The organism is Paenibacillus pasadenensis (genome assembly GCF_023715725.1).
Lineage (GTDB): Bacteria > Bacillota > Bacilli > Paenibacillales > Paenibacillaceae > Paenibacillus_O > Paenibacillus_O pasadenensis_A.
In genome coordinates this window covers 1-56711 of record NZ_JAMBOT010000010.1, presented here as the reverse complement: position 1 = coordinate 56711, position 56711 = coordinate 1, and the positions used below count along the sequence as shown (strand labels likewise).

Annotated in this window: 58 protein-coding genes, 1 tRNA gene and 1 pseudogene (1 of these 60 running past the window's edge); 26 read left to right on the top strand and 34 right to left on the bottom strand. The window is 51.3% G+C overall.

Annotated elements, in window-relative coordinates:
• The 8 genes from M3223_RS19235 to M3223_RS19200 all read right to left on the bottom strand — a co-directional run.
• Window positions 1-1381, bottom strand: the 5' portion of a protein-coding gene (locus tag M3223_RS19235; protein WP_251564587.1) for a glycoside hydrolase family 16 protein. It extends 1130 nt beyond the left edge of the window; 1381 of the gene's 2511 nt are visible here — the first part of the coding sequence; the start codon lies at window positions 1379-1381; its stop codon lies off the left edge, out of view.
• Window positions 1382-1737: 356 nt separating this feature from the next.
• On the bottom strand, window positions 1738-2100 hold the full coding sequence (locus M3223_RS19230) for a hypothetical protein (RefSeq protein WP_251564585.1): 363 nt from the start codon (window positions 2098-2100) through the stop codon (window positions 1738-1740).
• Between the two features lie 80 nt (window positions 2101-2180).
• Entirely contained in the window at window positions 2181-4556 is a 2376-nt protein-coding gene (locus tag M3223_RS19225) for a helix-turn-helix domain-containing protein (RefSeq protein ID WP_251564584.1), read from the bottom strand.
• Between the two features lie 13 nt (window positions 4557-4569).
• Window positions 4570-6141, bottom strand: a complete 1572-nt coding sequence (locus tag M3223_RS19220; protein WP_251564582.1) for an extracellular solute-binding protein — start codon at window positions 6139-6141, stop codon at window positions 4570-4572.
• Window positions 6142-6240: 99 nt separating this feature from the next.
• Window positions 6241-7860: an extracellular solute-binding protein gene (locus M3223_RS19215; RefSeq protein WP_251564579.1), complete on the bottom strand. Its 1620-nt coding sequence runs from the start codon at window positions 7858-7860 to the stop codon at window positions 6241-6243.
• A 106-nt stretch (window positions 7861-7966) separates the two neighbouring features.
• Window positions 7967-8818, bottom strand: a complete 852-nt coding sequence (locus tag M3223_RS19210; RefSeq protein ID WP_251564577.1) for a carbohydrate ABC transporter permease — start codon at window positions 8816-8818, stop codon at window positions 7967-7969.
• A gap of 36 nt (window positions 8819-8854) precedes the next feature.
• On the bottom strand, window positions 8855-9763 hold the full coding sequence (locus M3223_RS19205) for an ABC transporter permease (RefSeq protein WP_251564575.1): 909 nt from the start codon (window positions 9761-9763) through the stop codon (window positions 8855-8857).
• Window positions 9764-9991: 228 nt separating this feature from the next.
• Window positions 9992-10798: a TerC family protein gene (locus M3223_RS19200; RefSeq protein WP_251564573.1), complete on the bottom strand. Its 807-nt coding sequence runs from the start codon at window positions 10796-10798 to the stop codon at window positions 9992-9994.
• 369 nt (window positions 10799-11167) lie between these two features.
• Between M3223_RS19200 and M3223_RS19195 the strand changes: the two genes are divergently transcribed.
• The 7 genes from M3223_RS19195 to M3223_RS19165 all read left to right on the top strand — a co-directional run bounded on the left by M3223_RS19195 (window position 11168) and on the right by M3223_RS19165 (window position 16387).
• Window positions 11168-11482 (top strand): hypothetical protein, encoded by a 315-nt coding sequence (locus M3223_RS19195; protein ID WP_251564572.1) that lies wholly within the window; start codon window positions 11168-11170, stop codon window positions 11480-11482.
• A gap of 55 nt (window positions 11483-11537) precedes the next feature.
• Window positions 11538-11999 carry a collagen-like protein gene (locus M3223_RS19190; RefSeq protein WP_251564570.1) on the top strand — a complete coding sequence of 154 codons (462 nt, stop codon included), beginning with the start codon at window positions 11538-11540 and terminating at the stop codon, window positions 11997-11999.
• A 476-nt stretch (window positions 12000-12475) separates the two neighbouring features.
• Window positions 12476-13024 (top strand): RNA polymerase sigma factor, encoded by a 549-nt coding sequence (locus tag M3223_RS19185; protein ID WP_251564568.1) that lies wholly within the window; start codon window positions 12476-12478, stop codon window positions 13022-13024.
• On the top strand, window positions 12996-13943 hold the full coding sequence (locus tag M3223_RS19180) for a hypothetical protein (RefSeq protein WP_251564566.1): 948 nt from the start codon (window positions 12996-12998) through the stop codon (window positions 13941-13943). The genes M3223_RS19185 and M3223_RS19180 overlap by 29 nt, the downstream gene beginning before the upstream one ends.
• Before the next feature lie 193 nt (window positions 13944-14136).
• Window positions 14137-14724, top strand: coding sequence for a TetR/AcrR family transcriptional regulator (locus M3223_RS19175; protein ID WP_251564563.1), 588 nt, complete (start codon window positions 14137-14139; stop codon window positions 14722-14724).
• Between the two features lie 33 nt (window positions 14725-14757).
• Window positions 14758-15747, top strand: a complete 990-nt coding sequence (locus tag M3223_RS19170; RefSeq protein WP_251564561.1) for an aldo/keto reductase — start codon at window positions 14758-14760, stop codon at window positions 15745-15747.
• Window positions 15748-15808: 61 nt separating this feature from the next.
• Window positions 15809-16387 carry a GNAT family N-acetyltransferase gene (locus tag M3223_RS19165; RefSeq protein WP_251564559.1) on the top strand — a complete coding sequence of 193 codons (579 nt, stop codon included), beginning with the start codon at window positions 15809-15811 and terminating at the stop codon, window positions 16385-16387.
• 60 nt (window positions 16388-16447) lie between these two features.
• Here the strand turns inward: M3223_RS19165 and M3223_RS19160 are convergent, their stop codons facing one another.
• On the bottom strand, window positions 16448-17266 hold the full coding sequence (locus tag M3223_RS19160) for a MerR family transcriptional regulator (protein WP_251564557.1): 819 nt from the start codon (window positions 17264-17266) through the stop codon (window positions 16448-16450).
• Window positions 17267-17412: 146 nt separating this feature from the next.
• Here M3223_RS19160 and M3223_RS19155 point away from each other — a divergent pair, with 146 nt between their 5' ends.
• A complete protein-coding gene (locus M3223_RS19155; RefSeq protein WP_251564555.1) occupies window positions 17413-18909 on the top strand; it encodes an MFS transporter in 1497 nt (498 codons plus the stop codon).
• 46 nt (window positions 18910-18955) lie between these two features.
• Here the strand turns inward: M3223_RS19155 and M3223_RS19150 are convergent, their stop codons facing one another.
• From M3223_RS19150 to M3223_RS19140, 3 genes are all read right to left on the bottom strand, one after another.
• Window positions 18956-19765 (bottom strand): GNAT family N-acetyltransferase, encoded by an 810-nt coding sequence (locus tag M3223_RS19150; RefSeq protein ID WP_251564554.1) that lies wholly within the window; start codon window positions 19763-19765, stop codon window positions 18956-18958.
• A 21-nt stretch (window positions 19766-19786) separates the two neighbouring features.
• Window positions 19787-20896: a hypothetical protein gene (locus M3223_RS19145; protein WP_251564553.1), complete on the bottom strand. Its 1110-nt coding sequence runs from the start codon at window positions 20894-20896 to the stop codon at window positions 19787-19789.
• Window positions 20897-21047: 151 nt separating this feature from the next.
• Window positions 21048-21806, bottom strand: a complete 759-nt coding sequence (locus M3223_RS19140; protein WP_251564552.1) for a YheC/YheD family protein — start codon at window positions 21804-21806, stop codon at window positions 21048-21050.
• A 151-nt stretch (window positions 21807-21957) separates the two neighbouring features.
• On the opposite strand from M3223_RS19140, the gene M3223_RS19135 reads away from it, so the two are divergent.
• A complete protein-coding gene (locus tag M3223_RS19135; RefSeq protein ID WP_251564550.1) occupies window positions 21958-22503 on the top strand; it encodes a DUF1697 domain-containing protein in 546 nt (181 codons plus the stop codon).
• A gap of 133 nt (window positions 22504-22636) precedes the next feature.
• A complete protein-coding gene (locus tag M3223_RS19130) occupies window positions 22637-23167 on the top strand; it encodes an SRPBCC family protein (RefSeq protein WP_251564548.1) in 531 nt (176 codons plus the stop codon).
• A gap of 94 nt (window positions 23168-23261) precedes the next feature.
• On the opposite strand, the gene M3223_RS19125 is transcribed toward M3223_RS19130, so the two are convergent.
• The 4 genes from M3223_RS19125 to M3223_RS19110 form a co-directional block, all read right to left on the bottom strand.
• The gene (locus M3223_RS19125; RefSeq protein WP_251564695.1) at window positions 23262-24017 is read right to left on the bottom strand and encodes an amino acid ABC transporter ATP-binding protein; all 756 of its coding nucleotides are present in this window, start codon (window positions 24015-24017) and stop codon (window positions 23262-23264) included.
• Window positions 24018-24045: 28 nt separating this feature from the next.
• A complete protein-coding gene (locus tag M3223_RS19120) occupies window positions 24046-24714 on the bottom strand; it encodes an amino acid ABC transporter permease (RefSeq protein ID WP_251564546.1) in 669 nt (222 codons plus the stop codon).
• 21 nt (window positions 24715-24735) lie between these two features.
• A complete protein-coding gene (locus M3223_RS19115) occupies window positions 24736-25575 on the bottom strand; it encodes an amino acid ABC transporter substrate-binding protein (RefSeq protein ID WP_251564544.1) in 840 nt (279 codons plus the stop codon).
• A 186-nt stretch (window positions 25576-25761) separates the two neighbouring features.
• Window positions 25762-26271: a hypothetical protein gene (locus tag M3223_RS19110; protein WP_251564542.1), complete on the bottom strand. Its 510-nt coding sequence runs from the start codon at window positions 26269-26271 to the stop codon at window positions 25762-25764.
• Window positions 26272-26473: 202 nt separating this feature from the next.
• Between M3223_RS19110 and M3223_RS19105 the strand changes: the two genes are divergently transcribed.
• A complete protein-coding gene (locus M3223_RS19105) occupies window positions 26474-26923 on the top strand; it encodes a YdeI/OmpD-associated family protein (protein WP_251564540.1) in 450 nt (149 codons plus the stop codon).
• A gap of 323 nt (window positions 26924-27246) precedes the next feature.
• Here M3223_RS19105 and M3223_RS19100 read toward each other — a convergent pair whose 3' ends face one another.
• On the bottom strand, window positions 27247-27540 hold the full coding sequence (locus tag M3223_RS19100) for an RNA polymerase alpha subunit C-terminal domain-containing protein (protein ID WP_251564538.1): 294 nt from the start codon (window positions 27538-27540) through the stop codon (window positions 27247-27249).
• Window positions 27541-27718: 178 nt separating this feature from the next.
• Here M3223_RS19100 and M3223_RS19095 point away from each other — a divergent pair, with 178 nt between their 5' ends.
• Window positions 27719-28435, top strand: coding sequence for a hypothetical protein (locus M3223_RS19095; protein WP_251564536.1), 717 nt, complete (start codon window positions 27719-27721; stop codon window positions 28433-28435).
• A 382-nt stretch (window positions 28436-28817) separates the two neighbouring features.
• Window positions 28818-29351, top strand: a complete 534-nt coding sequence (locus tag M3223_RS19090) for a GNAT family N-acetyltransferase (RefSeq protein WP_251564533.1) — start codon at window positions 28818-28820, stop codon at window positions 29349-29351.
• A 111-nt stretch (window positions 29352-29462) separates the two neighbouring features.
• Here M3223_RS19090 and M3223_RS19085 read toward each other — a convergent pair whose 3' ends face one another.
• The gene (locus M3223_RS19085; RefSeq protein WP_251564532.1) at window positions 29463-30440 is read right to left on the bottom strand and encodes a right-handed parallel beta-helix repeat-containing protein; all 978 of its coding nucleotides are present in this window, start codon (window positions 30438-30440) and stop codon (window positions 29463-29465) included.
• Between the two features lie 199 nt (window positions 30441-30639).
• On the opposite strand from M3223_RS19085, the gene M3223_RS19080 reads away from it, so the two are divergent.
• The 3 genes from M3223_RS19080 to M3223_RS19070 are packed head-to-tail and all read left to right on the top strand — an operon-like array spanning window position 30640 to window position 33252.
• Entirely contained in the window at window positions 30640-31440 is an 801-nt protein-coding gene (locus M3223_RS19080; RefSeq protein WP_251564530.1) for an ABC transporter permease, read from the top strand.
• 7 nt (window positions 31441-31447) lie between these two features.
• On the top strand, window positions 31448-32260 hold the full coding sequence (locus M3223_RS19075; protein ID WP_251564528.1) for an ABC transporter permease: 813 nt from the start codon (window positions 31448-31450) through the stop codon (window positions 32258-32260).
• Between the two features lie 11 nt (window positions 32261-32271).
• Window positions 32272-33252, top strand: a complete 981-nt coding sequence (locus M3223_RS19070) for an ABC transporter ATP-binding protein (protein WP_251564525.1) — start codon at window positions 32272-32274, stop codon at window positions 33250-33252.
• Window positions 33253-33305: 53 nt separating this feature from the next.
• Here the strand turns inward: M3223_RS19070 and M3223_RS19065 are convergent, their stop codons facing one another.
• Window positions 33306-34418 carry a metallophosphoesterase gene (locus tag M3223_RS19065; protein WP_251564523.1) on the bottom strand — a complete coding sequence of 371 codons (1113 nt, stop codon included), beginning with the start codon at window positions 34416-34418 and terminating at the stop codon, window positions 33306-33308.
• A 542-nt stretch (window positions 34419-34960) separates the two neighbouring features.
• Here M3223_RS19065 and M3223_RS19060 point away from each other — a divergent pair.
• Entirely contained in the window at window positions 34961-36382 is a 1422-nt protein-coding gene (locus tag M3223_RS19060) for a GNAT family N-acetyltransferase (protein WP_251564521.1), read from the top strand.
• A 166-nt stretch (window positions 36383-36548) separates the two neighbouring features.
• Here M3223_RS19060 and M3223_RS19055 read toward each other — a convergent pair whose 3' ends face one another.
• Window positions 36549-37145: a helix-turn-helix transcriptional regulator gene (locus tag M3223_RS19055; protein ID WP_251564519.1), complete on the bottom strand. Its 597-nt coding sequence runs from the start codon at window positions 37143-37145 to the stop codon at window positions 36549-36551.
• 41 nt (window positions 37146-37186) lie between these two features.
• On the opposite strand from M3223_RS19055, the gene M3223_RS19050 reads away from it, so the two are divergent.
• The gene (locus M3223_RS19050) at window positions 37187-37474 is read left to right on the top strand and encodes a VOC family protein (protein ID WP_251564517.1); all 288 of its coding nucleotides are present in this window, start codon (window positions 37187-37189) and stop codon (window positions 37472-37474) included.
• A 195-nt stretch (window positions 37475-37669) separates the two neighbouring features.
• Here M3223_RS19050 and M3223_RS19045 read toward each other — a convergent pair whose 3' ends face one another.
• The 3 genes and pseudogenes from M3223_RS19045 to M3223_RS19040 all read right to left on the bottom strand — a co-directional run bounded on the left by M3223_RS19045 (window position 37670) and on the right by M3223_RS19040 (window position 38584).
• A complete protein-coding gene (locus M3223_RS19045) occupies window positions 37670-37777 on the bottom strand; it encodes a putative holin-like toxin (RefSeq protein ID WP_251564515.1) in 108 nt (35 codons plus the stop codon).
• Window positions 37778-37954: 177 nt separating this feature from the next.
• Window positions 37955-38321, bottom strand: a pseudogene (locus M3223_RS24585) (HAD family hydrolase); the annotation flags it as partial.
• A gap of 11 nt (window positions 38322-38332) precedes the next feature.
• Window positions 38333-38584 carry a hypothetical protein gene (locus M3223_RS19040; protein WP_251564513.1) on the bottom strand — a complete coding sequence of 84 codons (252 nt, stop codon included), beginning with the start codon at window positions 38582-38584 and terminating at the stop codon, window positions 38333-38335.
• Between the two features lie 332 nt (window positions 38585-38916).
• Between M3223_RS19040 and M3223_RS19035 the strand changes: the two genes are divergently transcribed.
• A complete protein-coding gene (locus M3223_RS19035; RefSeq protein ID WP_251564511.1) occupies window positions 38917-39519 on the top strand; it encodes a hypothetical protein in 603 nt (200 codons plus the stop codon).
• A 105-nt stretch (window positions 39520-39624) separates the two neighbouring features.
• Here M3223_RS19035 and M3223_RS19030 read toward each other — a convergent pair whose 3' ends face one another.
• The 4 genes from M3223_RS19030 to M3223_RS19015 all read right to left on the bottom strand — a co-directional run bounded on the left by M3223_RS19030 (window position 39625) and on the right by M3223_RS19015 (window position 44475).
• The gene (locus M3223_RS19030) at window positions 39625-40176 is read right to left on the bottom strand and encodes a GyrI-like domain-containing protein (RefSeq protein WP_251564509.1); all 552 of its coding nucleotides are present in this window, start codon (window positions 40174-40176) and stop codon (window positions 39625-39627) included.
• A 74-nt stretch (window positions 40177-40250) separates the two neighbouring features.
• Window positions 40251-41201: a helix-turn-helix transcriptional regulator gene (locus M3223_RS19025; protein WP_353057716.1), complete on the bottom strand. Its 951-nt coding sequence runs from the start codon at window positions 41199-41201 to the stop codon at window positions 40251-40253.
• Window positions 41202-41542: 341 nt separating this feature from the next.
• Window positions 41543-42640 (bottom strand): sulfurtransferase, encoded by a 1098-nt coding sequence (locus M3223_RS19020; RefSeq protein WP_251564507.1) that lies wholly within the window; start codon window positions 42638-42640, stop codon window positions 41543-41545.
• A gap of 248 nt (window positions 42641-42888) precedes the next feature.
• Window positions 42889-44475 (bottom strand): MFS transporter, encoded by a 1587-nt coding sequence (locus M3223_RS19015; RefSeq protein ID WP_251564505.1) that lies wholly within the window; start codon window positions 44473-44475, stop codon window positions 42889-42891.
• 125 nt (window positions 44476-44600) lie between these two features.
• Here M3223_RS19015 and M3223_RS19010 point away from each other — a divergent pair, with 125 nt between their 5' ends.
• Entirely contained in the window at window positions 44601-45110 is a 510-nt protein-coding gene (locus M3223_RS19010) for a GNAT family N-acetyltransferase (protein ID WP_251564503.1), read from the top strand.
• A 127-nt stretch (window positions 45111-45237) separates the two neighbouring features.
• Here M3223_RS19010 and M3223_RS19005 read toward each other — a convergent pair whose 3' ends face one another.
• Window positions 45238-45531, bottom strand: coding sequence for a hypothetical protein (locus M3223_RS19005; RefSeq protein WP_251564501.1), 294 nt, complete (start codon window positions 45529-45531; stop codon window positions 45238-45240).
• Window positions 45532-45915: 384 nt separating this feature from the next.
• Between M3223_RS19005 and motA the strand changes: the two genes are divergently transcribed.
• Both motA and motB read left to right on the top strand, forming a co-directional pair.
• Window positions 45916-46719, top strand: coding sequence for a flagellar motor stator protein MotA (gene motA, locus M3223_RS19000; RefSeq protein WP_251564499.1), 804 nt, complete (start codon window positions 45916-45918; stop codon window positions 46717-46719).
• Window positions 46703-47554 (top strand): flagellar motor protein MotB, encoded by an 852-nt coding sequence (gene motB / locus M3223_RS18995; RefSeq protein WP_251564497.1) that lies wholly within the window; start codon window positions 46703-46705, stop codon window positions 47552-47554. Before motA ends, motB begins: the two co-directional genes overlap by 17 nt.
• 170 nt (window positions 47555-47724) lie before the next feature.
• Here the strand turns inward: motB and rluF are convergent, their stop codons facing one another.
• Together rluF and M3223_RS24580 are read right to left on the bottom strand one after the other, a co-directional pair.
• Entirely contained in the window at window positions 47725-48450 is a 726-nt protein-coding gene (gene rluF / locus M3223_RS18990; RefSeq protein WP_251564495.1) for a 23S rRNA pseudouridine(2604) synthase RluF, read from the bottom strand.
• A 104-nt stretch (window positions 48451-48554) separates the two neighbouring features.
• Window positions 48555-50684, bottom strand: coding sequence for an ATP-binding protein (locus tag M3223_RS24580; protein WP_251564493.1), 2130 nt, complete (start codon window positions 50682-50684; stop codon window positions 48555-48557).
• A 413-nt stretch (window positions 50685-51097) separates the two neighbouring features.
• Between M3223_RS24580 and tadA the strand changes: the two genes are divergently transcribed.
• Window positions 51098-51619, top strand: coding sequence for a tRNA adenosine(34) deaminase TadA (gene tadA / locus M3223_RS18980; RefSeq protein ID WP_285891363.1), 522 nt, complete (start codon window positions 51098-51100; stop codon window positions 51617-51619).
• Between the two features lie 49 nt (window positions 51620-51668).
• Here tadA and M3223_RS18975 read toward each other — a convergent pair whose 3' ends face one another.
• The 3 genes from M3223_RS18975 to M3223_RS18965 all read right to left on the bottom strand — a co-directional run bounded on the left by M3223_RS18975 (window position 51669) and on the right by M3223_RS18965 (window position 53537).
• Window positions 51669-51881, bottom strand: a complete 213-nt coding sequence (locus M3223_RS18975; RefSeq protein WP_251564489.1) for an aspartyl-phosphate phosphatase Spo0E family protein — start codon at window positions 51879-51881, stop codon at window positions 51669-51671.
• Window positions 51882-52041: 160 nt separating this feature from the next.
• Entirely contained in the window at window positions 52042-53148 is a 1107-nt protein-coding gene (locus tag M3223_RS18970) for a DUF1648 domain-containing protein (RefSeq protein WP_251564487.1), read from the bottom strand.
• Window positions 53145-53537 carry a GntR family transcriptional regulator gene (locus M3223_RS18965; RefSeq protein WP_251564485.1) on the bottom strand — a complete coding sequence of 131 codons (393 nt, stop codon included), beginning with the start codon at window positions 53535-53537 and terminating at the stop codon, window positions 53145-53147. The genes M3223_RS18970 and M3223_RS18965 overlap by 4 nt, the downstream gene beginning before the upstream one ends.
• Before the next feature lie 187 nt (window positions 53538-53724).
• Between M3223_RS18965 and M3223_RS18960 the strand changes: the two genes are divergently transcribed.
• From M3223_RS18960 to M3223_RS18950, 3 genes are all read left to right on the top strand, one after another.
• Window positions 53725-53931, top strand: coding sequence for a hypothetical protein (locus M3223_RS18960; protein ID WP_251564482.1), 207 nt, complete (start codon window positions 53725-53727; stop codon window positions 53929-53931).
• A 77-nt stretch (window positions 53932-54008) separates the two neighbouring features.
• Window positions 54009-54085: transfer RNA gene (locus M3223_RS18955), tRNA-Arg, on the top strand.
• A gap of 781 nt (window positions 54086-54866) precedes the next feature.
• Window positions 54867-55244 carry a PH domain-containing protein gene (locus M3223_RS18950; protein ID WP_251564480.1) on the top strand — a complete coding sequence of 126 codons (378 nt, stop codon included), beginning with the start codon at window positions 54867-54869 and terminating at the stop codon, window positions 55242-55244.
• A gap of 72 nt (window positions 55245-55316) precedes the next feature.
• Here M3223_RS18950 and M3223_RS18945 read toward each other — a convergent pair whose 3' ends face one another.
• Window positions 55317-56420 (bottom strand): hypothetical protein, encoded by a 1104-nt coding sequence (locus M3223_RS18945; protein ID WP_251564478.1) that lies wholly within the window; start codon window positions 56418-56420, stop codon window positions 55317-55319.
• Window positions 56421-56711 lie beyond the last annotated feature (291 nt).

The following is a 56711-nucleotide window of genomic DNA, read 5'->3' as shown; positions in this document are numbered from 1 at the left end:
CGCCATGCGCCGAGCCGTTGTTGATGTTTGGAACCTTCATTCTGACCTCATACTCGCCTGAGCCGAAATAACGGTTCGTCGCAATTGCGGCGCCAACCCGTTTGCCGTCCTTGCGCGGCGCCCCGGTGCGGTTAATGCCAAGCGGAAGTCCATTGTAGTAGTTGCCGTGCGCTTCCAAAATCAGATTGCCTTGGCCGTCCAGCTTCACGTTGTCGGGATGTACGCCGCCGTTGTAGCTCTGGCCGGTCTGGCCGTTGCCGAGCTGACCGCCCCAGTTCTTCTTAGCGACAAGCCAGTCACCCGGATCAAGCGTTGTGCCGTTGAAATCATCGCGCCAAATGCCGTTTGCAGACGGTTTGCGCTGGTTGATTTCACCTGCGGTCATCGGACGGAAGTCCATCGACTCCCAGCCGTCGTCCGGGAACGTCTCCGGCATCCAGGTGTCGCCCGGCTCGTTGTAAGGCGTGAACTCGAACCAGTCAACTTCCATTTGCTCCACATCGAAGCTTGGCGGTCCGCCAGCCCATGTGTTAGGGAACCATGCGCCCAGCCACAGACGGCCCGCATTAGTTGGGACAAAGTTGTAATTCGTCGCTACTTTGACATTGTCGATATAAAAATCGACGCGACGCGCTTCCGTCGGGCTGCCGGTATGCCATTCAAAGCTGTAATCATGGAACTGTCCGTCCGCTACGTTGACGGGCAGATTGCCGTAAGTCGTTTGATACTCGCCGTCATTTTCGCCTGTGAAGGTGTTGAACAGCGCTTTGTTGAAAGCCTGTCCGGTATGAGCCGGTCCAGGACGGCCCGGAAGCTCGATGTCGATTTCATGGTTAAAAGCGTAGTAGTCCGCCGTAGGAGATGCAAGTCCCGCATTCACCGCACGATCGAATTCAGGATCTCCCGGATAGTATTCCTGGTAATTGAACGTCCACATCGTGGACGCTACACCAAGCTTGCCGATAATTTTGGCGCGCATCGTGTACTTGCCGGAGCCCATGTAATCGCGAGATGCGATAGCTGCGCCCACTCTAGTTTTACCGCCTAGCTTAACTCCGCCTGGAGCTGTAACGTCGCGTTTTAAACCGAGCACATCTCCCGTATAGTTGTCGCCATGTGCCTCCAAAATGAGCTTGCCGTTCGACAGCTTCACATTTTCAGGCACTACTCCGTTATTGTCGCCTCCCCATTGTTTCGCGGCAATGAGCCACTTTGTCGAATCCAGCTCCGTCCCGTTAAAATCTTCTCTGAATGTCCCTTCCCCTTTGTGACCGTACCAATCAAATGCTTCTGCCTTCGGTGCAGGCACGACCTGCAACGAAGCTGTAGCAAGCAGCACTGCAGAAACGGTTAGTAAAGCATGCCTCCATCTCTTCTTCACGGTTCCACCATCCCAGTCATGGATTGAAGCAATGGCTTCCCCATCACTATCGCACTCCGTTTGAACCAGTACAAGACGGTTGTAATGCGAACTAAGGATTTTGACACTTATCCAGAATAGTGAGACAAATTATAGAACAGGCTTCCCAACCATCATCCGGTTGAGGTGGTCGATACGTTTCATATATACAAAGAGTTTGTTCATCACAAGCTCCTCAGCCTCCTTCCTAGCCGCTTGATCAAGATTGTCCTGGTCGCGTTTTGCAATGTGATCGCGCTCATCCGCCGTTCGACAATTATCCCGTACATTCGCCATTCGTTCTGCCGAAGACCGTTCTCCAGAGCGAGCACTGTATTTTATACTGCGCCAACAGCTGCTGTCTCTCCGCATGCCGGCCAAGCTCGCTCCGCCGCGCCCTCCAGCTTTTGAACCGCTGCCTGCTGATAGGCTCTTTGCGTCGCATATTTCTTCCCTTGCGTCCAGCCGAGCGCGGATCCACTCCATTGCCTGGGCAATATTTGTGTTTTCATGTAGAAAGAAGCGCCAGCGCGCCAGGCTCCGATGGGCAGAACTGCGAGAGCAGCCCGTCTTCCGACAGCCACTCGTATCGTTTGTGCTTCAAATGTATCTACCGTCTCCATTAAATATTCCAGAGTGGGTACGGAGCTCTTCAGGTCAAAATGAAAGCCCCGCAGCTCCAGCTGCGGGGCATCGCGCACATCAAGCCAATCCCGGCCTCCACACTCCGTCGAGCTGGCGTGCGTTCATCGGAGAAGGCAGGAGCGGGAGCATTGCCCGCTCATCCCATCCAGTTTTCTTCAAGATCGTCCATTTCTCCCTTCTTGTCCAGCAGCATCCGGTTACGGTACTCCGATGGCGTCATGCCAATCTGGGATTTGAATATACGGATAAAGGTCGATCTGTTGCCGTATCCGACTCCAGTAGCGACATCCTGAATTTGAATGGCGGGATCGGCAAGCAAGCGCTTCGCCTGCTCAATCCGAACCTCGCTCAGCAGCTGCAGGAACGTCCGGTTCATCTCCCTTTTTAAGAGCTGGCCAAGGTAACTCGGGTTCATGCCGAACTTCCCAGCCGTGCTCTCAAGACTGAGCTGCTGGTCGCTGAACTCACTGCGAATGAATTCGACAACGGACACAACAAGAGTGGATTTGGATGCGGTCGGCATCTCCTCCAGATGGCGAATCAGCCGTTCGCAGGCATCCAGCAGCAGTGCGCGGATTTCCACAACGGTCGGGTTCGTCTCAATCAGCTTTCCGAAAGGCTGCTCCCCGGGATAAACGGAGGACCGCTCCACATTCAGCTCAACCAGCAGCTTCTCCATTTCATTAAAGATGGAATAACTCATATAGTGAATCCGGTGCCAGGCGGTACGGTTCCAGGAAGCGCCGATGCGGCTGCCGCCCGGAGAACGTTCCATCCATTCGCACAGCTCCAGCACGGCCCGGCGCGTCGTCTCCTGATTGCGGGAGCGGATGCCGGTCAAAATCCGGTCTTTATACTTGATCCATTCGTCTGCGCGGGTCTGAACCGGATTGTCTCCTGTCAGCAGCTCTCCGAATGGAATCAGGCTGCCCTTGCCGCGGAATACGCGGTATTGAACGGCAAGCTGAGATTCCCGGAACGAGGTGGATACAAGGTCGGCGTCCGCATAACGGTTGCCGATGCCAAACGTCCATGCAAAATGCGGATAGGAACGAAGCTGCTCCCGCAATCTGCCCAGCAGCTCCATGACCTCCTCCTCGGAAGGCTGATCGGGATCGCCCAAGAGACCGTGCAGCAGAATGCAGATGGAGGAGTCGTCCAAGGAAACGAGCTCGCAGCCGCAGGAGGGCAGCTCAGCCGCAAACCATTCCTTAGACAAATTGTAGATGGCAAACTGAAGCAGCCCTTTGTCCTGCTCGCTCAAATCTTCGCTTTCGTCGCGGACACAGGTGATGACCTGGAAAAAAGCCGCATCTCGCCCCGGAAGAAAGCCCATTCCCGTATCGGCAGGCCATTCGTTGTTTTTCAGCAATCCGGACAGCATCGAGCTGCGAATCGCGTTCTGGTTGGATTCCAGCAGACTTGCGTAAGACTGGGTGGACTGCACGAGATATTGGATGGCATCCTGCAAGGAGCCGGATTGATCCGCATTGTCCGGGCTTCCTCCTGCGGCCGCATTTCTCCATTTGCCTAATGCCGCTTCCAGCGGACGGTGGAATCTGCGGCTGAAATAGAGAGACACGACTAGTCCGACAATCAGCACAGCGATGCAGAGCGAAAAAGTGACGCGCGCCACAAACTGAGTCGGCGCAAACAGCCGCTGCTTCGGCATAAGCACGGAATAGCTCCAGTCATTGTAGGAAGACTGCGCTGTGGATTTGAAATAATGATTGGCGTCCAGCTTGTTCTCCATCGCCTTCGTGACCAGAGCTCCGTGATCCTCGGCCTCTCCTGTCTCCGAAAAAATCAGCTTGTTGTCCGGAGTGGATATAATCAGCGCAGCCGAATTATTTTCGCTCCAGCTGTTTGCTTGGCGGAACAGACTCATTCTGACATCAATGAACAAAATGGCGTCGTTATGCAGACCGTCATTGCTCAGATTGCGGTATAGCGTCACCACTTCTTCCTTCGAGGGATATCCGCTGATCATTCTGGCCTTAGTCGTTCGGACGTCGCTCCAGAAGGTGGATTGACGGCCCTCCGATACAAAAGCGACGTATTCCCCGTCCGGATATTCTCCAAGCGGTATGACGGTATCGCTGGTCACGATGCTTCCTGACTTTGGAATATACAAATAGATGCCGCCAATGTTGGAGTAGAATTTCTCCTCGTTGGCGATGATGCCGTGCAGCTCCTTTAAATATAGCTGGTATTCCTGCTCGCTCTCGAACAGCTCATTCTGCTCCCGGAAAACAAACTGGTTCAGGGCGGCATTTTCGGCCAGACGGACCGAGGTCCGGTCGATTTCCTGCAGCAGACCGTCGTAGGTGGACAGAACTTGCCCGATCAGCGATTTGTGAATCGTATCAATCTGGCCTTTCAGCATATTGGTATACAGCGTATAGGTCGGCAGACCAATCATGGTCACGACAAGCAGCACAACAAGCGCAAAATAAACATGCAGCTGGCTTCGGGACAACCGGGCATAAAGCTTTCTCTTGAATGCGGTCATGGTCGTCGCTCCTTTATTCCGGTGCTCCCGTCTTCGCCGACTTTGCTAGCGCCTGGCTCATTTCGCTCATCGCTTCCGCTCCGCCGGATTCCTTCCACTTGTCGACGAACCTGCTGAAGCCTTCCTCAATGTCCAACTCGCCCATAATCATTTTTCCGAAATAAGCCTCGGTCAGCTCGTCGGACGTAGACTTGAACGAAACCCACAGCGGTGTCGCCAGATTATAGGAAGCCGGTTCGATCCGATAGCGGTTGATCCGCTCCAGATTGTCTTGTACGACCTTGGTGAAACCAGGCGTGCTCGACTCCCGGAATTTCAAATAATCCTTTTCCGTCATGCGCGACCAGCTGACAAGCCCCCAATTGAGCTCGTGAGCCGCCTCTGGATGCAGAGAACCAAAGCCGATATCGTTCTTGCGCTCGTCCAGCCGCAGCGAAACCCGGTTGGCGTCTTCCTTGTAATGAACATCCGGCAGCCCGTACAGCGTCAGGCGATTGCCTTCGTCCGACAGCAAATAATCCAGCAGCCTAGCCGCTGCCTTAGGATCTTTGGCTTTATCGGTAATAACCGTGTAGCCCCAGAAGCCGGAACCAACGCTGTAGCCCCGTTTCCCTTTCGGTCCGGCAAGAGCAGCAGCCTCCATCAGCCTGGCGTCCTTGAAATTCCGCTTCAGCTGTTCCTCCTTCTTGATCAGCTCCTCGAAATTAGCGTTGTCGAACATAGCGCCAACCCGGCCCTCAACGAAACGGGGCCGTACCTGCACATTGGTAGCTGCGGACAGCGTGAACGGCTGAATCAGCTGCTGGTCGTACAGCTCTTTGACGTATTTGATCGCTTCCTTCACCTCGGGCTGGATGACCCAATACTGATACGAGGTGCCAACCTGAAGAAATCCGGTGCTCCTTGCGTCGATCGGGATGCCCCACGCGCCCATCAGATTGCGGACAAGCGAGGTCAGCCCATTGCCTATAATGCCGTACGTATCATGAACTCCGTTGCCGTCAGGATCCCGGTCGCGAAAAGCAATGAGCGTGTCGCGGAACTGCTGGAGCGTATCCGGCGTCGGCAGACCAAGCTTATCCAGCCAGTCCTGGCGCAAAATAAGCACATGCTGGCCAGGGCTGCCCTGCGGCAGCTCGTCGCGCAGCGGCAGGCCGTACAGCTCGCCGTTTATGCGCAGCTCGTCGTAAGCGGGGTCCTGGAGATGCGCCTGAAGATTGGGCAAACCTTCAATCAGCTCGTCGGTAAACGGAATAATGCTTTCTTCCTTGATCCATTTGTTGAAGCGGCCGGTTTTCTCATTGTCCACGATCGTCAGCACATCGGGATAACTGCCCGTCGCCATTAAAATATCAAGCTGGGTGTCCTCCCAGCCGCCAGTTTGCAGCGATATTAGCGTTCCGGTTGCTTTCTCAATCGCATCCAGCACGCGATCGTTTTGATTGCCGTAATTTTGCCGGTCGAAGCTGTAAATACTGATCGGTACGGCTTTGTCTCCGTCCGTAGTTGAGGAGGAGGAGCTGCAGCCCGCAAGGCCAATTGCGCCGGCCAGAAGTATACCTAGAATACGCTGAGTCTTTTGCACGATTACTCCTCCCCCCTTATGGTATTAAGTCACATTGTATCCGAAAACTCAGAAAAGGGAAGAGAAGATAGACGGGATCTCTATCTTCTCTTCTCTGCGCTAGGATTGGCTTGCCGCAATCGTGTCGCTCATTGCTTTCATTGCTGCTTCGCCGCCGGATGCTTTCCAGTCTGTTACAAATTTATCGAACCCTTTATCGATATCAACCTTGCCCGTAACAGCCTGGATGAAAAACTCGTTTTGCAGCGTTTTGCCCGTCCCGATGAACTTGGACCATTCCTCGTTCATTGCATTATAGGATGCAGGCTCGATGAGGAACTTGTTCACGCGCTCCAGGTTTTCCTTGATCAGATTGCCGTAGCCCGGCGTTCCGGTTTCCGACGCTTTGATATAGAAGTCGCTGATCATTGGCGACCAGCGCACCAGACCCCAGTTCAGCTCATGGAATTGACCGGATGTGTTAACGTTGAAGCCCGGGTCCTTCTTCTTCTCTTCTTCGTTCCAGACCAGCTTGTCGCCTTCCATTTTGTAGTGAACGCCCTCAATGCCGACCGTGCTAAGCTTCGTTCCTTCTTCGGAAATGAGGAAGTCGAGCAGCTTCGCGGCCGCCAGCGGGTCTTTGGCCTGGCTGGAAATAGCCGTGTACGCCCAGTGTCCGTTGCCTTTAGAGTAGCCAAACGCTCCGTCCGTTCCTTTCAGCGCGGACATCTGAATGACGTTGCCGTCAGGCGCGTTCTGTTTCAGCGCGTTGTTGCGGTTGACGAGCTGGTCAAAGTTCATGTTCTCGACCGTCACGCCGATCCGGCCTTCTGCGAACACCGGACGTGTTTTTGTAATATTCGTTTGCGTCAGCGTGTCGGGATGGATCAAGCCGTTGTCATACAGCTGTTTGACCCATTTAAGCGTATCCTTCACCTGCGGCTGGACCGCCCAATACTCATAGCCGTCGCCGACTTTCAGGAAGCCCGTGCTGCGCTCGTCATGCGGAATTCCGAAAAATCCTGCGCTGTAGCCGACCAGCTTGTCGAGGCCGTTCGTAATCAGGCCGTACGAATCCGCTTTGCCGTTGCCGTCCGGGTCCTCTGTTTTGAATTTAAGCAGCGTATTCATGAACTCGTCCGTTGTGGCTGGAACCGGCAGACTGAGCTTGTCGAGCCAATCCTTGCGGATTTGGAAAATAAATTGTCCCGCAGAGCCGAGCGGCGGCTCGTCGCGCATTGGAATGAGATAGTATTTGCCGTCAACCTTCAGATCGGCGAACTCCGGCTGGGTAAGCAGCGCTTTCAAGTTTGGAAGCTGCTCCAGCATCTCGTCCGTGATCGGAGCGAGAATGCCGCTTTTGATCCATTGTCCGGTGCGGTCAAACGTATCGTTGTCGATAATCGTAATGACGTCCGGGTATTTGCCCGTAGCGGTCATCACGTTAAGCTGCTCGGGATCCCAAGGAATGCCGGGCTGTATCGTCAGATCGGTATTCGTCTGCTTCTCAATCTCCTGCACAACCCGGTCATTGCCGTAGTCCGTACGGTCATAGCTGTAGATGCTCAGTTTTACCGGCTCTTTCGGAGCTTCTGGTTCGTTAGAAGGCGCCGTGCTTGCGCTCGGGCTTGCCGGTGTGTTGTTGGTTGCTCCCGAATTGGAGTTCGAGCTGCAGGCAGCGGTCAGAACGAGAAGTGAAGAGGCTAATACGATCGATGCTTTTCTCCATGCTTGTGCCATATCTCTCAATTCCCCCTCAAAATGTGTGCTTATTGGCTTCATCTATTTCCATCACACGCGTCTGCCGCCCGCAGGACGGCAAGCCGCATGGGTTGATGGCAGATCCTTATGCCTTGACCGCTCCGACAACCATGCCCTTGACGAAAAAGCGCTGGATGAACGGCGAGATCAATATGATCGGCACAACCATGACAATGATAATCGCGGACGTGAGCGACATCGGGATCAGTCCCGGCAGCTGTACCTGCATCTGCGTATCGACCCGCCGGATGAGCTGGCGGAGCAGCACCATCATCGGGTATTTGTCCGGCGCGACCAGAATGCCTGACCAGAAAAACTCGTTCCAATGGAATACGCCGTAGAACAACGTCATAACGGCCATAATCGGCTTGGACAACGGCGCGATGATCCGCGTGAAAATCTTGATTTCCTTAGCGCCGTCAATTGACGCCGCTTCCTCCAGCTCAACAGGCAGCGAGGTAAAGAAATTTTTCATCAGGATGACGTAAAACGAGTTACACAGAAACGGGATGATGAGGCCCCAGATGCTGTCCGTCAAATGCAGCGCACGTATGACCAGGTATTGCGGAATAATACCGCCGCCGAACAGCAGCGGGATAATGACCATCACGTTGAGCGCCCGATGCAGCCTCAGGTACGTTTTACCGATGACGTACGCTCCTGCTCCGGTGACAACAACGTTCAGGAAAGTGCCGACAACCGTGACGAACACCGAGACGCCGAGCGCGTTAACGAGACGGTTGTCGTTGAAAATCAGCTTGAAGTAGTCCAGCGTGAATCCGTTCGGAAACAGGTGAAACGCTTTGGCCACATAGTTCTCGTTCGGCATAACGGAGATTGTGACTACGTAATAGAACGGAAACAGAATCATCAGCATGAACAGCGCGAGAAGGGCGATAATGACGGTTTGGCTGTACCAGGGACTGCGGTTAATCATAGTCGGGATCTCCTTTCCGGACCGTGTCGATACGGTTTAAAAGAGTCCGGCGGAGCCGGTTTTCTTGGCAATTTTATTAACGGCGAACAGCATAATCAGACCGATCAGGCCCTGGAACAAGCCCGCTGCTGCCGCAAAGCTGTAATCTCCCTGCTCGATGCCCATCCGGTATACAAACGTATCCAGAATGTCGGCCACGCCGTACACGATTGGCGAGTACATCGAGAACACCTGCTCAAAGCCGGCGAACATCAGGTATCCGACGCGCAGGATGAGCAAAATGACTACGGTGTTTGCAATGCCCGGCAGCGTAATGTGAATCGTCTGTTTCCAGCGGCTCGCTCCATCCGCCTCTGCGGCTTCATACAAATGGGGATCAATGCTCGTAAGCGCCGCCAGATAAACGACGGTTTCCCATCCGGCCCCTTTGATGATGTCGCTGACGAATAGAATGCCGAGGAACCAGTCTCCCTCCGCCAGAAAGGATATAACATCCAGCCCTTGTCCGGCGCGAATGCCGTTAATCAGACCGGAGCCGTTGAACAGGTTCTCGATAATGCCTGCAAATACGACCCAAGAGAGAAAATAAGGGATGAACATGACGTTCTGGAACACTCCCTTAAACCATCTGGAGCGCAGTTCATTGAGCAGAAGCGCCAGCAGTACCGGCACCGGGAAGCCAAAAATGATTTTTCCTAAACTGATTAGCAGCGTGTTGATGAAGGCTCGCTGGAAAAACGGATTGTCGAATACCGCTCTCACATGCTCCAGGCCCACCCATGGACTTGCGTTGATGCCTTTTACGACGGAATAATCTTTGAACGCGATGACGATTCCGTACATAGGCACGTATACAAAAATGATGTAGAACAGGACCATCGGCAGGGCCAACAAATACATTTGGCGGTAACGGCTGAGATCCTTCCATAGCGGCAGCCGCTTCATGGGCATCCACTTCCTTTCGCTGTTTCGGTTAGTTCCGCGGCTTAGGCCAATCATAGGTTTACCGGAGGCGGACAGGAAAGAAGCAGATTTGTTAATGTGTTGCAAATCCGTAGAAACGTTGATTTGGCGCGGAAAATCGGCTGTTAATTTAGGGTTTTGCCAATAAAAAAACACGGCCGGGGCGTTAATGCCCCGGCCGTGTTTGACCACTGTAAATCTATGAGTTTATTACTCTGGAAACTCCGCTTTGATCGGATCGGCTTTTTTCTGCTCCATCGTTTTGCGTCCGGACATGAACCAGCCGCAAACGGCGATGCCGATGAGCACGGCGTAGAACGTCAGCTTCCACGCCGGAGACTTGGCGAATCCGTAAGGGATAACCGCAAGCGCCGGATGAGAGAGCGTATAAACGGCAAGCTTCACGCCGACCCAGCCGACGATGACAAATGCCGCAATCTCAAGCGACGGGCGCTGCTCCAGCAGCTTCACGAAATAGTTGGCGGCGAAGCGCATAATGAGCAGTCCGATGAAGCCGCCAAGGAAGATGACGATAAAATGTCCGCCGTCCATGCCGCCGATTTGCGGCAGCGGGGTGAGCGGAAGCGCTACAGCCAGCGCTACAGCAGCCAGGATGGAGTCAACGGCAAAAGCGATATCCGCCAGCTCAACCTTGATAACCGTAGGCCAGAAGCCGGCTTTTTTGACTTCGGCGCCCGTATGCGGCTCGGCGTTCTGTTTCGCCCGCTTGACGATGACCTTCCGGTAAATGTGGTTAATCGCGATAAACAGAAGATAAAGCGCTCCGATCGCCTGCACCTGCCATACATCCACCAGGAACGAAATAATGAATAGCGACGCTAAGCGGAATACAAACGCGCCTGCCAAGCCGTAGAACAGCGCTCTTTTCCGCTCGTTCTCGGGCAAATGTTTCACCATGATTGCCAGTACGAGCGCATTGTCAGCGGCGAGCAAACCTTCCAGTGCAATCAGGACGATCAGCACCCAGCCGTACTCCATCAGTAATGCAAAATCCATCTGCGAATCCTCCTCTTTTGTCCTTATATACGTGTATACGTCATCGCACCGGCCGCTTCGGCAAGAAAAAAGACCCTTGGCCTCAGCCGGGAGCCAGCTCCCATTCAAGGCCAAAGGTCTCGCCAACAATGCCGGTCCGGCACTGCCAATAAAGCCGGAGAGCGGAAGCTCTCGGATTGTCGACTGTATTGTTGCAGCTACTCCCCTTCGGAGTCCGATATGCAGTTGCATCAAGCGCGATAATTACGACGTAATACGCCAAGCTCACCAATCGGTTTCATGAATTCGTGAAAAAATTCCGCCAGCGTCACCCCGTTCTAGGCTCATGCATAGGATATCCCGAGTTTTTACGAAACGGAGGTCATTCTGATGAGCTCATCCTATGCTTACCCCGTTCAGCAGCCGCTGACACCTATTTATCAGTGCGAAGCTCAAGCCCATCACACTCTACATTCCGTCAAGGAGCATCTGCGCCATCTGTGCGCTCAGAACGCGCATCAGCTCGTGAAGGTGGAAACGATGGACGGCGATTGCCATGAAGGCCATATCGTCTTCTGCGACCGGAGCATCGTTTACCTGCGGCTGTCCCACGAAGGCCATAACCGCGCCTTCCCGCCGAACCCGTACAGCAACGCCATTTTGCCGCTCGTGCTGTTTGATCTGCTTGCCATCACGCTCGTCTGATATGAGCCGCAGCTTGATCGTAATTTTTGTTCAACTTAGATAAGGAGTGATCCATGTGACTTTCCTTCCTACTCCTCCAGGAGGATTCCCCGGCGGAATCCCTGGCATTCCTGGCATTCCCGGTATTCCTGGCATTCCGGGCGGCGGTCCAGGCGGGTTCCCGCCTCCCGGCATACCCGGCTTCCCAGGCGGCGGCCCGGGCGGATTCCCGCCTCCGGGAATTCCGGGAGGACCTCCGGTAGGTCCGGGCGGACCTGGGGGCGGCCCGCAACCGCCATCCTCTCCGCCGCCAGCAGCGATTCCGGCAAAGCCGCTTAGCGCATTTGCCGTTGATCCCGGCGCTATCGCCGGATGCCTGTTCCGCTACACGTATGTGTGGCCGCGCAATGGCGCAGGCTTCTGGTTTTATCCCGTTTTTGTCGGCCGCACCTCTGTATCCGGCTTCCGCTGGAACGGCTTCTTCTGGATGTTCTCCGGCCTCGATCTGCAGCGGATTGATTCGTTCTCCTGCTTCTAATCCGTTCATATAGCTGAGCCACAAGCCAAAGGCCGGCCCTCCAACCGCCGTTGATGCTTCACTGGGCTCGACCTTTGGCTTTAGCCGCTGCTTAACCGCCTTCTCCCTGCATACTTAGGGCAAAGAAGGCCATTATTGGCCTTAATTTTGAGGGAACTTCACTATTTCGGCGGAATAAGACCATTTAAGGCCTTATTTCAGGCGATTTTCCCGTTTGCTCCTAAAATAAGTCCCTTTTTGGTCCAATTATTTAAAAGTTGGAGCTTTGGGATCGAAATAGGCCCATTTTGGGCCTTATTTTTTTGAAAGGACAGTCGGGGTTCATCGTTATTAATTATCTTGATCATGAACGCAATAGCGATTTTGTTAAAATGGAATTTATGAGTTCATTTTCTAAAAAATAATTTTCGCATATGTCCCAAATGTTTCCTTTTGATTGTCTACATAGATAACCGAACCATTTAGGGGGAATACGCTTGAACAACGCTCGGAAGGTGGACTTCCTTCAAGCTCTAATCAATGAGCTGCATAAGCCGATTTTCACCTACTGTTATCATATGCTCCGGCACAGACAGGAAGCCGAAGATGCGGCGCAGGAAGTGTTTCTGAAAGCCGTAAAACATTTAAACGGTACGGGGCCGCCGCTGCACTCCCCGCGCGCTTGGCTGTACAAGCTTGCCCATAATCACTGTCTAAATTTAATCCGCCGCAAGCGCCTGCTTCGTTTCATCCCTTTTAACCGGGACGAGCTCTGCCAAGCCGAATTGCCTGCCGAGGAAACACCGGTGCTGTCAGAGCTGTCGCTGCAGGTAGAGCAGATGCTTTCTCTTCTTCAGCCTTTGGATCGATCTATCCTCCTATTGCGAATTGTGGACGAGCGCCCGTTTGAGGAGATTGCCGCCATTGTCCGTGCCACTCCGGGATCGGTGCGAAAGAGATATGAACGTGCGAGGCGGAAAATCAAGCAGGCCTGTAGACCGGAAGGAGAGAAAACTCATGAAGCGAATCAAATTTCATACATATGAAGAATTTGAGCAAGCATTGAAGCTGGACGCCCCGTCTCCGTATCGTGAGCTGAAGGTTCAGCAGCTGTTGTCCAAGCCATATCAAAGTCGAAGGCTTCTTCACAAAAAAGTATCTTTTATAACAAGTATATGTTTGTGTTTTGCTCTGGCTGCCGGCGCTTCGGCTGCAACCTGGGACGGACGCTGGCTGCTGCGCGACAAAACCGGGGAGACAACGCTGGAAATGACACAAACCCCTGAGGAGCAAATGAAAAAGGACGAAAAAGCCAGAAAAATCATTGAATTATCGGTTTGGCAGCGAAAAATGGAGGCTATCCGGCAGAGCCTCAAGCCTGGCGAGATGGCCTTCCTGCTCATAGCCGAGGCGTATGAAATCAGTCGTTATATCTATCCCATTCAAAAGGATACGGTCTATTCTAGCTTAGAGCAGCTAAGGCAGGCTACCGATACGGAATTCCCAATTCCGCCCCCCCCGCCGGGACAGCTGTTCTCGGAAGGCCGCATTACATTTGAGTCCGATTCAATAGCATTCACCGAACTGGAAAGTCTTTACCGTACAGCGAAGCAGTCAGAGCAAGGTTACGTAGTGGAGCGGATGCAGCAGTCCAGGCAGGCCGCAAGCATCTGGTACTCTTATAACCGTTCGGGGAAAACGCCGTTTCTGCCAGGAGTATCGGTTAACATTCAAGAAGCGACCGGTTCCATAATGTCGAGCCGCCTCAGCAGCGTTGCCGAAGTCGTCCAGATTGAGGGAACGGAAGCCTTGTTTATCCCAGATGGCGTTCCAAACTTAACCGTGATCGTCGAGCATAATAAGAAAAACTTGCAGTACACTTTCTCATCCAGTATGACAGAAGAAAAAAATCTGGAGCAAACGAAAGAAGAGTTAATTGAGATGGCAAAAAGCATCCTCCATTAATCCCCCTCCGCGGCCGGCCAGCTGCGGAGGTTTTATTTTGACCAAAAGTCACTTTTAATTGATCTAAAATGACATCTTATATATCTGTGGGGAATTTTAAACCTTTCATAAGCATTGAAACTGGTTCATTAAAATATTATACTTATGGTCATAATTACTCAATTGCCTCTGCCGGAATTTATTTTGTCTGGAGTTGATTCCCATTAACCGTGAAGAGAAGAAAAAAGCGACCCGCGACAACATCGTCCGCTGCGCGCTGGAGCTGTTTGCCCAGCAGGGTTACGCCGAAACAACGGTCAATCAGATTACCGATCATGCCGGCGTTGCCAAGGGCACCTTTTTCAATTATTTCGAAAGCAAGGAAGAGGTGCTGTGCGACATTCAGCTCACCCTCGCTACGGAGGAGCTGTCGAAGCTTGTGGAGCATCCGGGGCCGATTATCCCGCTCGTCCGCGAATTCCTGATGGAAATGTGCCGCAAGCTCCCGCCGGAGCGCCCGCTCATTTTGGCGCTGATTCAATCGACGCTGACTAACCGCAAGCTGCTGGAGCTGGAAAGGACGAAAAACGAGCCTTTCAAGGATATGCTGGCCGATATTATCGCCGCCGCTCAGCAAAGGGGCGAGATTAACGCCTCCATCCCTGCTCGGATGATTGCTGACCTGGCAGTTCAAACCTATGACGGCGTTTTGCTTTACTGGGGCAAGGGACTAGGGGATGATCGGCTGCCGCATCAGATGGCGCTGAGCTTCGAGTTATTTTTCAAAGGCATCGCGCCTTAAAGCGAGTTCAAATTGGAGAGGAACGTGTGTAGGATGAATATAGAAACGTCAACGATGCGCCGCAAGCTGGGAAATTCAAACCTGATGCTTTCACCGCTTGGACTGGGATGCTGGCAGTTCAGCGGCGGCAAAGGATTGACCGGAAAATTCTGGCCCGTCCTGCCAAAACAGGATATATTGAACATCGTCCAGACAAGCTTGGCTGGAGGCATCAACTGGTTTGATACGGCCGAGATTTATGGCGGCGGGGAATCCGAGCAAGTGCTGGCGGCTGCATTAAAGGCGGTCAACAGCCCGCTGGCCAAAGAAGCTCATATTGCGACAAAATGGTGGCCGGCATTTCGCACAGCGAGCAGCATTGGCTCCACAATCGGCGTCCGGCTGCAGATGCTGGATCACCGTACGATTCACCTTCATCAGGTGCATCAGCCGTTTTCCTTCTCGTCGGCAACGAGCGAAATGAACGAGATGGCAAAGCTGGTCAAGCAGGGCAAAATCGAAAATGTCGGCGTCAGCAACTTTTCGGCAGCCAAAATGCGTGAGGCGGACCAAGCGCTGAAGGAGCACGGCCTGCGGCTTGTGTCCAATCAGGTCAAGTACAGTCTGCTGGACCGCAGAATCGAGCAGAATGGCGTTTTGGATACGGCCAAGGAGCTTGGCGTTGCTATTATTGCTTACTCTCCTTTGGAGCAAGGTTTGTTAAGCGGTAAATTCCATCGAAACGAAGCGCTTGTGAAAGCAATCAAGGGGCCAAGAAAGTTCAGCTCAGGCTTCCGGGCCTCCGGCTTGCAAAAATCGCTTCCGCTCATCGAGGTGCTGGAGAACATCGCCGCCAAACATGGCGCAACTCCGACTCAGGTCGCCTTGAACTGGATGATTCATTCCCACGGACAGACGGTATTTGCCATTCCTGGGGCGACAAAGGTTAAACACGCGGAAGAGAACGTCAGCGCAATGAAGCTTGATCTTAACCGCAGCGAAATTGAAGGGATCAGCGCAGCTTCATGGGATGTACTGAAGTAGCACCCCTTTCTGCAGAGGGCAAAACGGCATTCAGTTGAACTCATCGGAGGCGAATCCTTGCATGCTGGACAAATCGATCCCTTATTTCAATATCATTATGAAGCGGCCCTCCGGAGCTCCTCTGCCTTCCTTTACCTTGCCGGACGGATTTTCGTTTTGTCGATACCGCTCCGGCATGGAGGCTGCTTGGGCCGAAATCGAAACATCTGTCGGCGAGTTTGATACGCATGAAGACAGCCTTGCCTATTTTAACCGCACCTACATGCCCTATTCAGAGGAGCTGGAGCGAAGAATGCTGTTCGTGCTTGATGAGGAACAGCAGCCCATTGGGACGATAACCGCCTGGTGGAATGAAACAGGGAGCAGGCGGGACGCCGCTGTGCACTGGTTCGCTGTCCGCCCGGAGGCTCAGGGGCTCGGCCTCGGTAAAGCTCTCGTTGCAGAATGCATCCGCATTCAGCAGGCTCTGGAAGGTGATACCGCTATTTATTTGCACACTCAAACGTGGAGTTATCCAGCTGTCGCGCTGTACTTAAAGTCGGGCTTTATAATGGAGGAAAAAGAAACGTTCAGCCACTACCGGAACGACTATGAGCAGGCTCTCCCACTGTTGAAAAAGCTTCTAAATTTAGGTAATTAAATTTTCGGCTCAAATAACCATGCACGGACCTCGCTGTCCGTGTTTTTTTATTACCAATTGTTAAGCCGACACCTGAATCCAGATTCGTATGATGTAGCTGTCGAAGTCGGCCTCGGAAAAATAGTTAATCAGATCCATCGTGTACACGTCCCCGTCCACCTTTAATCCGTTACGCTCAATGAACTCTTTCAGGATCGGGGCAGCCAGCATAATCGACTCGTAAGAGCCTGTAAAGTCCATCACGACATACAGACCCTTTGGTTTGGTAAGCATTCTGTCTCCCTTAATGGGAGCTTTAATCTTGTTGGCCACATATCCCCATAAAAAGCTGCCGGATTCAAAGGTCTCTTTGCTCCATATCGCCCAGACCGGAAATTCATGATTAATCAAATGTTCCTCGCAGTAGCTTCGATGCTCGCTTAGCTTCGTGTTGAATTCTTCATCGCTCCCTAGTTCGAGCGGCGTCGCAACCAAATATTCCGTCTCACATTCCTCCAATGAAGGTTCTGACCGCAAAGGCTCCATCGGTTTTTCCGTCATTAAAATGGCATTTTGCAAAAGATCCTGCATTCTCTTTACCCGGAGCAGCTCCGCCTCCAGCTCCTGCTGCTTCGACTTGAACAGCTCTACAAGCGTTGAGCCGCTCCGGTCTTGAAGAAATCCTTTAATTTCCCGCAAGGAGCTGCCGGCTTTTTTCAGCACGCTAATCATATCGAGAATATAGGATTGCCGGAGGGAATAATAACGGTACCCGTTTGTATGAACAAACTCAGGCTTCAGCAGCCCGATCTCATCATAGTGAAAAAGCGTATGTTTCGTTACACCACTTATGTTGGCCATTTCGCTGGTCGTGAAGTAACGTTTGTTGATTTCGGACATGATGCACTCTCCTTGATTCACACTCTTTACGCCCTGTGCTTCTAAATTTTACCCTGCAAAAAAGGGCTTTGACTATAGGGTAACCCTATAGTTTAAAGTTTACTCCAGAAGGCTTCTAGATCAGTCGAACTCGGAGGGAGATTCACATGTACAACTATAAACGCTGGTTCATTTTGTCCATCGTATCAAGCGCTCTTTTGCTCATCACGATGGACACAACAATTCTATATACGGCTCTGCCAAGCCTGACCTATGATCTTGGCGCATCGGCATCGGAGAAATTATGGATTATAAACGGCTACTCGCTCGTTATGGCCGGTCTGATTCCGGCAATGGGGACGCTTGGAGACCGTTACGGCCACAAAAAAATATTCTCTTACGGATTGGTTGTTTTTACGGCAGCCTCCCTCTTGGCCGCTTTTGCGCCGACTCCTTATGTGCTGGTAATCGCGAGAGTGCTGCTCGCTGTCGGCGCATCGATGATGATGCCGGCCACATTGTCTATTATTCGAATTACCTTCACCGATCCGCGCGAGCTTGGGTTGGCAATCGGTGTCTGGGCAGCTATTGCATCCGGCGGCGCAGGGCTAGGCCCAATCGTTGGCGGTTTGCTCGTGGAACACTATTGGTGGGGAGCTGCGTTTCTAGTCAACGTTCCAATCGCGCTTCTGGCGCTTGGGTTAACCGTGACCATCGTCCCGAACCACGAAGGCAACAAAGATACAAAGTGGGATCTTATCAGCTCCGTACAGATTATGATTGCCATGGTAGCGATTGTTTTTGCAATAAAAGAATTTGCAAAACGCGAAGGCTCCCCGGCGCTTGCCACCGTTAGCGCCGTTATCGGGGTTATCGGAATGATTATTTTTATCCGCCGCCAACGCAGAAGCTTAAACCCGTTGATTGACTTGTCACTTTTTAAAATATCTCTATTTACGGCAGGCTGTATTACGGCCGTAGTCGGCTTGTTCGGACAATTAGGCGTTCAATATGTCGTCACTCAGCGCCTTCAATTAGTGGAAGGAATGAGCCCGCTGCAAGCCGGATTCATTACAGTAAGCGTACCGGCGGCGGCTCTTATCGCTGGACCAATAGCTGGCAAAATGATGCATCGTTATAATGTCATCCACATCAAAAGCTTATCGCTTCTGCTCGCAGCTTTGGGGACGTTTATTTATATCCTTCAGTTTGACGCCGGCGTCTTGGGGCAAATTATCGGACTGGCTTTAATGGGAATCGGTTTAGGAGCAAGCATGACAGCAGCCTCGCATTCCATTATGAGCTCCGCGCCGCCTGAAAAAGCGGGCATGGCCGCCTCGATTGAGGAAGTGGCTTATGAAGTCGGCGGAGCGTCCGGAATTGCCATCGTCGGCAGCTTGTCCGGCCTGATTTACTCGCTCAGTATGGCCGTTCCGCAAGGGCTAAACGTTCCGGGAAATGTAAAGGACAGCCTCGACGAAGCGCTGATTGCGGCGGAAGGATTGCCTGCCCAGGCATCCGAGGCCTTAAAAGAAGCCGGACGCAGTGCGTTTGACACATCCGTTTTCTTTGTCCTGATTGGGTTGTCGGTATTTTTCGCGCTATCCGCGCTAGTTGTCGCAAGAGTCGGAGCACGCTCCAAGGCGAAAGCCGCAGCTAATTGAGCCAATACAAAAAGTGAACGAAGGCTTAAAGCCTCGTTCACTTTTTTTAATACTCAAATTTTAAGCTGTCGATTGTGCCCGCTTCAATAAAACCGATATTGCGGTACACGTTATTCGCATGGGGATTGCTTAGATCCGCATACAGCATCGGGGTCAGTCCGTCGTCTTTGACGATGGAGCAAAGCCCGGCCACTACCGCGCTTGCATAACCGTGACCTCGAAGTTCAGCCGGAGTATACACAGCGTTTATTCTTGCATGCCTCGGCGAGCGATGAGCAACATTAGCCATCGAGACCGGCTTGTCCTTCACGACCCATACCTGCAAGTCGCCCTTCTCAATCCGCTCTTCTGCCGCAGCGATCTGACTTTGAGGATCAACGTGAACACCGTAAGCCCCTGCTGAAAAACCCGCCAAAAATTCGGAGATTACGACAATGTCATCCGGTTCTGCCCGCCGCATCGCGCCAGCGACTTCTGAAGGAGGTTTAACCTCCGGGCAGGTATACGACTCCATTCTCATGAACAGCTTTATGTTAGCGTCATACCGGCTCGCGTACTGTTCTGCAAAAAGAGCGGCGGTATCCGGGGCTCCCGTTATGCCGGGCAAGGAACCGCAATCCAATGTTTGAATTAAGTCGCGCACGAGACTCGCTTTTCTCTCCTGCGGAAGTGCTTCCGCTATCCATAGCCAAGGATCGTTGCCTTTCGACCCGGCATAAATCAGCTTCCCGTCGGCGTCTGTCAGACAGAGCGAATCTTCCGACTCGCTTATCCGATGGATCAGGTTATAACGGACCTCGTCATGAATAAACGGCTTTTGGCCTAAAACAGCGTCTTTATGCTTTAATTGTTCCATCCCCGTCTCCTCTGCTAAAAATTATCCTTCATTCGCTCCTTCACCCAACGCTAATAGCTCCCAGTATAGCTCAGGGACATTCTTGTCACGAATTAACTCAGCAAGCGAGAAACAGCATGCCCGATGCTCGGCAGTCAACGGTCCGGCAAAATGCAGTGCCTCCACATAAATATCCATTATTGAAGTATGCATGTAGTATAATTCGGGCTTATTGGCTAATGGCTGGAGGCGAAGGAGACATTCCTCAGCCAAAGATGGACCAAGATGCTCCATCTGTACAAAAAGATCCATCTCGCATTTCAAATGAGTGAACGGAAAAGTCTGAGTCTGAGAATCTTTAAAAGCTTCCATCCAATAATCCAAGTATTCCGCAGCAGTAAGATGCCTGTTCTTCTTCATTTCGGCGGCAAAAGCTTCGTCCTTATCTTTCAATTCAGGAAAAAGCTCATACAACAAAGCTGTCTCAATCGTTTTTCTCATGACAAGGCTGTAATCCAGGTAATCATGCCCCGTTGATGCATAAGCAATAAAGTCAGGCGTACGATGTAAACTTTCAAAGGCCCCTTCCTTTATAAGCTGTTGAACCGCTCTTAACGCAAGCGTTTGATATCCATCTTGGACAATAATTCCAGATTCAAACGCAACAATTGGAGCGGCAACGGATTCCGTCTCTTCTTCCAAAGTCATACCCATTGCAGAGTGGCCGACTCTAATAAACCAGTCCATGTAAGGCTCGTCAGAGGGCATCGCTGCAGGTTGAAATGCAAAATTGCCTAAATGGTACTTCAGTTCCAATCTTTGCTCAGAATTTAAATGTTCCCTCTCTGCGCACATGCTATTGAATGCATCAACCGTATTAAGATAAATGTCCAAGTAACACTGTTCTCCAGCATATAGGCTAAACGCATACACATCTTTATTGTCTTGCTCAACACTAAATGCCTCAATGGCTTCCTTACACCCTCGGACTAACATCATGGTAAACTGATCCGCCGTAACGATCTCTACCCCATTGGGCTTAGATCTAGTGTAACTCACATCAAAGTTGTCATGAAGCGTATAGTATCCCCCTTGATGAAGAGGCGTCCTGCCGTCAAGCCTTCTCCCAAGCGTTGAATAGTATTTACCCATCTCAGTTCCCCCTGTGTTCTATAATTGTTCCTCCATTTATTTCGGATTTATTTGCCACAATATTACTATTTTTCTTGGTTTTAATTATCTGCTGAAATGAAAATAAGCCTCTCACAAAATTGAAGAGGCTCGTAACCAATTTTTCGCTCAATTATCTCAATCTTCCGTACTGCCGGGCGTAAGACATAATCTTTCGGTGCAGGCTGCGGTCGCCCATGTTCCTTAACGGATAAAAGGTTGGCCGCGTGTTCACCTCAAGAATCCAAGCTTTTCCGCTCTCGTCCAAGGCGACGTCCAGCCCGAGCTCCCGGAAGCCGCTGTAACGTTTGTCGAAAATCCGTCCCACCGCTTCGCCAAGCCGCTTCAGCTCGTTCTCCTTCTGCTCGATCCTCTCGCTGCTATAACCCGCACGGCTAAGCGTCTGCTGAAAAAATCCTATCTCGCCGCCCTGGTGGTAGTTCGTCGCTACCTTGCCCGGCCGGCCGACCTTCGTGAATAAGGCTGTACTGGTCCAGGGACCGTCGTTCGGTTTTTGTACCATAACCCGGATGTCGAACGGGCGTCCGTTCGCCTTGGCCAGTCGAATTCCCTTTTGCAGCAAATAATCACGCTGCGATGATCGTTTCAAAAGCTGCCGGTAAACCCCGTCAATGGTTAAGTAATGATTACGCACGGAGTTATGCTGGACCTGATAACCGCTGCCCAGCTTTTTAATCCGCACAATATTAAAACCGCCAGATCCAGTCGTTGGCTTAAAAAAGACCGTTGAATATTGCGAAAGCATTGTCCTCAAATTTTCTTGGCTGAAGGGCAGGGTTTTTGGTACATACGATTGAACATCGGTGCCCAGAAGCCACTTGGTTTTGGTCCATTTGCTTTTAATCGTGCTGCTTCGGTAATAAGTCGCCATGTACAACTCTCCTCCCGACTTAACATATGAGCGGATTTCAATGCCTGTATGTGCACCTGTCCTGAACACGGAACCTATTTTGCCCGCATATTTGTCCACCCTGTACCGAACGGCTTATAATACCAATAATTCCTTTGAACGGAGGGGTTAGATGATCTACGCGGCACTGCTTAGAGGCATCAATGTAGGCGGCAATAACAAGATCGACATGAAGCAGCTGAAAACAACGTTTGAAGGCATCGGCCTGCAAAAGGTTAAAACGTACATTAACTCGGGCAATATCGTCTTTACCGATGACAGCCATTCGGCTCAAGAGCTGCCCGGCTTGCTGGAGCAAGCCATCGCGGCCGATTTTGGCCTGACCATTCCGGTTATGATCCGCTCGCTGGAGGATCTCCAGCCGATAATGGACCGGCTTCCTGACGACTGGACGAACGACAGCGCCATGAGAAGCGATGTGCTCTACTTATGGGACGATGTGGACGATGAAAAGGTGCTGGAGCAGCTTCCCGCCAAAGAGGGAATCGACCGCATCCTCTATGTCAAAGGGGCCGTTTTGTGGTCGTTTGACAGAGACTTAGCCGGAAAAAGCGGCATGCACAAAATCATCGGCACAAAGCTCTACCGGCGGATGACAGTACGTAACGTAAACACGGCCCGCAAAATATATGAGCTAATGCTAGCGCTTCAAGACTGATTTCCAACTTTATATTCCTTGACACGAATATTCTATTTCGGTTATATTTCGATTAGAAACAAACGGCGATTACCAAGGAGCATAACGAGGAAATACTAGTACAATCCATCTAACTGAAAGAGGAGGAATACTCATGTCGAATCATCAAGCGGCTGATACCAATTCCATTCGTATGGAAGAAAGCGGTCTGTTCATCACCCGTACGTTAAACGCGCCGCGTGAGCTCGTATACCGTGTCTGGACCGAGGCCGAGCATTTGGAAAAATGGTGGGGCCCTACGGGAATGAAGCTGGAGGTTAAGCAGCTGGACGTTCGTCCCGGCGGCAATTTCCTTTACCGCATGAGCACGCCGGACGGGCACGAAATGTGGGGCAAGTTCGTCTACCGGGAAGTGACGGCCCCGGAGAAGCTCGTTTACGTCAGCTCATTTTCCGATGCGGAGGGCAACACCCTGCGCGCGCCGTTCAGCCCTGTGTTCCCGATTGAAATTGTGAACAGCCTGACATTCACGGAACAGGACGGACGCACAACGTTCACTCTGCAAGGCGGCCCGTATCAAGCGACCGCTGAGGAAGACGCGTTTTACAGAAGCATGTTCGATTCGATGAAACAAGGCTTCACCGGCACATTCGATCAGCTGGAAGCCTACTTGGCGAAGCTTTAAAAAGAACGGCGGCGTAAGCTCCATCTGCGCCAATGGATTAAACGCAAATAGCCGGGTTCCGTCTTGAACGGGACACGGCTTTTTTACGTTAAAATCAGGTGACATCATAGTTCGTCACTCGGTTCAGAAATTGAATCGCGCGCTGGCTTTGCGGATTGCCGATGACTTGCTGCGGCGGCCCTTCTTCAACAATGATGCCATCGTCCATCAGCACCACATAATCGGCCACCTGCTCGGCGAACCGCATTTCATGCGTCACAATAATCATCGTCATCCCCTCGGCCGCAAGCTGGCGAATGACCTTAAGCACATCGCCGACCAGCTCCGGGTCGAGCGCCGAGGTCGGCTCGTCGAACAGCATCACATCGGGGTCCACCGCCATCGCCCTGGCGATCGCAACACGCTGCTGTTGTCCCCCCGACAGCTGATGCGAATAAGAGTCCGCCTTGTCGGCAAGCCCAACTTTGGCAAGCAGTGCTTCGGCACGCTCTCGAGCTGCCGCTTTGCTTTTGCCCTGGACGGTAACCTGGGCCTCCATGACATTCTGGACCGCTGTCATATGAGGAAACAGATGGAAGGATTGAAATACCATGCCAGTCCGTTTGCGGAGAGCGAGCGTATCCGCTTGGCGTATGGAGCTTCCAGGCTGAAAATGAAGCGTTGTTCCGCCAATGGTCATCTGGCCCCGATCCGGCTGTTCAAGCAGGTTGAAACACCGGAGCAGCGTCGTTTTTCCGGAACCGGAAGGGCCGATAATGGCGAGCGCCTTCCCTTTCTCCAAGGAAAGATTGATTCCCTTCAGCACCTCAAGCGTTCCAAAGGATTTGTGCACATCCTTGATTTCAATCATTGCCTCTCCCCGCACACGGTCACCCTCCTTAACTCGCGGAATATCTCGCCAGACGTTTTTCCATTGTGCTTTGCAGCCATGTCAGCACGCTGCAGAACAGCAAATAAACGACAGCGGCGGCACAATAGATCAGCAGCGGTTCGTACGTTCTTGCCACAATTTCCTGCGACACGCGGAACAGCTCCAGATACATAATGCTGCCCGCGAGAGACGTATCCTTCAACAGACTGATAAAGGAGTTGCCGAGCGGCGGCAGCGAAATGCGGGCAGCTTGAGGAAAAACGATACGCCGCAGCGTCTGGACGCGCGTCATGCCAAGCGAAGAAGCCGCCTCCCATTGCCCCTTCGGAATGGACTGGATTGAAGCCCGGACAATTTCGGATCCGTAGGCGCCAACGCTCAGCGTAAAACCGATCGTCGCTGCTGTAAATGAACTCAAGACAATGCCGATATAAGGCAATCCGTAAAAAATGATAAACAGCTGAACAAGCAGTGGCGTACAGCGGATGATCCATACGTAAAAACCCGCCACCGCGCGCAGCGGCCAAAGGGATGAAAGCCTGGCCAGAGCCGTCAGCACGGCCACAATCATGCCAAGGACAAAGGAAACAATTGTCAGCGGAATAGTAAAAGCTACCCCCGCTTTGAGCAGGGGCAGTATGGAATCAAGCAGAATATCGATCTGTTTTTCGCTCATCGGGCAGCTTTCCTTTATGCTTTATTTGGAAACATCGGCCCCAAAATACTTCTCGGAAATGTTCAGATAGGCACCGTCGCTTTTCATTGCGGCGAGCGCTCCGTTAACCGCCTTGACGAACTCCTCGTTCCCTTTGCGGAAAAGAGCCGCGTTCTTCGAGGCGTCAGAAGCTTCGGCAGCAATCTTCAGCGGCAGATCGGGCTTTTGCTTTTTCAGATCGAGGAAAGAAAGAGAATCGTTCACCGTAGCATCGATACGCTTGGAAGCGAGCAGGTCAATCGCCTGATTGAAGCCGTCTACCGAGACGATTTCAGCTCCGTTTTCCTTCGCCATTGCCGCCAAATTGCTTGACAGCGTCTGACCGGATTTTTTGCCCTTCAAGTCCGCAAACGAATGGATATCGCTGTTGTCCTCGCGAACTATCAGCACAGCTTTTGATACAATGTAGTCGTCCGAGAAATCGTACTTCGCTTTCCGCTCGTCGTTGATGCCAACCTGGTTGAACACTACGTCAAATCTTTTGGCGTCGAGGCCGGCAATCAGAGAATCCCAAGGTGTTTCGCTGAATTCCGGCTGAAGTCCGAGGCGCTTGGCAATTTCTTCGGCAATCTCGACGTCAAAACCGGTCAGCTTGCCGGATTTGTCATTAAAACTGAACGGCGCGTATGTGCCTTCCGTGCCGATGCGCAGCTTGCCGCTGGCTTTGATTGTTTCCCAGGAATCTCCTCCGGCTCCGGCTTCGTTCGCCGCCGGGCTGGCGGATGGCGCAGGCGTATTCGCAGGGCTATTTTTGCTGCCGCAAGCGTTGAGCGCGATAATGGTAACGACTAGCAGCAACGCTGCAAAAGCTCTTTTTTTCACTACCGTTCCCTCCATTTAATGCACTGCTTTTTTTAAGACACCCCTGAATTCCGGCAGAGCTTGGCTAATGTTGTAAAGCATTCCCCCGCTGCCAGCCTTTATGCGATTCGGAGTTAGCTGCAAGCACAAACGGCGCCAATGGAGCTGCTGCTCCACGGACGCCGTTTGCATTCCAACTTATTAAACTCAGCTGAACCAGCCGTAGACGATCCCGTACCATTTCTCCAGCTTCATGAGCAGCTTGTCGAACTTCCGCCCCTGTTGAACGAGGTGGATAAGCCAGTCCCAGTCGGTGAGGAACTGCAAAATCGTTAGCACCAGCATGATGACGACAAATCCGAAAGCAAGCGTAAACAGCAGCTGCAGGCGGAAATATATAATAAGCTGTCTGGATAGCTTGTGCAGTTCGTCAGGCGACTCCGCCATCTGCTCGATGCGCAGCGCCTGCGAGCTCATTCGCAGCATCCAAACGGCTAGAGTAACTTCAAGTAATCCGGCAATCGTACCGAGACCAAAATTAAGCAAGCCGATAACCGACTGGAAAAGACCGAACATCAGCGTAGCCACAGCGGCGGCTCTCATCCAAAAGGCTAACCGGCGCCAGTCGCTTTTTACTGCGGGAACCGCGGCTCCAATCATTGCGGCTGCAGGCCGGACTGGCTCGGGCGTAGGACGAGGAAGCGGATCGTTCATCATAACAACGTAACTCCTTTGGCTCGAAAATAAGTTCTTCAACCATTTACGCGGTTATTCTGGGATTTGGTCCAAAATAACCCATTATTTTAGTAAATTTGCACTACTTTTTGTATCGGTCGGATTGCGGCTTGTTTGCATAGAAAGACTTTCGTATCATGAGAATAATTCCATCCATTCCATCCCGAGAAATGAGGCGTTCCCGATGAAATTTCAATCCGTCGTTTATTTAAGCGGCAAAACCGCCACCGGAATTCAGGTGCCTGACGAAATTGTTGCCGCACTTGGTTCAGGTAAAAAACCGGCCGTGCATGTCAAAATCGGGGAGTATGCCTATCGAAGCACAATTGCCTTCATGGGCGGCCAATTCTGGATCCCGCTAAGCGCTGCAAACCGCGAAGGCGCCGGGGTTGCCGCAGGGGATCAAATTGAGGTTGAGGTGGAGATGGATACAGCCCCTCGGGAAATTGTTGCGCCGGAGGATCTGGCTGCTGCACTGGAAGGAGCCGAGGAGGCCCGCCGTTATTTTGACGGATTATCATACAGCAACAAAAACCGTATCGTTCTCTCCATTGAAGGAGCCAAAACGGCTGAGACGCGCCAGCGGCGCATCGACAAAGCCGTACAAGCGCTGACAGAAGGCAAGCTTCCGTAAAAAGCGGAATAACGCAATATAAAAGAGTCAAAAGAAAAAGAGCCTCACAGGCCCTCCTTTCTTCTGACTCTTCCAGCAATCTATATAACGGGGTTTACCCGCTTTGATCAACGAATCTGTTATGGAAGCAGCTCCCTTTCATTCATCATATTTTGAGCCTTTCAACCACTTTAGCCATCGTATGTTCAGGTTCCATAACAACCTCCATAGCGTACCAGTATAAGTTCTATACTAAGGCGTATGACAAGGCCGAAAAAGGGAAAGTACGGTTCAAACCGTTTTTTCCGTTTAGTCCGGAAGCCAGGCTCACAACGGCTGCACGTTTAGTTCCGAAAAGCCAATCCTTCCGACTCTAGCGCCGCCCGGAGCTTCGGCATCGACGCCGGCCCCATTCCGTGGAGCCTTAAAATCTCTTTTTCACTAAAAGCAGATAGCTGCTTCAACGTTAATATCCCCTCATGCTCCAATGCTCTTCTCGCAGGCGCAGACAGCTCCGAGAGGAAGCCGCTCTCCGGAGCGCTCTCCATTGCGCAAGTCGGACAAGTTGGACAATCTGAACTCTTGTAGTAACGATGTCCTTTATTACATACTCTCAGCGTTTTTTTGGAAACAGTCATATGAAATTGCTCCTTTTGCTGCTTAATTTTACCTTCAATTAGATTCCTCAAGCTCATGAGAGGGTTTGTAAATCCGTAACCAATCTGCATCTGATCGTTGAATAAAAACTTTAGCACTTGCATAAATGTAGTACGATTTAAGTGAAATCAAATTCCCGCAATGAAACGGTGGTTAATGATGAATCAAATTAAGCCTATTTTACCCTGCCCGTCCATTAAGGAACAGGTGTCCTTTTACGAGAGCTTGGGCTTTCAGTGCACCTACACCTCCAATCGCCCCCATCCTTATGCAGTAGTTAAGTTTGGGGAGCTGGAGATTCATTTTTACGTCAGCAAAAAAACCATTCCGGCGGAAAATTCGCAAATGTGCTACGTGGAAGTGGACGACGTGCAAGCGGTATATGAAACATTTACTTCCGGTCTGAAACGAAACTCCGGTAAAATTCCGCGCTCCGGCATTCCGCGAATATCCAAGCTGAAAGACTTGGCCGAAGACCGGCGGTTCATCATCACAGATTTGGGCGGAAACACGTTATTTATTGGAACGCCTAACGCTACAGTGGACGAACCTTCTTTTTTGAGAACGATGGAACATGCCGATTATGCCAAACATTTCGAAATTTTATTCGACCTGATGTATTCAAAGGAAGACAGTCATTCCGCGCTTCTGATGCTGAAGAAGTTTTTCCCCGCTGATGTGGCCTCGCTGCCAGTAAACGAACTGGACTTGGCGAAGCTGCTGCTCGTGGTGCTGGATATTCATCTTCATCTTGAGTTAACCGCTCCTCAAGGCGTGGAGGACAAGCTGCAGGAGCTAGTGCGAGGCTGCGATCCAAACGATGCCCGCTGGGCCAAAATTGTCCGTCAGTACGAGGACATAACCGGAGGAGAGTAGTTGATTTACAAAGGGGCTGGTCAGATGCAATCCAGGGGGGACTGCGTGACCATCCTGCTTTTCCCTGTAAGTAATTGCGTGCGCAATTCTCTTCGTTGTACTAAATAACAATGGGAAGTTGAAGAAACATTTAGAAAATGATCAGCAGATCATTGAGAAGCTTAATATTTTAATTCATTCTCAAAAGGATAAGGACAAACCGGAGTAAACCTAGAAACGAGTCCTTGGGACGATATACGTTTTATAAAAACCCAAATAAATACCGTAAATTAACGGTATTTATTTGGGTTTTTCCAATTCATTCGTGTGTAGTATTATAACAAGATTGGCGTCAGACCAAGGGTACAGTTAATATGTATCATACAGAAAGGGTTGATTAGAAGTGGGCCAGATTTACATTCGTCCATTGGAGCCGCATGATGCAGAACGTTTGCTGGAGCTGAAGCGAAGGAACCGTGAGTTTTTTCAGCCTTTTGAACCGATTCGCGATGAGACGCATTTTACGATTGATGGGCAGCGGGCAGAGATTGCAAACGGCGCTGTAAGCGCCAAGAACGACCAGGCGTATGCATTCGGCATCTTCCTTGCCGAAACCGACGAGATCATAGGGAGAATAGCGCTGACCGGTATAACACGCGGCCCGGCCCAGCATGCCAATGTCGGGTATTTCATTGACCAAGCCCATAACGGAAAAGGATATGCAACAAAAGCCGTTGAGCTTGCTGTACAGGCTGCGTTCGACGAGCTCGGTTTGCACTGCGTACAAGCAGGCGTCATGCCCAGAAATGCGCGCTCCGCTCGCGTCCTGACTAAAGCAGGCTTCCGTCACGAGGGACTGGCGAAGCGTTATATTAAGATTAACGGCGCTTGGGAGGATCATGATTTGTTTGCGATAACGGTGGAGGACCTGGACTAAATGAAGGAGCCGTGTTCCAGCACGGCTCCTTTGGCACAATAGCCTTGTTTTAAAAAGTATTTCCAGCCACCCATGACAGCCATTCTATTTGCTTGCCAGCAATTCCCCTCTCTAACCCTTCTTATTTCGCAGAATATTGTTATGCTTGCCCCGATCCTTAATATTCTTCGGTGTATTGCCCTTCAATCGGTTCTCAAACACAAAGTTGCCCTTATGAGGAGCCCGGATTGATATGCCGTTATTTTTGTTACGCTTAATATCATTACGCTGTATTTCGTTAAAATCCGAATCAACCGCCACGCCGCTTCGACGATTGTCCTTGATGTTATTGCCGAAGGCCAAATTATAGTTGAATGAAAACTTCAAGCCGTTTTTATGGTTGTTTTTGATTTTGCTATCTATAACGAGATTGTTTTTGCTGCGGCCATACATGCCGTGTCCGCCATTATCCTCGAGCTTGTTGTCTATGATAAGCGAATTGTCCGACCTGTTAATCTTAATTCCATCGCTCTTGTTATCGGAAATCCGGTTTTCAACAATCGCGTTATGCGATCCCCGCTTGGTCTCTATCCCAAATAAAGAATTTTTCACAATCTTATTCCGTACGATCCAATTTCCCGAAGACTCGCTGAGCTGAATCCCGCTGCCGCTACCCGTATCCGTTTCCCCGATTCGCTCGATTTTGTTCCGCATTAAAAGGTTGCCTTCTGAACGGCTGGCGTGTATGCCAAACGGCCTGCCCTTTTTCTTTTTTCCAGTTATGTCGCTAATTTCATTCTCCAGGACGCGATGCGATTTTCCTTTAACAATTCGAATGCCGCAGGAACTATAGTTTTTAATTTTAAAACCGTCAATTTCCACGCCTGCGACGCTTTCTAATGTGAAGGCCTCCCTTAATACGAAACGGCCGTCCAAAACCGCCTTATACTTATGCTCCGCAACGATGCGAATGTTGTCTTTATTGCCTTCAATTTTCACCTGTTCATGATAAACGCCCTTATGCACCAAAATAACGTCGCCCTCGCGAGCCAAGTTAACCGCGTCCTGAATAGCCGTTGGACTGCCCGGCACTACCTTTATTGTTGCCAATCCTCTCACCTCTGCTAGTTGGAATTAATTAAGATCTGCTATTAGTAAATTCCAGCTGGCGCAAATGAGAACCGACCTCCTGTCTAGAAGTCCGCGCCCTTTTTGTAGTCGTATATTTATCGTGACGAGCTCCCTTTTTTCTGGTATTGTTTATTTCAATTTATTCCTATTTTTTCTAGTTGTGAGGGAGTGGTCGGACATGAGGGCTTATGGTTATTTGATCAAAATGAGAGTATTGACCGCGCTCGCCTACCGTTTCGACGTCTGGATCGGCATGATCGGTGACCTCATCCTGCTCGCAGCGTCTGTCTTCATCTGGAAAGCGGCATACGGCGGTGACGTTCTCGGCTCAGGCGCATCCGTCGTCGGGCTGGACGAGATGATCACGTACACGGTCGTTTCGGTTCTCATGGCTGCCGTATTCAGCACCGGCGTCCAAAACACCATTTACAACCAAGTTCGCGAGGGCAACATCGCGCTTGATTTCATGCGGCCGCTGAACCTGCTCGGCATCTATTTGTCCGAGGACCTGGGCAGCATGGTCAGCTCACTCGTGAACAAAGCCGTTCCGCTCGTGCTGATGGCGTCGCTGCTGTTCGGGTTTCCGATGCCGGATAGTCCAACGGCTGCTGTGCTGTTCGCCGCCAGCTGCGCGCTCAGCTTTATGATTCTTTGGCTCATGAGCGCGATGGTCGGGCTTGTGGCGTTCTGGGTGGCAGAGCTCGGCAATCTCGGCATGGTAAAAGACGCGTTCATCCGCGTGTTGTCCGGCAGCATGGTGCCGCTCTGGTTTTTCCCCGAGGGGCTGCAGCGGATATCGGAATGGCTGCCGTTTCAGTATACGTACCAGCTGCCGCTCAGCGTCTACATTGGGATGTCGACCCCTGCGGAGGCGCTGCGAGGGATGGGCATACAGGTCATTTGGATCGCGCTTCTCGGCGGGCTGCTCGCCTGGATCTGGACGCGGGCGCGCGGCAAAGTCATGGTGCAGGGAGGATGAGGCGGTTATGAGCGAAATAAGGCATTATTTGAGCGTATTCGGCTACTATGCCAAGCTGGCGATTCAGCGGCAGCTGGAATATCCGCTCTTTCTTGTAAGCTGGCTCATCATGATTCCGACCCAATATTTTGCCGGCATATGGATGCTTCGCATTATTGTCGACCGATTCCAGCCTTTAGAAGGATGGGCGTTCGACGATCTCGCGTTTCTGTACGGACTTGGACTGCTGAGCCACGGACTTGTCGTCGTGTTTTTCATCCCGACCTGGGGCACCGAAACGGCGGTCATCCGCGGGGAGTTCGATCGGCTGCTGCTTCGCCCGCTGAATGTTTTTTTCCAATTTGTCACCGGGTATTTTAACTTCATCGGCCTCATTGATCTCATTCCGGGTGTCGTCATCTTTTTGTACGCCGCGCATGCCGTCGATTTCAGCTGGGAAGCCGGGAACATCGCTAAGCTTATCCTCGTTGTCATTGGCGGCCTGTTCATTCGCGGCAGTCTGTATACGATTGTCGGGGCCGTTGCTTTCTGGACAAAACGCAGCCGCAATCTGATCGGCATGTCGGTGGCGACATTGGAGCGGACGACGATGTACCCGCTGACCTTGTATCCGCATGTAGTTCAAGCCGTGCTGACGTTTCTGTTCCCGATCGGCTTCATCAGCTTTTATCCGGCGGAAAGCTTCCTGGGCAAACCGGCATCGCTGGAGCTGCCGCTCGATATGGCCATTTGGACGCTTGTAGCAGGCATCATTTGCATGGTCGTCGCATATAGCATTTTCCGGTTAGGGTTACGCAGATACGAGAGCGCAGGTTCATAGGGGGCATACCAGTGGCGATTATAGAGGTCAAGGATTTGATTAAGGAATTTGTCGTTGTGCGCAAAAAAACGGGGCTGGGGAACGCGATTCGCAGCTTGGTTTTGCCCGAAAAAAAGATCGTGCGCGGCGTGGACGGCCTGTCGTTCGACATTGAGCAAGGGGATATCGTCGGTTATATCGGTCCAAATGGAGCCGGGAAAAGCACCACGATTAAAATGCTGACGGGCATTCTCTATCCGACCGCCGGAAGCATCCGCGTGTGCGGCCTATCGCCGCAAAAAGAACGAAAAGCCGTCGTGCGCCAGTTAGGCGTAGTGTTCGGTCAACGGACACAGCTTTATTGGGATTTGCGGCTTGGCGAGACGTTTGAGCTGCTGAAGCGAATTTATCGGATTGAGGATAAAAGATTTAAAGCAACGCTGGACATGCTGAACGATGTCCTGCGCATTCAGGACTTTATCGACACGCCGGTCAGGCAGCTTTCGCTTGGTCAACGGATGCGCGGTGATTTGGCGGCGTCCATGATCCATGAGCCGACGGTGCTGTTTCTGGATGAGCCGACGATTGGCCTCGACGCTGACGCCAAACACGCCATTCGCGGATTCATTCGGACGATGAACCGGGAACGGCGTATGACGGTTGTTTTAACGACACATGACCTCGACGATGTTGAGCAGTTATGTTCGCGGCTCCTCGTTGTGAACCACGGCCGCCTCGTCGAGGACGGTCCGCTGGATTCAATCGTAGGAAAGCTGGCGCCGCACCGCCTGCTCGTCATTGAGCTGTCCGAGACAGCTCAGGCGCCGGAGCATGCACGGGCGAAGATTTTGCGGCAGGATGGGCTGAAGGTGTGGTATCAGTTCGATAAAACCGCCATCTCGGCGTCCGAGCTGATTTCCGACCTGTCGGGAATGCTGCCAATCCGTGACCTTAGCGTCCAAGAACCGGATATCGAGGACGCGATACGTGAGGTTTATCGGACGACGGGGTGAGGCCGGACAAATACAGAAGGGTGAGACCGAAATTCTCGGCCTCACCCTTTACGTTAAGACTGCGAATTGGCAAACCGCACATGAATGGACACAATCTCCGACCGCGACCCGATCCGGATGGGAGGGCCCCAGAAGCCGTAACCAGAGGAAACAATGGAATGCAGCTGGCTTTTTTGCAGGTGACCCCAGTCATTTTCAAACAATCTGGCAGTAAGCAGATTCCCCGGCGCAATCTGACCGCGATGCGTATGACCGGACACCATCAAATCAATGCCCTGCTCCTGTGCGACATCCAGCTCGACCGGCTGATGCTCTAACATCATGACGGGCTTGGAGCTGTCGATTCCTTTTACTAAAGCAGACAAATCGGCTCTGTCCCTATCGCTATAATCCTTTCGCCCGACCAGCGTCAGCCAGCCTCCAACCTCGATTGCTTCGTCATAAAGCACCTGTATGCCGCTCTCCTCAATCAGTCCAATCAGCTCTCCGGTCTCGCCTTTGAACCGGTCATGATTGCCCAAAGATGCAAACACGCCGAGCGGCGCTTCAATCTTCGCTAGAATATCCCCGATGCCTTTTTCCTTATACGGGACGATATCGTCATCCACAATGTCGCCTGGAAAAAAAACAATGTCCGGCTTCAGCGCGTTTATTTCCTCCACCATGCGTTCCGCGTGGCCTTTTCCGGATAAATAAGCAAAATGCATATCGGACGCCATCACGATATGAAGCTCCCCGCTCTCCGGGCCTTTTTTATCGATCTTAATGTCATAGGACCGCACGGTTGGACTGAAAGCATTAAAGCTTCCATAGCCGAGCAGAACCGTCAGTAAAATCAGCGTTGCGACCCCCGACCACTTATGGACGGAATGCCGCGGAAGCTTCGTCAGCTTCGTCAACCAAACCGTCAGATGAACGAGCGGCAGCAGCATGACTAGTAAGCCGAATATAGCCAGCCAATAGCTGCCGATAACGCTCAGGATCGTTGATCCTTCGACAACTCTGGAGAGAACGAGGGAGCTTGCCAGAAAGGCAAGAGCAATGATATAGAATAGCCGGAATCGTTGTGATACCGCCGGTTTAATCCATGTCCAGCCGCTCCAACCGATGTAAAATACGATCAAGAGATACAGCGCGAGGAATGCGAGCCCGATAACGATAAACATGTTGTCCTCCTTAGAGTTGCTGCCCCTTATTATACGCGAACTTGGCTTTGCTAACTTGTGCATGGGACTCGTTGGCGTCATCTCCTTGTTTTTGCCGCTATGGAGAAAGCCCGCAGCACTGAAGTTTGTAAAGCGTCCTTTATATATTCGCCCAAGCTCCTGTTGCATTCCCAATCAGAAACGTTCCAGCAATAACACCTATCCACGATTTTTTATTCATGTTCTATCCCCCTGTGTAATCTCTGCTCTCTTATTATAATCCAATTAATTCCATCCTGAAAATAGCTCCAACATGTCATAAGCTGACTACAGATTGGCTAGGATAATTTCATTTAATCCAAACTACACCTTGATAAAAGTGGAAATTAACCCGACAATTTCTCTAGGGGGAAAACAGCCCAGATGACAGGGAGCTTACGACCCTACTATGACTTGAAGGAGTGATGGTGTTTGCATACGTTCAACAACACAAAGAAGCCTATGAGAGGTCATTGCTTATAAATGGAATAACCTCTCATTAGGTACGGGGAGGCAATCGTTAGATGATGTCATTAAACAACATGGTGCGTGGATTAGAAAATGATTCCGTTGCCAAACAAATGCTTCAATATTGGGCGCATGATACGGATACGTTAAAGTTTTGGAGAGCAAGCAGTAATTTTATCTATTTATTTGAACAAAACGGTGTGCGACAGTTTTTAAGATTTATTCATGAAGAGGACAATACACCTGAGAATATTCAGGCCGAGCTTGATTTTATGCAGTATCTGATAGCTGGCGGTTATCCGACAGTGGCTCCCATCCCCTCCAACAATGGTAACTTAATTGAGACAATCTGTACGGCTAATCATGGACGTTATTACGGCGTCGTATTTGAAAAAGCTAAAGGAGTATATCTTTCACTGGATGGGATGTCGGATCAACAACTCAAAAATTGGGGAAGTTCACTCGCTTCCATGCACATCCTATCGGAGTCGTATCCTTTCGGAGCAGCAAAACGAGGCAATTGGCAAGATGCGCTGAAGTTTGTTTCTTCCGTATTACAGCGCCATCCCTGTGAAAAGAGTGCCCAACATGAGCTTCAGCAAATACATCTACAACTTTCAAAGCTTCCAGCCGATGCGGAGCATATAGGTTTGATTCATTATGATTTTGAAACCGACAATATTTTTTATGATGAAGAAGAGTCTCGTTTTTACGCCATTGATTTTGACGATGCGATGATTCACTGGTATGCAATGGATATTGCATCCGCCATAACAGATCTAGTGGAACAAAATGATGCTAACGCTCAGCACAAAATAGAGGGTTTCTTAGCCGGTTATCGGTCGATTCGACCCTTGAATGAAAGCTGGGTGCAATTATTCCCCTTATTTCAAAGGTTTTCCGATTTATATGTTTTTGCACGTCTCCTCCGCAGCGTGGAAGACATGGACATTCAACGTTCGCCTGAATGGGCCATCGAACTAAAAGACAAGCTTCTAAAAGTATGTTGTCGGATACGGGAACGTTTTCAACCTATGATAAAGCTTAGGCCGGTCGACCAAAACAATTGGTATGCCTGTTCTCAACTTGAAGTCAGCGATGAACAGAAACAAGCATTCCCTGTACCGGCAGTCTATTGGCTCGCGGAGTCGGCTTTTTGCAAGTTTACGCCCCTGGCTTTATATGCTGAGGATCAACTGGTAGGGTTTGCGGTTTGTACCGTCGATCCGGATGATGGAAGCGATTGGATTATGGCTTATATGATTGACCATAGATTCCAAAGCCGAGGATTTGGACGGTTAGGCATGGAGGAGCTTATTCGTTGTATCAGGGACAAATCACCCTGCAATAAAATCAGACTTGGGCATCGGCCGGAGAACGAGCGAGCATCCCGCTTATATGCCTCTCTGGGCTTTGCGGAGGTTAGCCGCGATGAACGTGAAGTTGTAAGGGAATTGAACTTTCCACAAATGTCATGACTTGAACGATTGCTAAAAACAAGACAAGAACCGGCAGCCGCTATAAGAGCGAGATCTGCCGGTCCTTTTAACTTGTCTACGGAGCGATCCACGATTTGCTGGAAATCGGGAAGGTATTGAGCGGCTCGTTCGATTTAGGAATTAAACTTTTATATTTCGCCTGTATTTATTCTCGCACCTCATTCTCTGTGTATTGCTCCATCATTTCGGACAGTAGTTGCTTAATCGCCGCTCGCAGCTCCTCCGGTTGCCGCACCGCAGCTTCCTTAACGAGCCCGACAAAATAAGAAGCGTAAAACGGAATATCTTCTCTCGCTATATCTCCTTCGAGCCACCCCGTGTTGTCATGGCGAACATGGAGCAGAGAAACCGGACAAAGACCCGCCTCGCATGCTTCTACTCCTGTCTTGGACAGTTCAGCATATAGGTACACGCTGCCGCTTTCAGGGTGAATCCGCTCCATTGGGCTCCCCAAATGAATTTTCTGCAAATCATGCGGCGGAGAGTCCGATGGAATAGCAGAATCGATTCGGTCACAGCGGAACACACGAAAAGACTTGCGAAGAAAACAATAGGCCGAGCAATACCACAATCCATCTTGAGTATAAATGCCGATCGGTTGAATCTCCCGTTTTACCCGCTTCTTTTTAGACGTATAATCCACAAGCAAGACAGATTGCCGAATCGCTGCATCCAGCAATACGGACAAATACGGCGATTTAGCTTTTCGAACTGGCGTAATGAAGTCAACCCTGTCTCTCATCTGATATTGGAGAAATCCCGGAGGAAGACGGAAGTACGCCAGTGCCCGAAGAAATGAAGAAACGAATCGCCCATTCCGTGCTGGTTGTCGGTGGGTCTGAGCTGTTTGTCAGCGACTCAGAGCCCAACCAACCGTTAGAGCGCGGAGAACAGGTCAACATCTGCCTTACCGTAAAGGAAGTAGCAGAAGCGGAGCGCATTTATGATGCGCTGCGTGCAGAAGGAAAGGTACTCTTCCCCCTGCAGCCGCTCTATTTCAGCCCCGCCTATGGCATGGTGACGGATCGGTTTGGAGTTACTTTTCAAGTGTTTACGGAGAGGAACGAGTAGTTAAAGCACCCCGCCTATTGTGCCGCAACAACCGCTCTGAATTAAATAATTGCATGAATAAACTAGCGTCGTTATAATAAAACTAAAGAAGGAGCCGTGCTCCAACACGACTCCTCCGGCACAATAGTCCGCTTCAAAGGCGGTCGGCTTCGGTATTGCAGTCAAAAATAGACCGGTTACCTGGTGAGGGGCGGTCTATTTTTGTTGGTTAATTAATGCAATGATGGCAACAATCAACGTCAGCAGCGCCACAATAAGCGCACCAAAACCGATCATTAGCGTCAAAGCGTCTTTAACCTCCATGGGCATCCCTCCCTTCTCGGAGAGGTAGCCGACCACCCTTGCAAGCCGTTCTATGTGCTTGTTCTATTGTATCATAATCCCCTAATTTATAGCGATCATATGTTCTCATTTTAAGTATCGATGCAACAGCATTTTTGATAAAAACGACGGTGCTGCTGATACATATTCTAGGCTGCTCTAGTTCATCTTCATTGGAATGTATGATAGGAAGTAAAGTATGTCCTTGGGTGAATGGGCCAACATGGTTGGACACACTGGTTCTAGTCGTTTTACCCTACCGTCTCCCCAGAGCGCAGCGACACTTTTCATTCCCGCTGCATCAGCTGCCCGTATGTCTGAAGGCTGATCCCCGATATATACACAATTCCTGGGGACGGACTTAAGGTGATTTGCCGCAAGTAGCAAGGGATCTGGATTTGTGCAGTATAGTGTCTTCTTGAGCTACAATGACATCAAATAAGATATCCAACGCCTTCGATTTCAGCTCATTCACGACATGTAATCGTCGCTTGGAAGAGACGACCCCCATTCGATAACCTCTCCGCTTCAATTCGTTCAGCAACTCTTGTACACCTGGGTAGCAAGTAATTTGTCCAGCGCGTTCTTGGTAAAAATGAGTTCCCTTTCAAGTATCTGATTGGCCAACTCGTCATTAAACCATTCTTTATAAACTACTGGTACGGGTCTTCCAACAAGCTGAGCAAATTCGTCCTCTGTGGGCTCCCTTCCCAAAACCTGTTTAAATCCATAGCGCGTGCCTTCTTTTGCCAAGGATTCACTATCTTGGTTGTTATTATCGATAATCATGTGATCCACCGATTATGAAAGATGGAGATAGAACTGTTGCCGTCTTTAGTCCATCACACTATAACGATTCCTAAAAATTAAATAGATTGTTTACATCTTACAGTTCGTAAATTACAATCATTCAAACTGATAACTGGAAAATGCCACCTCAATGCTGGGTAACAATCCTAATGAGAAAGGTGAGCTACCAATGCACCTTCGGAGCAGCGGGTACGGCTTTTGTTTATCGATAAGCTGACCATCTCGCATTATAAATAAAGGATCAGCGAATATGCTTATAAGGCTCGGTGTCCCGCATGGCCAAAATTTGAATCACAGGGAGTCTGATCAACATGAACGATTTAGTAAAATTACCGAAGTCCGCTGTATTTGGAGCTGCAAATGGCGTAATGTTTATGACTTTTTTTGGAGCGCTTTGGGCTTCCATTGGTATTGCTGGCTCACGTGAACTAGGGGCTCCATGGCTGCTTATTATTTCGGGGCTGGTGACATTAGTATTACTGACTGGAGCCATTTCGCTTTTTGGTAAAGCCCGTAAAATGAATAGCGCTGCTTTTACACCGGAGGATAAGGAACATTGGAGAAAAATAAATCGAAAATTTGGTTTGATCTTCGGCCTAGAAGGTGTTGCGATTTTTATAGCAAGTATAATTTGCAACGCCATCAATCAATTTGAACTCTTTTTCCCTATAATGGCGCTCATTGTAGGTATTCATTTTTTCCCTTTAGCTCAATTATTCAGAGAAAGATTTTATTACGGTACAGGTGCAGTTCTATGTGTTCTGGGCATGATCACTTTCTTTTTACCGATGGAAGCCACTATTGGCAATGTAACTTTGATTGCGACGTCTGCTTTTATCGGTTTTGGGTCTGCTTTGACGTTATGGGTCACAGGTTTGAGAATATGGATGACCATACTTAAACAGTTGAACTAAATGCTCTGCTTCCGCTTTAAGGCGGTCGGCTTCGGAATTTGAATCAGAAATAGACCGTTTACCTAGCAGAGGGGCGGTCTACTTTTTGTGGTGCGGCGCAAGCAACTACTGGCTAATAGCGATATATATCTCTACTTGGCCGTCGATCGGATCGATATTCGGGCCGTAATACTCAAAATCGCCTGTGAACGCCCGCACATTGCCGGGCTGCCGCGACCATTGCCAAATATCGGCCCAAGCCCGCTGCACCGCCTCTATAATAGGTCCCGGTTCCGAGACGAACACCGCGTATTTGGCAGAGGGAACTATGAACGTCGAGACAGACTCGGGATATTGATCCTGCACATTGTCTCGTACATGTACGCCAACCATCACTTCATATTGTCCGGCATCGCCAGCTTTATAGTTAAAATAACAGCTATATTGGCCAGGTTGTTGCTGATGAGGGGCCAGATGTTCGCCAATATTTTGGGAGTAAAACTGCTCATACAGCTTGCCGATTTTGCCTTCGCCGCTTAATTCGGCTGCATTGGTCGTGACAGTGCTTATGCCGGCCAACGTGAAAGAAGGATGCTCCTCGAAACGGGCAGGTTCAATTTTTTTGCTATTTGGAGTCTTGCGGTTATGTGCCGCTGGCTTCAATTCGTTTTGTTTCATCCCTAATCATTCTCCTTATCGTTGAATGAATTCAGTATAAAACGCCTAACATGACAGCTATCTGTCATGTTTCTTTATCCGTCCGTTCTATATATCTTTGCAGCTTGTTCTGTGCGACGAGCGATGATCTCACGCAGATGAGGAGGCTCAAGCACTTCCGCGCTGTGGCCGAAGCCGAGAATGAATCGATACAACCATTCATCTTCCGGATAAGCCTTTCTCACCTGCCAACTGCCGTCAGCCATCAGCAGAATTTCTTCAATATCAAACCATTCCTCTGCCAAATGACGGGAGTCGGCTTGGAAGCTTAAGGTGAACTCTATCGTACTGGAAGATTCGCTTAACCCCTTCCCTGCGGGGCTTTCCTGCGTCGCAAACTCTCGGCGAGAAAAGGGCTCCCCTTTACTGATCGCTAGTTCATTCATCCTTTTCAGCTTGAATAGCCGGAACTCCTCCTTTTCCAGACAGTAGGCTTGCAAATACCATTGTCTCCCTTTCAAAATGAGTCTATGCGGCTCCACCATACGATGTGATACTACCCCGTTGGCGTTGGTATAGATGAACTCCGCTATTAGGCAGTGGTCTATGGCTTCCTTTACTAAAAGCAGTTTGGGCCGCAGCCTTTCATTACCGTCCCAAGGCGAGTAGTCGATCAGCACGCGATTCGCCTTGTGTTGGAAATCTTCAAAATATGAAGCGGGTACGACACTATTAATTTTCTCCATCAGCTGTAAATTCTGTTCGTTGCCGTATGAGGTAGAGATGCTTTGCAAAGCGGTGAATATGGCAGCCAGCTCATCGTTGGTCAGCACGTTGCGGTCCAATCGATATCCTTCCGCCAGCCCGATGCCTCCATTCGTTCCCTGGTAAGTGACAATGGGGATTCCAGCCATATTAATGGCATCGATATCCCGATATATCGTTCGCACAGACACCTCGAACCGTTCTGCAAGCTCCTTGGCCTGCACCAGGCGGCGATTCAGCAATAAAATAATGATGGATAAGAGCCTTTGCAGTTTCATCATATGTACCCTCCATCACAATAGATAAGTAATTATAGAGCACTAAATGGAAAATAATTCAACAAATATAAGTGATAAATTGATCTATAACGAGGCGGGCGTTGACTAGCTGTTGAACTCGCCCCCCCGGAGCATGACAAAAAGGAGTGCATCACCGCATGGATGATGCACTCCAAACGCCTCCGAGAATATGCCATACGTGTAACGTTCCCCCTTTGGCACATCAATATCTCAACTGGTGACTCCTTGTAGACTCCGGATATAGAAAAATACATCGCCAAGGCTCGTGAGCCCGATGGCGATGTATTCAACATTTAAATACTGTTATGCCTTGCGCGATTCTTCTACGTCCCGGTTGCGATCGGGTTATTAGAGTAACTAATCCAATCGCTCCAGCTTCCCGCATACAGCTTCACGTTGCTATAGCCCGCCGCTTGCAGAGCCAGTACGTTCGGACAAGCTGTCACTCCGGAGCCACAGTAGACAATCAGCTCGCGGTCCCGAGGGACGTCGCTCAGCGCGGCGGCCAGCTCGTCGCCGGTTTTCCAGCGTCCTGTTTCGTCGAGGACGCCTTTCCAAAAAAGATTGGCAGCGCCGGGAATATGTCCCGCCTTGCGGTCAAGCGGTTCCTCCAGCCCGGCGTAGCGGCGCGGCTCCCGGGAATCGAGGAGCAGCGGCGCGGCTTCCGCCGGCCCGCCGGAGGCGGCAGCCGCGCCATTGCCGGCTGCATCAGCGGACGAGCCGCCATCCTCCGGCTCGTCCACTGCGCCGAAGGCGGCTTCGAGGCCGTCCACAAGGGAGGCCTCGGCGCCCAGGCGGTCAAGCGGCCGCAAATTGGCCGGCTTGATCGCCTCCACAGCCGGCGCAGCATCGCCGCCGGCTCCAGTTCCGCTGCCGGCTTCGCCTCCGGCAGCGTCCCAAGCATGGGGCGCCGCCGCAATGGAGGCGGCGCGCACCTCGTCTACCCCGGCGAGCAGCTGCGGCTGCACGCGGGCTTGAAAACTTCCCGGCACGACGACGCGCGTCTCGTCCGTGACCGGAAACCCTGCCGCCTGCCAGGCGGAGAAGCCTTGGTCCATGACATATACGGAGTCATGGCCCAGCCAGCGCAGCAGCCACCACAGGCGGGAAGCCATTGCGCCGCCTTGGTCGTCGTACGCGACGACGCGGCTGTCAGGTCCGATTCCGGCGCGGCGCAGCGCCGCCTCCAGCAGTTCCGGCTCCGGCAGCGGATGGCGTCCGCCGTGCTCCCCGATTGGAGCGGACAGATCCCGCTCCAGATCAAGATAGACGGCGCCTGGAATATGCGCCTCGTCATAAGCGCTCCGCCCGGAGTCGGGCTTGCCCAGCGCAAACCGGCAATCCGCGATGACCAGATCGGGCTCATACATGCGGGCCAGCAGCCATTTCATCGGGACAATCGGATTTTCTTGGCTTCTCATTTGTATCCCTCCAGTCGGTTGTTGCGCTTCTATCCCTTCCTTACCCGCATCAGGCTTTCTCAGACCGCCGCTATAGAAATATCCCTTTATTTTCCAATAACCTACCAATAATCATTAGCCGCGTTACGTTGGCCCAATCTCTTCATTAATATCCAATCTTCAATAGACTACTTCTGCAGGAGCGCATGCAACGTCAGCGGCCTGTTCGTCCTTTGAGCTTGCTGTAATGAGCTGCCATCCAAACTTTCTTAAGCCGTCGGCTTCAGGCGGTCCCGCATAGCCAGCAGCACGAGCACGAGCACCAACAGCACAAAGGCCATAACGGCAGTCAGCTGCAGCAGCCGCTGCCAGCCGTACAGATCGAACAGCCAGCCGCCCAGCTTAGGGAAGATCGCTCCGCCAAGGCCGCCGCAGGCAACGAGCAGACTTGTTGTCCGGTCGGTCATGCCCGGCAGGCGTTCATTTACATATATAAGCGCAATCGCAAAAATTCCTGCCATGCCAAAACCGGACAGCGCCACAAACACCAGCGTCCAGCTCAGCGTCTGCGCTCCCGCAAGCAGAACGAGCATAACGAGCGACACGCCTACGGAAGCAAGCAGATAAATTCGGTATCCCGTCCTGCGCGTAACGATGCCGATGATTAATCTTCCAGCGACCATCGTGCCCCAGAAAAGGCTTAACACGGCGGATGCTTCCGCCTCTGGCAGGCCGGATCCGTTCGTCATAATGGACGGCAAATAGTTCGCAAACACCATTTCCAGCCCGACGTACAGGAAAAAGAACAGCATGCCCACCGACAGCAGCGGCCAGGCCCCTTTGCGGTAGCCAAGCCAGCCGGGACCAGCCGCATTCGTCTCTTCCGCAGCATCGTCCGCAGCTGCAGCTTGGCTTCCAACCGACTCTGCCCGTTCAAAGCTTCCGGCTGCACCGGCAGCCAAGGTTTTACCGCCCGTCTCTACTTGACCTGCAGCTGCATCATTTCTTCGCACCGCATCGGCAACCGCGCCGCCAGCTAGACCATCGGACGCTGCCAAGGCGTTTGCTTCAAGGTCCGGGCTAACCCGAACCGCAGCTGCGCCCGCCGTATCTTTGCCCGAAACGGGCACGGCAACGGGACCGTCCAGACCTGGAGCAGCCACCATTCCAGACTCGTCAGACCCCTGTCCCGCTGCAGAGCCATCTGCTTCAAGCAGCTTGAAGGCCTTTGCTTCCTTACCCTCCGCAAAGCGGGCTTCCTCATCCGTTCCCGGCTTAAAAGCCAGCCTTGGCGTATAAGCGACCGCTTCATCGGCCTTGCCGAATGAAAGCGTCATCCATAATAACATCGATACGCCGGCTAGCGCCGTCAGCACAGGGAAGCTCATCGACCAAATGCCGTCGCGGATAAGCAGTGCAGCTACGCCCGGCATCGCCAGCGCGCCGACTCCGAAGGCAACCTCCAGCCAGCCCATAACCGACGCTTTGCCTTTAGCGAACACGTCCATTACAAGCGCTCCTACCACAGCCTCCGTCATGCCGAAGCCAAAACCCGCCACCGGAGCCGCGATGAGGATGATTTCCCACGGAGGAAGAATGCTGTACACCGCTTCCGCCGCTGTCAGCGCCCCCAAGGCGATGATAAGCGTTGTCCGCCTGCCGATTCGCGAGGAGATGGCAGGCGCCGCGAGCACCCCTACCAAAAATCCAAGAAATTGATTCGTAATCCACTGGCCCGCCGCAGCGTAGTCCAGCTCGTAGTTGGCCATGATCGGCTCCAGCACCGCTCCCGCCACTACATGGGCCAAACCGATGACAAAATAGGACAGACATCCAAGCAAAATCAGTTTGCGCATCGTAGCTCCTTCAACTCGTACCGTGACTTGAATTCAATATGGCAGCTTGTCCCTCCATTCTATCACGACCCTGAAGGGGAATGGTATAATAGCTGTGCCCGAATTCCTATCCGAAAGGGGATTCCATGAATACAGACGCAAAAAATCCGGGACCGGCTTCCGGCTGGAAGGTCGTCCCGATGAACGAGCAGCATGCGGAAGAAGTATGCCGTTGGCGCTTCAAGCCCCCTTATGACGTTTACAATAATGAGCCCTGGGAGACGCTGAAAAGGCTTGAGATCGAATTCGGAGATCCGAAGCTTCGCGGGGAGCAATATGCGGCCATCATCGATGAGCAGGACGGAGAGCTCGTAGGTTACGCTCAATTTTTCCCGATCGTCGGCGTGACCCGGCTCGGTCTCGCGATGCGGCCGGACCTTTGCGGCGACGGAATCGGCCCCTCTTTTGTCCGATTGCTCGTTGAAGAAGCCCGCCGCCGTAAGCCGCAGGACGAAATTGACCTTGAGGTTCTCATCTGGAACATCCGGGCGCGCCGCGCTTACGAAAAAGCAGGCTTCAAGCTGACCGATACGTACGAGCGGCGCACACCGGACGGTCCCCGCCAGTTCCATTGTATGGTTTACCAAGGCCGGTAATTTAGCAGCATACAAGCCTCTATAAACGCCAAACAGCCCGCCGGGACTGAGCCCGCGGGCATTATCGTCCGCATTCACTTTTGACGTCAGATTTCAACCGCTATCTCGGACATTTTTCCCGCCTCTTTTAAATCAGCCGCACAATCCGGGCTTCCTTGCCGTCCACCATAACCTCGATGACGTGGAACTTCGGCTTATAGGCCACGATGCCTTCGCCGACGTGAAGCACCGGCTCTTCGCCAAGCCCGTAAAACACGTCGTCCGCGAGCGCCTCCATAATTTCGCGCTTTTCGACGTCGCCCAGCTCTCCCCACTCGTCGCTGCTCATTTCAAAAAAGGAATAACTGTCGCGAATCGCGCTCACCGCATCGGTTAAATCACCTAAAATATCCTTGTATTCCCTCGCATGTTTGACGCCCATCCAGCATACCTACCTTCCTATAACATCAGCGCTTTATAGATGTCGTTCAAAAAGCACCCCATTGATCACGATGCAAACCTGGAAGCGAACTCGACATCGAATTTTGCGTTCACCCTCAAAGTCCGGTGCTCTGTAGGTTTGCCAGCCTTCTTTTTCAGGTTCACACAACCTTCTCGGTGCTGAATGGCGATCTTTTTGAACACGCATTTATAGCTTCTATTGTACACGGTTATTCCAACTTCTAACGCAATGTGACTATACTTCTTCAAAAATTTATCTAATTTCCCCCGCCCCCTGAGTCGATATATAGGGGAAACGGGCCCGCGCAGCGTGATGATTCGGCCTCATCCGCTCTCCCGCATTTTCAACTGGACGGGGTGTACTATGGAAAAATCAACTGTTATCGGTATTGTATTAGGTCTTACCGCCGTTCTCGCCGGAATGGTGCTTAAAGGCGCCGGCCTGGAAACTCTGTTGAACCCTGCGGCGTTCATGATTATTCTTGTCGGAACCGCTGCTTCTCTTTTTATCGGCTTTCCTATGTCCGAGCTGGCTAAATTCCCGCTCCTGATCAAAATGACTTTCATCAGCATCAAGCTGGTTTCACGCCAAGAGCTGATTACAATGTTCGCGGAATGGGCAAGCATTACCCGCCGCGAAGGCCTGCTCGCCCTGGAGGCGAAGGTCGAGGATATTGAAGATCCGTTCCTCCGCAACGGCATGCGCATGATTATTGACGGCAACGACCAGGACTTCGTCCGCGACGTGCTGCTGGAAGATATCAGCGCGATGGAAGAGCGCCACAAAGCCGGCGCCCTGCTGTTTACGCAAGCCGGAACCTATGCTCCTACACTCGGCGTATTGGGAGCTGTTGTCGGCCTGGTCGCTGCTCTCGCCGACATGAGCGACATGACAAAGCTTGCTCACGCCATCGCAGGCGCGTTCATTGCAACGCTGCTCGGCATTTTCACCGGATATGTGCTCTGGCACCCGATTGCCAACAAGCTGAAGCGGATGTCCAAACGCGAAGTACAGCTCAAGCTGATGATGGTGGAAGGGCTTCTGTCGATTCAATCCGGCGTGTCCACAATCGCAATCAATCAGAAGCTGTCCGTATATCTGACGCCGAAGGAGCGCGTCCAAATGCAAGCCTCGAAAGAAGGGAAGCTCATTGAGCAAGAAGCATAGACACGACGATCATGAAGAGCATGTAGACGAGTCCTGGCTCATTCCATATGCCGATCTGCTCACGCTGCTGCTGGCGCTGTTCATCGTACTGTATGCCTCAAGCAGCGTAGACGCCAAGAAATTCGAGGAGATGAGCCGCGCCTTCAACATCGCTCTGTCGGGCGGCAACGGCGTGCTGGAAAGTTATAAGTCGATCGATACCGAAGGCATGGTATCCGACGTGAAGAAGAAGGAGGAGGGTTCCTCCTCCGATGTCAAAAACGAATCCTCCACTCAGCAGCAGGTAACAGCGGCCAATCTGGACAAAGCTATGCAAGAGCTGATGAAGAAGGAGCAGGAAGATCTGGAGAAGCTTAAGCGCCAGGTGGATCAGTACATTAAAGACAATGGCCTGAGCACCTCGCTGGAAACAAAGCTGAACCAATCCCGTCTCATGATTACAATTAGCGACCGGGCTTTATTCCCTTCCGGCAGTGCGAGTGTTAAGCCGGAAGCGGAGAAACTTGGCACATTCATTAGCAGCATCCTGCAGAAATACCCGAACTATGAGGTTATGGTAACCGGTCATACGGATAACCAGCCTATTAGCACCTCGCAGTTCCGCTCCAACTGGGATTTGAGCACGATGCGCGCCGTCCGGTTCATGGACGTGCTGCTGCAGAACAGCAAGCTGGATCCGAAGCGCTTCAGCGCCGTTGGTCAAGGGGAATACGAGCCTGTCGCCAAGAACGATACCGAAGCCGGCCGTGCCAAAAACCGCCGGGTTGAGGTATCGATCATCCGCAACTACGGCCAGCCCTCGGCAGCCACGATGATCTCCTCCGGCTTCAAGTAAGCCCGGTTAACCGTTTTGTCCCTAGCTGCGAAAAGAAGCCTCGCCCTTCCCTGACAATCCGGGGAAAGGCGAGGCTTCTTCAACTTATACTTGGCGTTATAGGCAGCGTATACCGCGTGATGCGCGCCCCGAGCCGACCTTGTTTGCATTCAAGCCCGCCAGCTGTATCCTTAACGATCGGAACGGCCCGAAGATGCAGCGGGCTCATACTGCAGCTCCGTGAACAGCTCCTGAAGCTCCTCGCGGGTCAGATCACGCCATTTGCCGACAGGCAGGCTGCCCAGGCTTATGTTCATGATCCGCACCCGCTGCAGACGGCGCACCCGATAGCCAAAAGCGCTGCACATGCGGCGAATTTGGCGGTTTTTGCCCTCGGTCAGAACAATGCGGAATACACGCTCGCTCACCCGCGTCACGGTGCAGGGCAGCGTCATGCTGCCTAAAATCCGAACTCCCTCGCTCATTCCTTTCAGGAACATCGGCGTAACGGGTCGGTCAATTGTAACGATATATTCTTTCTCGTGGCGGCCCTCGGCGCGCAAGATCCGGTTTACAATATCGCCGTCGTTGGTCAGCAGAATGAGTCCCTCGGAGTCTTTATCCAGACGCCCAATCGGAAAAATTCTTTCCTTATGCCCGATGAAATCGACGATATTGCCCTCCACATGTCCCTCTGTCGTGGAGGTAATGCCGACCGGCTTGTTAAGCGCGATATACACATGCTGGCTGTGCGTAGAGAGCGGTTTGCCGTTAATGCATACCTCGTCCCCCGCCTCTACCTGGCTGCCAAGCAGCGCGGTCTCGCCGTTTATCGTCACATGACCGTCGCTGACCAGCTTGTCCGCCTCCCGGCGCGAGCAGTAGCCGGTTTCGCTAATCCATTTGTTAATACGCATCCGCTTGCTGACACCCCATATTCCATGCGGTACGGACCTCCGCAGCCGCTGCTGATAATGGCTTTATTGTATCATAATGCCGGCCCGTAAGCCCCGCCGAAACCTTACTTCTCTTGGAATGCGGGCAGGACGAGCGTAATAGCCGTGCCTTCGCCAAGCTTGCTTGCAATGCTCATCGTTCCTTTGTGAGCTTGAATAATACGTTGGCTGACCATAATGCCGAGGCCGGTCCCGGTTTCCTTAGCGGTAAAAAACGGGTCGCCGATGCGCGGAATAATGTCCTCCGGAATGCCGACTCCTTCATCAATGATACAGATCGCCACTTCATGGTCTATCGGCCTTGTAATGTCGAAGTAAACATTGCCGCCTTGCGGCATGGCTTCGATGGCATTTTTGATAATATTGATAAATACCTGCTTCAGCTGGTTCTCCTCACACGAGATGAGACAGGATTCCGCAGCAAAACGGGTGTGGAACACAACATTTTTAAGATGGCCTTCGCTATCGAGCAGCGAAACGACATCACCGAGCACAAAGCGCACATCTTTAACCTGAAACCGCGTCGCCTGAGGCTTGGCCAGAATAAGAAATTCGCTGACGATCAGATTAATCCGGTCCAGCTCCGCCAGCATAATGTCGTTATGCCGCAAATTCAGCTTGCCGCTCTCCTGCTGCAGCTGGAGGAAGCCGCGCAGCGTTGTAAGCGGATTACGAATTTCATGCGCTACGCCTGCGGCCAGCTGGCCAACCGTCGTCAGCTTCTCGGACCGCCGCAACAGTTCTTCCATTTGAGACTTGGATGAAATGTCGCGCAGCACGGCAGCCAAAGCCCATACTTCTCCTGCTCCGTTGCGAATCGCGCTCAGGCTGGAGCTTACGCGAATGTACTCGCCGTCTTTGCGGCGCCAGTCCTCTTCGGCTGCGGCCAGCGTTTCCCCTTCCAATAAACGCGCAACATCTCTCTTTTTGAAGCGATGATTCTCGGGATGAAGAAGCTCGGGAATACTGTGCTGCAGCGCCTCCTCCTCCGTGTACCCGAACAACTGGCAGAAAGCACGATTCACCTTAATAATTCGGCAATCCAGTCCCAAAATAACGATGCAGTCCGCGGTGTTCTGGATGATGGATTCGAGCTGCTCCTTGATTTTGGCGTTCTCCTCCGAGGCAGCTCTCAATTCTCCCGTATGACGGCTCAAATTGCGGGACATGATGTTGATCTGATGCGCCAGCTCGCCTATTTCATCTCTCCGATTCGCTTCCAGCGGCGTGTCAAAGCGGCCTGCCGCTACCTCGCCTACTTTGCCGACAATAAGCCGGAGCGGCTTGAGTGAAGAACGAATGATCAGCCATGTGCCTAGCATGAGCAGCAGGAACATCCCAAAAAAGCTGGTCAGCTCACTGCGGGCATGAATCTGGGAAAGATAATCAACATCGATCCGGTTCACCGCCATGCTTAAAATAAAATGGGCCCCATCGCTTTGAAATGGATATGAGCTGCGCATAATATCTGTATCTGGAACTCTGGAATGACGTAATTTGGGCTCGGTCGCACTTAGCAGCGCCTGCTCGGACTGATCCTCAAAAAAAGCCCCATTGCCATAAATTAAGTCAGGCGTTCCCGAGGCGTTCATTTTCCAAATCCCAAGCTCCAGCACTTGAGGCTCATATTGAATAACATGCTGAATCATTTGTTCCGGTCCAAGGCCTCGTGACGGAATGGCTGCCCGAACCACTAGCGGCGAGCTGCCGGATATGTAATAACCGGAAATGAGTGAACGTTTGGCTAAAGAGGTACGATCCAGATAAAAGCCTTCCTTTTGAGCAAGCTTCTCGCTTAGCTCTTTCTTGTCACTTACTCCCGCCCCTTCTTTAATCGTAGTTGCCCGAACAGTCAGCCCATCCGGTACCCGCTCCAACACCTCCAACTCTGTCACGCCCGTTTGTTCTTTTATTACCTGCAGCCGTTCTGCGTCCGGAGCGGCGCCGTCAATCATCTCGCTTGCTACCCGGGTCGCGAGCTGCAGATGATTGTAAGCCGTCTCCAGCGAGAACGCCTCTCCATTCCGGTACATTTCATACAGTTTGACCGTTTGAACTGCTACATTTTCCGTGAACCGGTCGTATTGCTTCTCCAGCGCCTGACGGATGAAAAAATCATTGAAGAATAAGTTCAGCACCAGCATGAAGCCGACCAGCAGCGAAATGAACAGGGAGAGCCTTGTTTTTAACGTCACTGCCGGAACACATCCTTTGTCTCAGCGTCTGCTCTTTTTCGATCATATCACAAATATCGCGAAGCTAGTCGAAAGGCACAGGCTCTTCTTCATATTTCAGTTATAAACATCTCTATCCCCAGCCGACCCCGGTTATCCACATTACTTCTTAGTTATACACAGAGAAACGGTGGATATTTGCAAAGAAGATTCAAATAATTTAAGGTTATCCACAAAGTTGTGCACAACATGTTAACAAAAGAATATTTGTTCGCTGCATAATCCGAGAAATTTCGACAAATTGAACAGGGTAACATTTTGAATTATCCCCATAGCGAGACAATAGAAGCCGGAGAGAGTATTTTATGCACAATTTATGTGCACAACCTGTTGCAATGAGGAGAAAGATAAGAGACAATTGGATTCAAATTTTCATGCGGCTGCCGGGAGGCCCGCCCGAGGAAGGATCAGTTGAATTGCATCATCGTGCTGAAGATGAATTATGGATGCGTGAAGCAATTGCCGAGGCCCGTAAGGCGGAAGCAATAGGAGAAGTTCCGATTGGAGCTGTCGTCGTGCGAGACGGGCTCGTTATCGGGCGAGGGCATAATCGGAGAGAGCTGCTGCTTGACTGCACCGCCCATGCGGAAATGCTGGCGATTCGCGAGGCCAGCGAATCCATTGGAGCGTGGAGGCTGCTCGACTGCACGCTGTACGTAACGCTGGAGCCTTGTCCGATGTGCGCCGGAGCGATTGTGCAGGGCAGAGTTAAGCGGGTCGTGTACGGAACGCCGGATCCTAAAGCCGGCTGCGCAGGCACGCTGATGAACTTACTCCAGGAGCCGCGTTTTAATCATGAAGCCGAATTGACCTCAGGCGTGCTTCAGACGGAATGCGCCGGACTGCTGACCGAATTTTTCCGAAAGCTTCGCCGCCAAAAGAAATCCGCCACATAACCGCAGTAAGGGCCTTCTACCCGCAGCCAAGCGATCTCGTCGCCGTTGGTTAGCCGGGTAAAGGCCCTTTCTTCGTTAACATGCTGATTCTCGTATCCCGCTGCTGCTGCTGCAGCTTTACAATGAGCTGATCCGCCTCCTCGCTTATCGCGAGCACCTCGGGATCAATCAGGCTGCCTCTTTCCTCCGCCGCCTGATGCAGCCGTTTGCGTAAATCATTTAATCGTTCCAGCATCTCGTACTTGCTCATCGACTCGTTCAAAATATGCTCCTCGCCTCGGGCCACCCCCGTCGTGTAGCTTTATTATACCCGTAGCTGGAGTTATTTGTTTGTAGGAACTTGTCGACGAAACATGGGAAAATGAGAGAAATAATCGACAAATTATAGGCTTTTCATCATCCTAAAGCATCATAACTTAGTTCTAAATTCCTAAAATAATTGGAACTAAGATGATTCCCAATAAAATAATAATGACCAGCCAGGATACCGGATGAGCCCAATTCAGCGTAAAGCCGATCCCGGAACGCTTCTCCACAAAAATGGAGGCGTCGTTGCGGTTCCAATAGAAGGCTCCCGCTTTCCAGTGCCCGTCCTCTCCCGGCCGCGGCGCTTCCGTTCTGTTTTTGCCCAGGCTCATCAGGCCGAATACGGCGGCTCCCGAAAGCAGCAGCGGAATCATGCCGGCTACGGCGATTACTATGCCACCCTCCTGTTCCCCGGCATACAGCGTGAATGCTTGCACAACGCCCATAAAAATGACGATGCCTAGACCAAGCAGCATATTCAGCAGCGACATGCCGCGACGGTAACGGATTTGCTGCTCGCGATGCTCCTCCGGAGCGCCAGGATGCAGTTTCAGCCGCGCCGCTTGGGTCGTATAGTTCACAAAATAAAACAGAACCAGCATGCCAAGCTGAATAAGATTCAGCTGAAACACGGCCGCCACCGACTTAGGCTCGATCCGATCCGGCACGCCCTGGGCGTTGTAATGCATGATAATCTGCTCCGGAATCCGGTCATAGAACAGCCAGGCTGCGCCAGCGCAAATGACGATGACAAGCAAATGCGGCAGAAACCAGACCGGTGAATAGATAAGCCGCTTATCCGTTCTAATTTTGAGATCGGCAGTCCCTTTTTTTGTCTCCAACGCTTCCCAGCCCCGCTCCTCCTTTAAGCTGAGCGCCTTGCTATGGCTGAAAATAAACCATGCACCGGAGACGGCCAACTGCAGCAGCAGCGCTCCGACCGGGACAGCGCTCAGCCAGACGGACAGGCCCTCTTCGATAAACGCGCCGTTAAGCGCCGCAAGCGTGACAACGATAGCTGCAAGCAGCAGCGAAATTCCAAGCACACCGGAGATGTAGGATTTTTTTAATTTAAGCACATCAGCGTCATTCTCTTTGCCTAAAGGCAGCGACACTCCAAACAATATATTGCGCGGTGCCAGATAAGGCTGTAAAGCGCTGGCGACGGTGACGAACGCATAAACCCCGCCCATAACAAGCCAAGTAGCCATAGAAAGGTTCATTTCGAACTTCCCCCTTTAACTTCTCTGTAGATGGAGCGGCAGCTCTCCAGAAATTGCGCTTCATCCAATTGGCGGCAAATCGACTCCGCAGCAAGGGAACGCAGCTGGCGTTCCATCCGCTCCATATATTCAGGCGTCGCTTTGGCTGAGCCGGGCGGCTGAACAACCGCGCCTTTCTGGCGATGGATAAGCACATGGCCTTCTTGCTTCAGCAGCTGGTAGGTTTTATTGACGGTATGCAGATTAATGCTCAGATCCCCGGCCAAGCTCCGGACGGACGGCAGGCTCTCACCGGGCTTCATTGAGCCCTCCGCGATACCGCGAACGATCTCGTCGTACAGCTGGCTGTACAGCGGCACTTCGGATTCGTAATCCAGCGTCACAATCATAGGGCACACCCCTCTTTATATTTGTTATACATTAAATATAACAGATAGAATGATTAGCCACAAGCCCATTTTCCAAATGATTCTGCTGCATGCTGACCGAACCTCCCTGAAACCCGCCATTCGGGCGTTCTATCAGCTTGTCCGGCCTCATACACTGGAGCATCGGTTTAGGGGGAGGGGATCAATCGTGACAGATTGGCCTAAAAAAAAGGAACGTTTAAGATGGCGGTCCCTGGAGGGGCTTGTGTACTGCCTGGACAGCGGACGCCTGCATCCGGCGGACGACAGCCACTATGTGTTCAAGACGGGATTCCGTACCTGCGACGGCATCAACTATCCGGTGGCGGTGAAGCGCAGCAGCTTTCGCGGACCGTATTTGACGCTATCTTCCTGAGAAGAGAGCAGCGCTTGCCAGCTGGCATTGCCTGAGTTGCGTCGGCCAGGCTAGGCATGCTATATTGTTTCTGATGCGCGCCCGTAGCTCAGCAGGATAGAGCGACAGTTTCCTAAACTGCAGGTCGTACGTTCGAATCGTATCGGGCGCGCCAGTATAACATTTAACAACCCCTTGCCCAGCAAGGGGTTTTCTTTTTGCCCTTAACACCCGTTCATAGGCCGGAATTGGTATCCGGGGTCACTTCGGGATCAACACTTTTTAAATGACCAGCAATGGAAGCTATTATAGTTGCGCAACAAAAAAAGCCCATCGACTCCTAATGTCGATGGGCTTAACAAGACACCATGTGTTAAAAAAGTAGCCAACTATAAACAAACCGCACAGTCCCTTTTAACAGCTTCAACTATTTTTTTTTGAATTTCGCTTAAGATACGATATCGATGAAATCGCAGTAATGAATAACGCCACAACAACTATATTACTTATTGTACGACCATCATATAAAAAGTACTGCAAAGAAACAGCAAGCACACCTAATACTACAATACCTATAATTATATAGGCACCTATACGCGGTGCGTCTTTTGTACGATTGATAAAGAAGTACACTACACACCATATGATAAGAAATGAAGCTAGTGCAGACATTAATAGAATGATTAAAATAGGCATTGGAATCCTTTCAATACTTAAAATAGATTGTGCTCTAAATTCAAAGGACTACCCCTCTTTTTAAAGGTAGAATTAAATTTTAATTTCTTCATTAACAATTGGCAATAACTCGGAGGAACCATGGTAATTGCAAGACACAAAGTTCACCTTATTACAGCCTTCCGCCATAAGATTGCGTTTAAACCTCCCTCAATTCGGTGAAACCATTTAAGCAGCCAGTTCGTTACAACAGGAAACGAAAAAAGGAAGGACGTGCCTGAATGGGTTTGTTTGACGGATTGATGGGCAATGCTTCAGAGCTTGCGCCAGTGGATGTACAGCGTGAGTTTCAGCATCTGCTGAGCCGCGAGGAGCGCGTGGAAAAAGCCTACAAGCTGATTCGCGATATGTTTATTTTCACGAACCGCAGGCTGATCCTGATCGATAAGCAAGGTCTTACCGGCAAAAAAATCGAGTATCACTCTTACCCCTACAAAAGCATTACACATTTTGCCGTTGAAACAGCAGGCAGCTTCGACCTGGATGCCGAGCTGAAATTCTGGGTGTCCGGCAATCCGACCCCTATTTCGCAAACGTTCAACAAGTCGCTTAACATTTACGAACTGCAGTCGGTTTTGTCCGACTATGTTTGCAAATAACTCGTTCATTATAAATTCCATCGTCAACAAACAGCCCGCTCCATGATGGAGCGGGCTGTTTGTCTTTTATTCTCAGCTTTGCGGCAAGGCGGTTCCAAGATTCATGCTAATCTTAGAGATCAGCTCTTCAACCGACACGGCATCCTTCGGAATTTCCTGCGTAAACGCCGCCGCCTCGTCCACCTTGCTGTACGCGGTGACATTGTTCATCACAAGCTTCACTGGACCGCTGCCTTCCGCGGAACCGCTGTACTCGATATTGGCGTCCAAGCTCTGATAAGCCAGCTTGCCGTCTTTTATCGCACTGATTATCTTCACTTCATTCAGCTTAAGCTCCTGCTTCAGCTTGGCGGACAGCTCCGACTTGTTGTCGGCGAGCTGTTTCTTCTGCTCTTCGACTTTAGCTTTGTCGAGCCCAAGCGCTTTTAAGTACGCTTCATTGCTGAGCACAACGTCAAGCACCGCTGGCAGAGCTTGTTCTACAGCCGTCGTAATCGCCTGCTCTCCGTTCGAGGAATCGATGCCGAACTGCACGACGGAATCCGGCTTCAAATCCGCGGGAACCCCTGCATCCTCGGCTTTAAGGCTCTTAAAGTATGTTTTCTCGTCAAAAGGCTTGATGAATGCCGCACCGGCGTCCATCATTAAACGCTGTTGAATGGAAGGGTCCAGCATCTGCGCCGGCTGTCCTTGCTCCTGCGCCATTTTAGCCGTATCCAGCATCACATACTTGCCTACAAGCTCCTGCGGCACTTGAATGCCTGGTATAGCCGGGATCTGTACATATAACTTGTCGCCGGTCATAATCATCGGCAGCGTCAGCTCGACCGACGGATTTCCAGGCATGGTCAGCTTGATGTTGGCATCCGTACGCATCGGATCTTTTTGATACACGCCGTCCATCGTCAGCTTAAGCCCGTTCAGCATATCTCCTATGCTTCCTGGCGCCAGGCTGCCTGTTTGGCCTTGGCCGCCTTCATTAGCGGCAGCTTGAGGCATCGACAGCTCCTTGAACGTTGCCGTTGTATTAAACGTATAGGATTTGGCAGCGCTGAGGCTTGCCATTGCTTTTTCTAGCTCTGCTTTGGGGGATGCACTTTCGCTCGTACATCCTGCTGCCATCACAAGAGCGGCCGTCCCCACCACTGCTGCTGCGCGTTTAAAGATTTGTTTCAATCTTAGTTCCTCCTCAACGATCTTCATCTGTATTTATTAAACACAACTTTATGTATTCTACCACCGCTTGTCCCAATTCCAATAGGGTCTATAAACAATAGTAACATATCAATATTATCCTTTGATGGAACTCCATAAAAAAAGAGCTGTCCCGTTTAACGAGGTGATATTATCCCCTCGTGGTAGACAGTGAAAAAAGAGTTCATGATATCATGAATCTAACACTGTTGACCGGAGGGGATTTTATTATGCCACCAAAGAAGGGACAGAAATTTAATCGATACGATGAAG

Excerpts from the sequence above, each read along its gene's own strand:
- M3223_RS19225 (WP_251564584.1), bottom strand. The coding sequence starts at position 4,556 with ATGACCGCATTCAAGAGAAAGCTTTATGCCCGGTTGTCCCGAAGCCAG.
- M3223_RS19215 (WP_251564579.1), bottom strand. The coding sequence starts at position 7,860 with ATGGCACAAGCATGGAGAAAAGCATCGATCGTATTAGCCTCTTCACTT.
- M3223_RS19210 (WP_251564577.1), bottom strand. The coding sequence starts at position 8,818 with ATGATTAACCGCAGTCCCTGGTACAGCCAAACCGTCATTATCGCCCTT.
- M3223_RS19205 (WP_251564575.1), bottom strand. The coding sequence starts at position 9,763 with ATGAAGCGGCTGCCGCTATGGAAGGATCTCAGCCGTTACCGCCAAATG.
- M3223_RS19200 (WP_251564573.1), bottom strand. The coding sequence starts at position 10,798 with ATGGATTTTGCATTACTGATGGAGTACGGCTGGGTGCTGATCGTCCTG.
- M3223_RS19195 (WP_251564572.1), top strand. The coding sequence starts at position 11,168 with ATGAGCTCATCCTATGCTTACCCCGTTCAGCAGCCGCTGACACCTATT.
- M3223_RS19180 (WP_251564566.1), top strand. The coding sequence starts at position 12,996 with ATGAAGCGAATCAAATTTCATACATATGAAGAATTTGAGCAAGCATTG.
- M3223_RS19170 (WP_251564561.1), top strand. The coding sequence starts at position 14,758 with ATGAATATAGAAACGTCAACGATGCGCCGCAAGCTGGGAAATTCAAAC.
- M3223_RS19165 (WP_251564559.1), top strand. The coding sequence starts at position 15,809 with ATGCTGGACAAATCGATCCCTTATTTCAATATCATTATGAAGCGGCCC.
- M3223_RS19160 (WP_251564557.1), bottom strand. The coding sequence starts at position 17,266 with ATGTCCGAAATCAACAAACGTTACTTCACGACCAGCGAAATGGCCAAC.
- M3223_RS19155 (WP_251564555.1), top strand. The coding sequence starts at position 17,413 with ATGTACAACTATAAACGCTGGTTCATTTTGTCCATCGTATCAAGCGCT.
- M3223_RS19150 (WP_251564554.1), bottom strand. The coding sequence starts at position 19,765 with ATGGAACAATTAAAGCATAAAGACGCTGTTTTAGGCCAAAAGCCGTTT.
- M3223_RS19145 (WP_251564553.1), bottom strand. The coding sequence starts at position 20,896 with ATGGGTAAATACTATTCAACGCTTGGGAGAAGGCTTGACGGCAGGACG.
- M3223_RS19140 (WP_251564552.1), bottom strand. The coding sequence starts at position 21,806 with ATGGCGACTTATTACCGAAGCAGCACGATTAAAAGCAAATGGACCAAA.
- M3223_RS19135 (WP_251564550.1), top strand. The coding sequence starts at position 21,958 with ATGATCTACGCGGCACTGCTTAGAGGCATCAATGTAGGCGGCAATAAC.
- M3223_RS19130 (WP_251564548.1), top strand. The coding sequence starts at position 22,637 with ATGTCGAATCATCAAGCGGCTGATACCAATTCCATTCGTATGGAAGAA.
- M3223_RS19125 (WP_251564695.1), bottom strand. The coding sequence starts at position 24,017 with ATGATTGAAATCAAGGATGTGCACAAATCCTTTGGAACGCTTGAGGTG.
- M3223_RS19120 (WP_251564546.1), bottom strand. The coding sequence starts at position 24,714 with ATGAGCGAAAAACAGATCGATATTCTGCTTGATTCCATACTGCCCCTG.
- M3223_RS19110 (WP_251564542.1), bottom strand. The coding sequence starts at position 26,271 with ATGATGAACGATCCGCTTCCTCGTCCTACGCCCGAGCCAGTCCGGCCT.
- M3223_RS19105 (WP_251564540.1), top strand. The coding sequence starts at position 26,474 with ATGAAATTTCAATCCGTCGTTTATTTAAGCGGCAAAACCGCCACCGGA.
- M3223_RS19100 (WP_251564538.1), bottom strand. The coding sequence starts at position 27,540 with ATGACTGTTTCCAAAAAAACGCTGAGAGTATGTAATAAAGGACATCGT.
- M3223_RS19095 (WP_251564536.1), top strand. The coding sequence starts at position 27,719 with ATGAATCAAATTAAGCCTATTTTACCCTGCCCGTCCATTAAGGAACAG.
- M3223_RS19080 (WP_251564530.1), top strand. The coding sequence starts at position 30,640 with ATGAGGGCTTATGGTTATTTGATCAAAATGAGAGTATTGACCGCGCTC.
- M3223_RS19075 (WP_251564528.1), top strand. The coding sequence starts at position 31,448 with ATGAGCGAAATAAGGCATTATTTGAGCGTATTCGGCTACTATGCCAAG.
- M3223_RS19065 (WP_251564523.1), bottom strand. The coding sequence starts at position 34,418 with ATGTTTATCGTTATCGGGCTCGCATTCCTCGCGCTGTATCTCTTGATC.
- M3223_RS19060 (WP_251564521.1), top strand. The coding sequence starts at position 34,961 with ATGATGTCATTAAACAACATGGTGCGTGGATTAGAAAATGATTCCGTT.
- M3223_RS19055 (WP_251564519.1), bottom strand. The coding sequence starts at position 37,145 with ATGAGAGACAGGGTTGACTTCATTACGCCAGTTCGAAAAGCTAAATCG.
- M3223_RS19045 (WP_251564515.1), bottom strand. The coding sequence starts at position 37,777 with ATGGAGGTTAAAGACGCTTTGACGCTAATGATCGGTTTTGGTGCGCTT.
- M3223_RS19040 (WP_251564513.1), bottom strand. The coding sequence starts at position 38,584 with ATGATTATCGATAATAACAACCAAGATAGTGAATCCTTGGCAAAAGAA.
- M3223_RS19035 (WP_251564511.1), top strand. The coding sequence starts at position 38,917 with ATGAACGATTTAGTAAAATTACCGAAGTCCGCTGTATTTGGAGCTGCA.
- M3223_RS19030 (WP_251564509.1), bottom strand. The coding sequence starts at position 40,176 with ATGAAACAAAACGAATTGAAGCCAGCGGCACATAACCGCAAGACTCCA.
- M3223_RS19025 (WP_353057716.1), bottom strand. The coding sequence starts at position 41,201 with ATGATGAAACTGCAAAGGCTCTTATCCATCATTATTTTATTGCTGAAT.
- M3223_RS19020 (WP_251564507.1), bottom strand. The coding sequence starts at position 42,640 with ATGAGAAGCCAAGAAAATCCGATTGTCCCGATGAAATGGCTGCTGGCC.
- M3223_RS19015 (WP_251564505.1), bottom strand. The coding sequence starts at position 44,475 with ATGCGCAAACTGATTTTGCTTGGATGTCTGTCCTATTTTGTCATCGGT.
- M3223_RS19010 (WP_251564503.1), top strand. The coding sequence starts at position 44,601 with ATGAATACAGACGCAAAAAATCCGGGACCGGCTTCCGGCTGGAAGGTC.
- M3223_RS19005 (WP_251564501.1), bottom strand. The coding sequence starts at position 45,531 with ATGGGCGTCAAACATGCGAGGGAATACAAGGATATTTTAGGTGATTTA.
- motA (WP_251564499.1), top strand. The coding sequence starts at position 45,916 with ATGGAAAAATCAACTGTTATCGGTATTGTATTAGGTCTTACCGCCGTT.
- rluF (WP_251564495.1), bottom strand. The coding sequence starts at position 48,450 with ATGCGTATTAACAAATGGATTAGCGAAACCGGCTACTGCTCGCGCCGG.
- tadA (WP_285891363.1), top strand. The coding sequence starts at position 51,098 with ATGCGGCTGCCGGGAGGCCCGCCCGAGGAAGGATCAGTTGAATTGCAT.
- M3223_RS18970 (WP_251564487.1), bottom strand. The coding sequence starts at position 53,148 with ATGAACCTTTCTATGGCTACTTGGCTTGTTATGGGCGGGGTTTATGCG.
- M3223_RS18965 (WP_251564485.1), bottom strand. The coding sequence starts at position 53,537 with ATGATTGTGACGCTGGATTACGAATCCGAAGTGCCGCTGTACAGCCAG.
- M3223_RS18950 (WP_251564480.1), top strand. The coding sequence starts at position 54,867 with ATGGGTTTGTTTGACGGATTGATGGGCAATGCTTCAGAGCTTGCGCCA.